At 61.0% G+C, this 55,177-nt stretch carries 58 protein-coding genes and 1 pseudogene (1 of these 59 only partly in view); 24 read left to right on the forward strand and 35 right to left on the reverse strand.

The window, feature by feature from the left end; genetic code table 11:
• Positions 1–77 precede the first annotated feature (77 nt).
• Complete coding sequence (locus AC13RC_RS29245; protein WP_488559366.1) at positions 78–1,718, reverse strand: recombinase family protein; 1,641 nt, start codon at positions 1,716–1,718, stop codon at positions 78–80.
• A 39-nt stretch (positions 1,719–1,757) separates the two neighbouring features.
• Here AC13RC_RS29245 and AC13RC_RS29250 point away from each other — a divergent pair.
• A pseudogene (locus tag AC13RC_RS29250) lies at positions 1,758–2,660 on the forward strand (YifB family Mg chelatase-like AAA ATPase); the annotation flags it as partial.
• Between the two features lie 102 nt (positions 2,661–2,762).
• Here AC13RC_RS29250 and cysK read toward each other — a convergent pair.
• Positions 2,763–3,731 (reverse strand): cysteine synthase A, encoded by a 969-nt coding sequence (gene cysK, locus AC13RC_RS29255; protein WP_145322177.1) that lies wholly within the window; start codon positions 3,729–3,731, stop codon positions 2,763–2,765.
• Between the two features lie 136 nt (positions 3,732–3,867).
• The gene (locus tag AC13RC_RS29260; RefSeq protein ID WP_488559367.1) at positions 3,868–4,485 is read right to left on the reverse strand and encodes a LysE family translocator; all 618 of its coding nucleotides are present in this window, start codon (positions 4,483–4,485) and stop codon (positions 3,868–3,870) included.
• 129 nt (positions 4,486–4,614) lie between these two features.
• On the opposite strand from AC13RC_RS29260, the gene AC13RC_RS29265 reads away from it, so the two are divergent.
• From AC13RC_RS29265 to AC13RC_RS29275, 3 genes are read left to right on the forward strand one after another with little or no spacing between them, the layout of a single operon-like run.
• Positions 4,615–5,172 (forward strand): cysteine hydrolase family protein, encoded by a 558-nt coding sequence (locus AC13RC_RS29265; RefSeq protein ID WP_488559368.1) that lies wholly within the window; start codon positions 4,615–4,617, stop codon positions 5,170–5,172.
• A 21-nt stretch (positions 5,173–5,193) separates the two neighbouring features.
• On the forward strand, positions 5,194–5,826 hold the full coding sequence (locus AC13RC_RS29270; RefSeq protein ID WP_488559369.1) for a LysE family translocator: 633 nt from the start codon (positions 5,194–5,196) through the stop codon (positions 5,824–5,826).
• On the forward strand, positions 5,826–6,452 hold the full coding sequence (locus tag AC13RC_RS29275; RefSeq protein WP_488559370.1) for a hypothetical protein: 627 nt from the start codon (positions 5,826–5,828) through the stop codon (positions 6,450–6,452). Before AC13RC_RS29270 ends, AC13RC_RS29275 begins: the two co-directional genes overlap by 1 nt.
• Before the next feature lie 2 nt (positions 6,453–6,454).
• Here the strand turns inward: AC13RC_RS29275 and AC13RC_RS29280 are convergent, their stop codons facing one another.
• Entirely contained in the window at positions 6,455–6,757 is a 303-nt protein-coding gene (locus AC13RC_RS29280; RefSeq protein WP_488559371.1) for an NIPSNAP family protein, read from the reverse strand.
• On the reverse strand, positions 6,754–7,668 hold the full coding sequence (locus AC13RC_RS29285) for a DMT family transporter (protein ID WP_488559372.1): 915 nt from the start codon (positions 7,666–7,668) through the stop codon (positions 6,754–6,756). Before AC13RC_RS29285 ends, AC13RC_RS29280 begins: the two co-directional genes overlap by 4 nt.
• 108 nt (positions 7,669–7,776) lie before the next feature.
• On the opposite strand from AC13RC_RS29285, the gene AC13RC_RS29290 reads away from it, so the two are divergent.
• Complete coding sequence (locus tag AC13RC_RS29290) at positions 7,777–8,241, forward strand: Lrp/AsnC family transcriptional regulator (protein WP_488559412.1); 465 nt, start codon at positions 7,777–7,779, stop codon at positions 8,239–8,241.
• On the opposite strand, the gene AC13RC_RS29295 is transcribed toward AC13RC_RS29290, so the two are convergent.
• Positions 8,238–9,131 carry a GNAT family N-acetyltransferase gene (locus AC13RC_RS29295; RefSeq protein ID WP_488559373.1) on the reverse strand — a complete coding sequence of 298 codons (894 nt, stop codon included), beginning with the start codon at positions 9,129–9,131 and terminating at the stop codon, positions 8,238–8,240. The genes AC13RC_RS29290 and AC13RC_RS29295 overlap by 4 nt on opposite strands.
• Complete coding sequence (gene dut / locus AC13RC_RS29300) at positions 9,131–9,601, reverse strand: dUTP diphosphatase (protein WP_183812339.1); 471 nt, start codon at positions 9,599–9,601, stop codon at positions 9,131–9,133. The genes AC13RC_RS29295 and dut overlap by 1 nt, the downstream gene beginning before the upstream one ends.
• A 91-nt stretch (positions 9,602–9,692) precedes the next feature.
• On the opposite strand from dut, the gene AC13RC_RS29305 reads away from it, so the two are divergent.
• Complete coding sequence (locus tag AC13RC_RS29305; protein WP_488559374.1) at positions 9,693–11,276, forward strand: peptide chain release factor 3; 1,584 nt, start codon at positions 9,693–9,695, stop codon at positions 11,274–11,276.
• A 39-nt stretch (positions 11,277–11,315) separates the two neighbouring features.
• Here AC13RC_RS29305 and AC13RC_RS29310 read toward each other — a convergent pair whose 3' ends face one another.
• A complete protein-coding gene (locus AC13RC_RS29310) occupies positions 11,316–12,143 on the reverse strand; it encodes a helix-turn-helix domain-containing protein (RefSeq protein ID WP_488559375.1) in 828 nt (275 codons plus the stop codon).
• Between the two features lie 69 nt (positions 12,144–12,212).
• Entirely contained in the window at positions 12,213–12,605 is a 393-nt protein-coding gene (locus AC13RC_RS29315; RefSeq protein WP_145322191.1) for a nuclear transport factor 2 family protein, read from the reverse strand.
• Between the two features lie 302 nt (positions 12,606–12,907).
• On the opposite strand from AC13RC_RS29315, the gene AC13RC_RS29320 reads away from it, so the two are divergent.
• Positions 12,908–13,933 carry an iron ABC transporter substrate-binding protein gene (locus AC13RC_RS29320; protein ID WP_488559376.1) on the forward strand — a complete coding sequence of 342 codons (1,026 nt, stop codon included), beginning with the start codon at positions 12,908–12,910 and terminating at the stop codon, positions 13,931–13,933.
• Between the two features lie 22 nt (positions 13,934–13,955).
• Positions 13,956–14,486, forward strand: a complete 531-nt coding sequence (gene tsaA, locus AC13RC_RS29325) for a tRNA (N6-threonylcarbamoyladenosine(37)-N6)-methyltransferase TrmO (protein ID WP_488559377.1) — start codon at positions 13,956–13,958, stop codon at positions 14,484–14,486.
• Between the two features lie 54 nt (positions 14,487–14,540).
• On the opposite strand, the gene AC13RC_RS29330 is transcribed toward tsaA, so the two are convergent.
• The 3 genes from AC13RC_RS29330 to AC13RC_RS29340 all read right to left on the reverse strand — a co-directional run bounded on the left by AC13RC_RS29330 (position 14,541) and on the right by AC13RC_RS29340 (position 17,297).
• Positions 14,541–14,750, reverse strand: coding sequence for a TOBE domain-containing protein (locus tag AC13RC_RS29330; protein ID WP_488559378.1), 210 nt, complete (start codon positions 14,748–14,750; stop codon positions 14,541–14,543).
• A gap of 64 nt (positions 14,751–14,814) precedes the next feature.
• On the reverse strand, positions 14,815–16,329 hold the full coding sequence (betC, locus tag AC13RC_RS29335) for a choline-sulfatase (RefSeq protein WP_488559379.1): 1,515 nt from the start codon (positions 16,327–16,329) through the stop codon (positions 14,815–14,817).
• 20 nt (positions 16,330–16,349) lie between these two features.
• Positions 16,350–17,297, reverse strand: coding sequence for a choline ABC transporter substrate-binding protein (locus tag AC13RC_RS29340; RefSeq protein ID WP_488559380.1), 948 nt, complete (start codon positions 17,295–17,297; stop codon positions 16,350–16,352).
• 99 nt (positions 17,298–17,396) lie between these two features.
• On the opposite strand from AC13RC_RS29340, the gene AC13RC_RS29345 reads away from it, so the two are divergent.
• Positions 17,397–18,299 (forward strand): choline sulfate utilization transcriptional regulator, encoded by a 903-nt coding sequence (locus AC13RC_RS29345; protein WP_488559381.1) that lies wholly within the window; start codon positions 17,397–17,399, stop codon positions 18,297–18,299.
• A 10-nt stretch (positions 18,300–18,309) separates the two neighbouring features.
• Here the strand turns inward: AC13RC_RS29345 and otsA are convergent, their stop codons facing one another.
• Entirely contained in the window at positions 18,310–19,686 is a 1,377-nt protein-coding gene (gene otsA, locus AC13RC_RS29350; protein WP_488559382.1) for an alpha,alpha-trehalose-phosphate synthase (UDP-forming), read from the reverse strand.
• A 47-nt stretch (positions 19,687–19,733) separates the two neighbouring features.
• Positions 19,734–20,528 carry a trehalose-phosphatase gene (gene otsB / locus AC13RC_RS29355; protein ID WP_488559383.1) on the reverse strand — a complete coding sequence of 265 codons (795 nt, stop codon included), beginning with the start codon at positions 20,526–20,528 and terminating at the stop codon, positions 19,734–19,736.
• Between the two features lie 549 nt (positions 20,529–21,077).
• Between otsB and AC13RC_RS29360 the strand changes: the two genes are divergently transcribed.
• Complete coding sequence (locus AC13RC_RS29360; protein ID WP_488559384.1) at positions 21,078–21,893, forward strand: class II glutamine amidotransferase; 816 nt, start codon at positions 21,078–21,080, stop codon at positions 21,891–21,893.
• Here the strand turns inward: AC13RC_RS29360 and coaBC are convergent.
• A complete protein-coding gene (coaBC, locus tag AC13RC_RS29365) occupies positions 21,880–23,091 on the reverse strand; it encodes a bifunctional phosphopantothenoylcysteine decarboxylase/phosphopantothenate--cysteine ligase CoaBC (RefSeq protein WP_488559385.1) in 1,212 nt (403 codons plus the stop codon). The two genes, AC13RC_RS29360 and coaBC, sit on opposite strands and share 14 nt — an antisense overlap.
• 236 nt (positions 23,092–23,327) lie before the next feature.
• Between coaBC and AC13RC_RS29370 the strand changes: the two genes are divergently transcribed.
• A complete protein-coding gene (locus tag AC13RC_RS29370; protein WP_488559413.1) occupies positions 23,328–23,774 on the forward strand; it encodes a nuclear transport factor 2 family protein in 447 nt (148 codons plus the stop codon).
• A gap of 141 nt (positions 23,775–23,915) precedes the next feature.
• Here the strand turns inward: AC13RC_RS29370 and AC13RC_RS29375 are convergent, their stop codons facing one another.
• Positions 23,916–24,680, reverse strand: a complete 765-nt coding sequence (locus AC13RC_RS29375) for an SDR family oxidoreductase (protein WP_488559386.1) — start codon at positions 24,678–24,680, stop codon at positions 23,916–23,918.
• A 119-nt stretch (positions 24,681–24,799) separates the two neighbouring features.
• Here AC13RC_RS29375 and AC13RC_RS29380 point away from each other — a divergent pair, with 119 nt between their 5' ends.
• On the forward strand, positions 24,800–25,711 hold the full coding sequence (locus tag AC13RC_RS29380; protein WP_488559387.1) for a LysR family transcriptional regulator: 912 nt from the start codon (positions 24,800–24,802) through the stop codon (positions 25,709–25,711).
• Positions 25,712–25,756: 45 nt separating this feature from the next.
• On the opposite strand, the gene AC13RC_RS29385 is transcribed toward AC13RC_RS29380, so the two are convergent.
• Positions 25,757–26,632, reverse strand: coding sequence for a LysR family transcriptional regulator (locus AC13RC_RS29385; RefSeq protein ID WP_488559388.1), 876 nt, complete (start codon positions 26,630–26,632; stop codon positions 25,757–25,759).
• Positions 26,633–26,728: 96 nt separating this feature from the next.
• Between AC13RC_RS29385 and AC13RC_RS29390 the strand changes: the two genes are divergently transcribed.
• From AC13RC_RS29390 to AC13RC_RS29410, 5 genes are all read left to right on the forward strand, one after another.
• On the forward strand, positions 26,729–28,012 hold the full coding sequence (locus AC13RC_RS29390) for an MFS transporter (protein ID WP_488559389.1): 1,284 nt from the start codon (positions 26,729–26,731) through the stop codon (positions 28,010–28,012).
• 15 nt (positions 28,013–28,027) lie between these two features.
• Positions 28,028–28,414: a VOC family protein gene (locus tag AC13RC_RS29395; RefSeq protein WP_488559390.1), complete on the forward strand. Its 387-nt coding sequence runs from the start codon at positions 28,028–28,030 to the stop codon at positions 28,412–28,414.
• Between the two features lie 91 nt (positions 28,415–28,505).
• Positions 28,506–28,847, forward strand: coding sequence for an ArsR/SmtB family transcription factor (locus AC13RC_RS29400; protein ID WP_113329955.1), 342 nt, complete (start codon positions 28,506–28,508; stop codon positions 28,845–28,847).
• Positions 28,831–29,313 (forward strand): SRPBCC family protein, encoded by a 483-nt coding sequence (locus AC13RC_RS29405; protein WP_152093792.1) that lies wholly within the window; start codon positions 28,831–28,833, stop codon positions 29,311–29,313. The genes AC13RC_RS29400 and AC13RC_RS29405 overlap by 17 nt, the downstream gene beginning before the upstream one ends.
• A 5-nt stretch (positions 29,314–29,318) precedes the next feature.
• Positions 29,319–29,723 carry a GFA family protein gene (locus tag AC13RC_RS29410; RefSeq protein ID WP_113231826.1) on the forward strand — a complete coding sequence of 135 codons (405 nt, stop codon included), beginning with the start codon at positions 29,319–29,321 and terminating at the stop codon, positions 29,721–29,723.
• Here AC13RC_RS29410 and AC13RC_RS29415 read toward each other — a convergent pair.
• The 11 genes from AC13RC_RS29415 to ubiE form a co-directional block, all read right to left on the reverse strand.
• Positions 29,720–30,124, reverse strand: coding sequence for a PIN domain-containing protein (locus tag AC13RC_RS29415; protein WP_488559391.1), 405 nt, complete (start codon positions 30,122–30,124; stop codon positions 29,720–29,722). The genes AC13RC_RS29410 and AC13RC_RS29415 overlap by 4 nt on opposite strands.
• On the reverse strand, positions 30,121–30,363 hold the full coding sequence (gene vapB, locus AC13RC_RS29420; RefSeq protein WP_113351342.1) for a type II toxin-antitoxin system antitoxin VapB: 243 nt from the start codon (positions 30,361–30,363) through the stop codon (positions 30,121–30,123). Before vapB ends, AC13RC_RS29415 begins: the two co-directional genes overlap by 4 nt.
• 65 nt (positions 30,364–30,428) lie before the next feature.
• Positions 30,429–31,103 carry a spermidine synthase gene (locus AC13RC_RS29425; protein WP_113351341.1) on the reverse strand — a complete coding sequence of 225 codons (675 nt, stop codon included), beginning with the start codon at positions 31,101–31,103 and terminating at the stop codon, positions 30,429–30,431.
• 124 nt (positions 31,104–31,227) lie between these two features.
• Entirely contained in the window at positions 31,228–32,889 is a 1,662-nt protein-coding gene (ertB, locus tag AC13RC_RS29430) for a thiourocanate hydratase (RefSeq protein ID WP_488559392.1), read from the reverse strand.
• Positions 32,890–33,128: 239 nt separating this feature from the next.
• A complete protein-coding gene (locus AC13RC_RS29435; protein ID WP_488559393.1) occupies positions 33,129–33,458 on the reverse strand; it encodes a TfoX/Sxy family protein in 330 nt (109 codons plus the stop codon).
• A gap of 84 nt (positions 33,459–33,542) precedes the next feature.
• Positions 33,543–34,640 (reverse strand): thiohydantoin desulfurase, encoded by a 1,098-nt coding sequence (ertC, locus tag AC13RC_RS29440; protein ID WP_488559394.1) that lies wholly within the window; start codon positions 34,638–34,640, stop codon positions 33,543–33,545.
• A 3-nt stretch (positions 34,641–34,643) separates the two neighbouring features.
• Complete coding sequence (locus AC13RC_RS29445; protein ID WP_488559395.1) at positions 34,644–35,918, reverse strand: Zn-dependent hydrolase; 1,275 nt, start codon at positions 35,916–35,918, stop codon at positions 34,644–34,646.
• Positions 35,918–37,300, reverse strand: a complete 1,383-nt coding sequence (gene ertD / locus AC13RC_RS29450; protein ID WP_152095589.1) for a hydantoin-5-propionate amidohydrolase — start codon at positions 37,298–37,300, stop codon at positions 35,918–35,920. The genes AC13RC_RS29445 and ertD overlap by 1 nt, the downstream gene beginning before the upstream one ends.
• A 27-nt stretch (positions 37,301–37,327) precedes the next feature.
• Complete coding sequence (locus tag AC13RC_RS29455; RefSeq protein WP_488559396.1) at positions 37,328–38,911, reverse strand: aromatic amino acid lyase; 1,584 nt, start codon at positions 38,909–38,911, stop codon at positions 37,328–37,330.
• Positions 38,912–39,120: 209 nt separating this feature from the next.
• The gene (gene ubiB, locus AC13RC_RS29460; protein ID WP_488559397.1) at positions 39,121–40,695 is read right to left on the reverse strand and encodes a 2-polyprenylphenol 6-hydroxylase; all 1,575 of its coding nucleotides are present in this window, start codon (positions 40,693–40,695) and stop codon (positions 39,121–39,123) included.
• Between the two features lie 62 nt (positions 40,696–40,757).
• The gene (gene ubiE, locus AC13RC_RS29465; RefSeq protein WP_488559398.1) at positions 40,758–41,534 is read right to left on the reverse strand and encodes a bifunctional demethylmenaquinone methyltransferase/2-methoxy-6-polyprenyl-1,4-benzoquinol methylase UbiE; all 777 of its coding nucleotides are present in this window, start codon (positions 41,532–41,534) and stop codon (positions 40,758–40,760) included.
• A gap of 246 nt (positions 41,535–41,780) precedes the next feature.
• Here ubiE and mutM point away from each other — a divergent pair, with 246 nt between their 5' ends.
• The 4 genes from mutM to dnaA all read left to right on the forward strand — a co-directional run bounded on the left by mutM (position 41,781) and on the right by dnaA (position 46,370).
• Complete coding sequence (gene mutM, locus AC13RC_RS29470) at positions 41,781–42,671, forward strand: bifunctional DNA-formamidopyrimidine glycosylase/DNA-(apurinic or apyrimidinic site) lyase (protein WP_488559399.1); 891 nt, start codon at positions 41,781–41,783, stop codon at positions 42,669–42,671.
• Positions 42,672–42,705: 34 nt separating this feature from the next.
• Positions 42,706–43,479, forward strand: coding sequence for an enoyl-CoA hydratase (locus AC13RC_RS29475; RefSeq protein WP_488559400.1), 774 nt, complete (start codon positions 42,706–42,708; stop codon positions 43,477–43,479).
• Positions 43,480–43,672: 193 nt separating this feature from the next.
• A complete protein-coding gene (gene rpsT / locus AC13RC_RS29480; protein WP_004108374.1) occupies positions 43,673–43,948 on the forward strand; it encodes a 30S ribosomal protein S20 in 276 nt (91 codons plus the stop codon).
• Positions 43,949–44,819: 871 nt separating this feature from the next.
• Positions 44,820–46,370, forward strand: coding sequence for a chromosomal replication initiator protein DnaA (gene dnaA, locus AC13RC_RS29485; RefSeq protein ID WP_488559401.1), 1,551 nt, complete (start codon positions 44,820–44,822; stop codon positions 46,368–46,370).
• A gap of 78 nt (positions 46,371–46,448) precedes the next feature.
• Here dnaA and gcvA read toward each other — a convergent pair whose 3' ends face one another.
• Positions 46,449–47,345: a transcriptional regulator GcvA gene (gcvA, locus tag AC13RC_RS29490; protein WP_488486832.1), complete on the reverse strand. Its 897-nt coding sequence runs from the start codon at positions 47,343–47,345 to the stop codon at positions 46,449–46,451.
• A 155-nt stretch (positions 47,346–47,500) separates the two neighbouring features.
• Between gcvA and AC13RC_RS29495 the strand changes: the two genes are divergently transcribed.
• A complete protein-coding gene (locus tag AC13RC_RS29495; RefSeq protein ID WP_488559402.1) occupies positions 47,501–48,430 on the forward strand; it encodes a DMT family transporter in 930 nt (309 codons plus the stop codon).
• Positions 48,431–48,946: 516 nt separating this feature from the next.
• On the opposite strand, the gene hemW is transcribed toward AC13RC_RS29495, so the two are convergent.
• From hemW to rph, 4 genes are all read right to left on the reverse strand, one after another.
• The gene (gene hemW, locus AC13RC_RS29500) at positions 48,947–50,122 is read right to left on the reverse strand and encodes a radical SAM family heme chaperone HemW (RefSeq protein ID WP_152093883.1); all 1,176 of its coding nucleotides are present in this window, start codon (positions 50,120–50,122) and stop codon (positions 48,947–48,949) included.
• 36 nt (positions 50,123–50,158) lie between these two features.
• Positions 50,159–50,803 (reverse strand): RdgB/HAM1 family non-canonical purine NTP pyrophosphatase, encoded by a 645-nt coding sequence (gene rdgB / locus AC13RC_RS29505; RefSeq protein ID WP_488559403.1) that lies wholly within the window; start codon positions 50,801–50,803, stop codon positions 50,159–50,161.
• Between the two features lie 11 nt (positions 50,804–50,814).
• Positions 50,815–51,231, reverse strand: a complete 417-nt coding sequence (locus tag AC13RC_RS29510; protein ID WP_488559404.1) for a VOC family protein — start codon at positions 51,229–51,231, stop codon at positions 50,815–50,817.
• A 171-nt stretch (positions 51,232–51,402) separates the two neighbouring features.
• A complete protein-coding gene (gene rph, locus AC13RC_RS29515) occupies positions 51,403–52,119 on the reverse strand; it encodes a ribonuclease PH (RefSeq protein ID WP_285175521.1) in 717 nt (238 codons plus the stop codon).
• A gap of 172 nt (positions 52,120–52,291) precedes the next feature.
• Between rph and hrcA the strand changes: the two genes are divergently transcribed.
• On the forward strand, positions 52,292–53,380 hold the full coding sequence (gene hrcA / locus AC13RC_RS29520; RefSeq protein WP_069611131.1) for a heat-inducible transcriptional repressor HrcA: 1,089 nt from the start codon (positions 52,292–52,294) through the stop codon (positions 53,378–53,380).
• A gap of 22 nt (positions 53,381–53,402) precedes the next feature.
• Here the strand turns inward: hrcA and AC13RC_RS29525 are convergent, their stop codons facing one another.
• Positions 53,403–53,837, reverse strand: coding sequence for a GFA family protein (locus tag AC13RC_RS29525; protein WP_113351327.1), 435 nt, complete (start codon positions 53,835–53,837; stop codon positions 53,403–53,405).
• A 215-nt stretch (positions 53,838–54,052) separates the two neighbouring features.
• Between AC13RC_RS29525 and grpE the strand changes: the two genes are divergently transcribed.
• Entirely contained in the window at positions 54,053–54,694 is a 642-nt protein-coding gene (gene grpE, locus AC13RC_RS29530; protein ID WP_112722001.1) for a nucleotide exchange factor GrpE, read from the forward strand.
• A 92-nt stretch (positions 54,695–54,786) separates the two neighbouring features.
• Here the strand turns inward: grpE and ptsN are convergent, their stop codons facing one another.
• On the reverse strand, positions 54,787–55,177 hold the 3' portion of the coding sequence (gene ptsN / locus AC13RC_RS29535) for a PTS IIA-like nitrogen regulatory protein PtsN (RefSeq protein WP_113329975.1). Its footprint extends 74 nt past the window's final position; the window shows 391 of its 465 coding nt (coding positions 75–465); its start codon lies beyond the right edge, outside the window — the gene reads right to left on this strand; its stop codon occupies positions 54,787–54,789.

Here is a 55,177-nt window from a genome sequence, read left to right on the forward strand (position 1 = left end):
GAGGGCAGCCGCAGGAAGTCCAGCATAGCGCCGCCGGCTACGGCGGGGACTGGGATCGACTGGCCCCGGCGAGGCATTCATTGGATGCACCATTCTGCCCATTCGTCGAGGATCTGAGTCGGTACATTCTGATCAAGAAGGATCTTTGGTGGGCCATGTTCAAGCACCATGTCGAATACGTAGAGATCCTGCCTCTTGCGGATCCGAGAGGGGCTTCGAATGAAGAAGGCGGTTGCGCCGAACCTCTGATGGCATACGACCTTCGCGACGATGCCACGAATGATTGCTCGCAGTCTAACCCTCAGCTCGCGACGTTCTTCGAGGTCAGAACTCTCTTCTAGTCGTGCCGATATGGACGCTGCGGACGCGATGGCTGCCGCAAGGTTCGGCGCCATGGAAGCGATTGCTACCTCGTCGTCGGTCGCGTCGAGGTCCTTCTTCAGCCGCTTGATGGACTTCGCTAGCTCAACGGATCGTGCTGTAGCGGTGTCGTCTCCGATTTCGACAAGAGGAATGAGGCCGCGCTGCCGTTGCTCGAAGTCCTCTATCTGGATCTTGATCGCCTCGACCTTTGCCCGAAGTTGGCTGACTTCCTGGTTCTCATTGTCGAATGCCGTTTGATCCATCATATCGATCGCGGCAATGAGGAGAGGTTCAAAGACATCCACACGCCAGCGGCGATCGTTGTCGCAACCCGCCTTGCGGATGTTGGTGGAGCAAGCAAGGTATATGCCGCCCTTTGGAGGCTTCCCCTTGTTGATGATGTGCATGGAGCCAGCGCAATGAGCACACCGGGCGAGACCTTGGAATAGATGTGAGCCGGACATGCCCTTGCGTCCGCCTGCATTCTGTCGTCGTCCCTGCGTTGCGCCCTGCGCTCGCCAGAAGATGTCATTGTCGATGATCGGTGGATAATAGTTCGGGATGGGGTCTCCGTCCGGCTTCCGATTGCGGTTGCGATGGGTGCCGGTGTGAGGTTGGTACTCTCCGAGAACGGCACGGCTTTGGATGATCTTGGCGATGCTGGATGTGTGCCATCCCTTGCCGCCTCGAAATGTCGGAACGCCTTCCGAATTCAGCCGGCGCACGACTTCCCGTCGTCCGAACCCATCGATCGTCTCTTGGAATACACGACGGACGATAGCGACCCTTTCGGGGCGCTCCACGAATGCACCGCCGCGCACCTCAAGCCATTCTGGGCATCTTGGAGTGAGCGGCCGACCTTCCTCACGGGCTTTCTCTTTCTTTTGTCGCCATGCTTCGCCCACTCGCTCTGACTTGATCCGAGACTCTTCATGTGCGCGGGCCATGACGATCAGCGAAAACATCAGAGGGGTCCAGTCAGTGCGAAGCCGGTCCTCCGAATATTCCTGACCGTCGCTGAGTGTGACGACGATGATACCTGCTTGGATGAGGGCGAAAAGCCTTGTGGCTGCGTCCATGACAGCTTCGCGGGAAATGCGGTCAAGGCTTTCAACGATCAGGTAAGAGCCACGCTGTATCCTCCCGTCCTCGACCATTTGGAGGAAGGACTTGAGGGCTCCAGTCGTCCTGTTCGCGCCGTGAAATGCACTAACGCCCAAGTCCCGAAGGGAGTTGTCGAGGACAAGGCCACGCTGCTGCGCCCATGCTTCCGCCTTGGCGGTCTGACGGCGCAGTGAGTCCCCTTGTGCTTGTTCCGGGGTCGAGAAGCGGATGTATGAGTATGCTTTCGTCATGATCTGAATCCGGTATCACATGATGTCGGATTAATGTAGCACAATCTGCTTTTCGTCGGGCCTCCCGGCTCCGGCAAATCCATGCTCGCCTCGCGCCTGCCGTCGATCCTGCCGCCCTTGTCGACCAACGAGTTGCTGGAAGTGTCGATGATCCATTCGATCGCCGGCCAGCTTTCAGGCGGCAAGCTCTCGGACCGGCGGCCCTATCGCGCACCGCATCATTCCGCCACCATGGCGGCGCTCGTCGGTGGCGGCCTGCGCGCCAGGCCGGGCGAAGTCTCGCTCGCCCATCACGGCATTCTGTTCCTGGACGAGCTGCCGGAGTTTTCACCGCAGGCGCTCGATGCGCTCCGCCAGCCACTGGAAACCGGCGAATGCGTCATCGCCAGAGCAAACCACCGTGTCTCCTATCCGGCCGGCATCCAGCTTGTCGCGGCGATGAACCCCTGCCGCTGCGGCATGGCCGGGGAGCCGGGTCATACCTGCGCCCGTGGGCCGCGTTGCGCTTCCGATTATCAGGGCCGCATTTCCGGCCCCTTGCTCGATCGTATCGATATCCGCATCGACGTGCCGGCGGTCTCCGCCGCCGACCTCATCCGGCCGACAGCCTCGGAAAGCAGCGCCGATGTCGCACTCCGCGTGGCACGCGCCCGCGAGCGGCAGCGGGAACGCTTCGAACGAGCCGGCATGAAGGATGTCAGCACCAATGCCCGCTGCTCGACGGCGATGATCGAGACCATCGCCGAGCCGGATGCCGCCGGCCTGCAATTGCTGCGCGATGCGGCCGAGAAGATGAAATTCTCCGCCCGCGGCTATCATCGCATTCTCAAGGTGGCGCGCACTCTCGCCGATCTCGACGACAAGCCGACCGTCGGGCGCATCCATCTCGCCGAAGCCATCTCCTATCGCATCGCCGGAGAGCGGCTGACCGCGCATGCCTGACAATGCGGGCTCTACAGCATCTGATCGTCTCCAGCCGGCCTAAATGAAAAAAGGGGTGCCGAAACACCCCCTTTTTCCAAATCAAGATGGCGAATGGCTTTGTCAGCCGCCAAGACCCTCGAAGAGCGCCGTCGAGAGATAGCGCTCGGCGAAGGACGGGATGACGACGACGATGGTCTTGCCTTCGTTTTCAGGACGCTGGCCGATCTTGATGGCCGCCGTGAGCGCCGCGCCGGAGGAGATGCCGACTGGCACGCCTTCGAGCTTGGCGACGAGCCGCGCCTGCTGGAACGCCTCGTCATTGCTGACGGTCACTACCTCGTCATAGACATGCGTATCGAGAACTTTTGGTGCGAAGCCGGCGCCGATGCCCTGGATCTTGTGGGGTCCGGGATTGCCGCCGGACAGAACTGGCGAATCCGCCGGCTCGACCGCGATGACCTTGATGTCGGGCTTGCGTGCTTTCAGCACCTGGCCGACGCCGGTGATCGTGCCGCCGGTGCCGATACCGGAAACGAAGATATCGACCTTGCCTTCGGTGTCGTTCCAGATTTCTTCGGCCGTCGTCTTGCGATGGATTTCCGGATTGGCCGGATTTTCGAACTGCTGCGGGATGATTGCATCCGGCAGCGACGCGGCCAGCTCTTCGGCCTTGGCGATCGCACCCTTCATGCCCTTCGGTCCCTCGGTCAGCACCAGCTCGGCGCCGAGTAGCGCCAGCATCTTGCGGCGCTCGATCGACATGGTTTCCGGCATGGTGAGGATCAGCCTATAGCCCTTGGCCGCGGCGGCAAAGGCAAGCGCAATGCCCGTGTTGCCCGAGGTCGGCTCGATCAGCACGGACCGGCCGGGAGCGATCTTGCCCTGGGCTTCCAGGCTCTCGATCATAGCGACGCCGATACGGTCCTTCACCGAAGCGATTGGATTGAAGAATTCGAGCTTTGCCAGGATGTTGGCCTTGACGCCCTTCTCCTTCGCCAGCTTGTCGAGGCGCACGATCGGCGTATCGCCGATGGTCTCGGTGATCGAGGCATAGACGCGGCCGCGGCCGGGTTTGCGGGTGTCGGACATGGGTAGCTCTCCCTATATTGGAATTATGCAATGACAATAGGATCAAACGCCCGCGGAAACCAGAGTGCGCAGCCGTTCCTCGCGTAAAGCACGTGAGAAAAGAATCTCACAACGGTCTTACTTGAGGATGTTTTTTTCAGGCGGTGCGCATGGCGATGAAGGCAGCGGTCGCGGCGAGGATGCTGGCGGCGACCCGGTTCAGGATCTGCAGCGCCCTCGGCTTCTTGAGAAAGGTGCGCGCTCGCGACGCCAGCAGCATATAGGGCACCAGAACGATCAGCAGAACGATGAAAGTCGCCGTCACCAGCGCCGCATATTCGCGCAGCCCGATGCTGCCGATATCGATCAGGGTCGGCACCAGCGCAACATAGAAAAGCATGGTCTTGGGGTTGCCGAGCGTGACAAGCAGGCCGGAGAGGAAGGACATGCCGGCGCTGTTCGATTTCTTCGCGGCGATGTCGGCCGCAAGCAGGCCCGCTGTCCAGAGCTTCCAGGCGATATAGCCGAGATAAAGCGCACCGGCGATCTTGATGACGATGAAGACCTCGGTGAAGGTCTGCGCGACAAAGGCAAGCCCGAGGATGACGGCCGTCAGGTAGATGGTGTCGCCGAGCACAAGGCCGAGGCCCATGAAGAAGGTCTCGCGAAAGCCGGAGCCGAGGGCGCGCGCCACGATTGCCGTGATACCAGGACCCGGGATCGCAGCGGCGATGAAGAGGGCGCCGCAATAGGCAAACAAGGCCGCGAGCGTCATGGAATTCTCCTCCTGAGATGGTATTCGCTCTATCTCACCACCTTTGCGTTTTCAAGCGATTGCGCCGGTGCAGCGAACATATTACCAAGGCATTAACGCCGCGTCGCAACTGCTTTGCACAAGGATATCATGTCTTCCGCATTGCTCCTGATCGATCTTCAGAACTCCATCCTGACGGGCCTCGGCACGCCGGATCGTCAGCCCGTGATAGATGCCGCACTGGAGGGGGTTGTCACTAGGCTGGCGGCGCTGAAGCACAAGGCGCGTGCCGCCGGCATTCCCACCTTCATCGTCCAGCATGACGGCGGTCCCACCCATCGTTTGGCCAAGCGCAGCGAAGGCTGGCAGCTGCGCCGGGAAGTCGCGCCGGAAGCCGGCGATGCCGTCGTGCACAAGACGAGCTGCGATTCCTTCTTCGAGACGGATCTGGAGGCAAAGCTGCGAGCGCGTGGCGTCACTCATCTCATCGTCGGTGGTTGCATGACGCAGTTCTGCGTCGATACGACCGCGCGGCGCGCCGTCTCACTCGGTTTCGACGTCTCGCTGATCTCCGACGGACACACCACGGCGGATATGGGCAAACTGAGCTTCGAAGAGATTGTCACCCATCACAATATGCTGCTTGACGGTTTCGATGCCGGGCCGCATGAAATCAAGCTGGTCGCATCCCCCGAAATCTCCTTCTGAAGCCCTTCCTGCCGGAGCTCCATGCCGCATCTGACCAGCATGATCACTTTTGCCCTAATCGCTCTCGGCATGGTGCTGACACCCGGGCCGAACATGATCTATCTGGTGTCGCGATCGATCTCGCAGGGGCCAGTGGCTGGTTTGATCTCCCTTGGCGGTGTCGCCTGCGGCTTCCTTTTTTACATGCTCTCGGCCGCACTCGGCATTACCGCTTTCGTCTTTGCCGTGCCTTTTGCCTATGATGCGCTGAGGCTGGCGGGTGCCGCCTATCTTGGATGGCTCGCCTGGAATGCGCTGAAACCCGGTGGCCGTTCGGCCTTTCAGGTGCGCGAGCTGCCGAAGGATAGCGCGCGCCGGCTCTTCACGATGGGGCTGGTGACCAGCATCCTCAATCCGAAAGTGGCGATCCTTTATTTGTCGCTGCTGCCGCAGTTCGTCGATCCTAGCGCCGGCAGCGTCTTCACCCAGTCGATCATTCTCGGCTTTGCACAGATCATCATCAGCGTGACATTCAATGCTATCTTCGCGCTGAGTGCCGGCTGGATCGCGATGTTCCTCACCCGCCGTCCATCCTTCGCGCTGGTGCAGCGCTGGCTGATGGGCACTGTGCTTGCCGGGCTCGCTGTGCGCATGGCTTTTGAGGCTCAGCGCTAATGCGAGTTGTGTCAACAGCAGTCACCGCCGGTCTTCTGATGTTAGCAACCTTCGCGCCGCCTACCTCGGCAGCGGAGAAGGACGTGCAGACGATCGTCTTCATGCGCCATGGCGAAAAGCCGGAAGCAGGTCTCGGCCAACTGAGCTGCCAAGGTCTCAACCGGTCTTTGGCTCTGCCCTCGGTGCTAAGCAAGCTCTTCGGCAAGCCTGCTGCGATCTTTGCGCCGGATCCGTCGAAGCGAAAGGACGATTCTGGCACTTCCTACGATTACATCCGGCCGCTCGCGACTATCGAACCGACGGCAATTGCCTTTGGAATGCCTGTCGATACCAGCTTCGGCTATGAGGATATCGAGGATTTGAAAACCGAACTGAAGAAGCCTGCCTATGCCGGCAAGCTTATCTTCGTCGCCTGGGAGCACAAGCAGATCGTCGATCTCATCCGCCAGCTGATGAGCGAGAATGGTGGCGATGAAAAAGCGGTGCCGAAATGGCATGGCAAGGATTTCGACAGCCTCTATGTGCTGCGGATCGGCGGAGGCAAGGCGGGATCGGCGGCAACATTCGAAAAGATGGCGGAAGACCTCGACGGTCTCTCCGAAGTCTGTCCGAATCCGGCTAAGTAAACCTAGAACACCGGCCGCATGAAGCTGCGTTCGTAGCTGAGGATGCAGCGCGTTTCCTCGCCATAGGCAAGAGCTGCCTGGCACTCCGCATCCTCGGGTATTTTCAGCCGATATTCCTCATAGCCGGCAAGGCTCGGGAAGCTGAAGAGCGCCAAGGCGATGTTGCTGGCGCCTTCATGCGGCATGAAATAGCCGTGATGCGTGCCGCCCATGCGGTTGACCAGCGGAATCCAGAGCTTGGCGTAATGCTCGAACTGGGCAAGCTTGTAAGGGTCGATAACGTAGCGAAGATAGCAGGTGATCATTCGGCGGCTCCCTTGGAAACATGGTGGTTTCTATTCCAGGGCAGGGGGATCGTCCATCCCAGATTCATGCCGGCAGCAGCCGCGAGAATGATGACCGCGCCGAGGACCTGCGCCAGGCCAAGCACATGGCCGAAGGCGAAGCGATCGACGATGATGGCAGCGATTGGATAGACGAAGGAGAGCGCCCCAGTCAGATGCGTCGGCAGCTTCTGAATGGCGCCATAGAGCAGCACATACATCAACCCGGTATGGACCACGCCCATGGTGACGAGGATCGACCATCCCCCGGCATCCTGGGGTGCGGCCGAGAAATCGGTAAAGGGCGCCAACATGAGGATGCCAGTAGAGACCTGTATGAGCGCGATCAGGTGTGGCGGCGTGCCTTTCAGCCATTTGGCGGCGATCGCCGCCAGCGCATAGAAGAAGGCCGCACCTAAAGAGAGCAGGATACCGATCGCATAGCTTCCGCCACCTGCTGCCTCCGCCGGCTTGCCTTCGACGATCACAGCCATGCCGGCAAAGGCGAGGCCTAACCAGAAGAGCTTGGTGAAAGTGATCCGCTCGCCGAGGAACAGAGCGCCGAGCCCCAACAGCATGAAGGGCTGTGTGTTGTAGACGGTCGTGGCGATGGAAATGGAGGCGTGGGAATAGGCCGCGAAAAGCAGCAGCCAGTTGAGCACGATGGCGATCCCGCCACCGACGGCGATGGAGAATGTCTTCAGATTGAGGATGCCGGGGCGCAGCAGGCCCATTGCGCCGCAGATAACGAGCAGTGTCAGCGCCCCGAAGAAACAGCGCCAGAAGACGACGCCAGTCACGGCTTGCCCGGACATCAGCACGAACCAGCCGATCGTGCCTGAAATCAGCATCGCCGCCGTCATTTCCACCGTGCCGCGCTTAATTTCGCTCATTGCCTTTGCTCCCGTCTATCCACCCCAATCATATTGCGGTATCGGAGCTGGTGATATAGGTTTAGTAAGGCAATAGAGCTCAGATGCCTAAATAAATGAGGGTGAATGATGGGTGTTCCTAATGCAAGCCTGGGTCTGGATGAGATCGATCAGCGGATGCTGGAGTCGCTGGCGCGCAATGCCCGCATATCGCTGAAGGAACTGGCGGAAGCGGCCGGCCTGTCGTCGCCGAGTGCGGCGGAACGTCTGCGGCGGCTGGAGGAGCGCGGCGTCATCTCGGCCTTCACCGTCGATATCGCGCCAGAAGCAATCGGCTATCCCCTGCAGGCGATCGTCCGCATCCGGCCTCTGCCTGGCCAGCTGCATGTCGTCGAGCGCATCATTCAGGAGACGCCGGAGTTCATCGAATGCGACAAGGTCACCGGCGACGATTGCTTCATCGGGAGGCTGGTGGTGCGGTCAATGAGCGAGCTCGACGGCATCCTGGACAGGATTACCGAGCGGGCCGAGACGAACACATCGATGATCAAGGCGACGCCGGTCAAGCGTCGCTTGCCGCCGCTTTCCCGTTAAAACTCAGCCATGGGCGAAAGCATGAGCGGCTCGAGGATATCATCCGCCGCTTTGCCGCGCGCCATCAGCGTCGTGTAACCCTCGTAGGACTGCAGCGATACCTGGCAATCCAGCCGATCCGGTGAAAAGCAGATCTCGATGCGATCGGGTTCGATATCAAGCGCGGACAGGATGGTCACCAGCGAGGGGATGGCCGTTGCCACGACATCGAGAAGCCAGAGAGTCGCGCCGTCGAACGTCCATGCGATGACCATTTCATCTTCGAGTGCCGTCAGGCGGATCGCGGCGTTGAAGGAGGCATTCAGCAGAAACATCTCCATCTGCCTGACAACGGCAAATTGGGCGGAGACCGGCTGCCGGTTCTGCAGCAGCGTCTTGATCAGGCGCAGATCATCAGGCGCTTCGAGCGACAGTTGTCGGGCAGTCGGGCAGGCTTTTCCAAACTTCGGTATCTCCGCGACGAAGACATGTTGCGGTAGAGAGCGAAAGCCGTAACGCGCATAAAGCGCAGGCTTGTCGGTGAGCAGGAGATCGAGCTCGTAGCCCTCCGCCTGGGTGCGAGCAAAGGCACGCTGCATGAGATCGCGATAGAGCCCGCGCCCACGCCATTCCGGCCGCACCGCGCCGGACTGATATCCCGCTGCCCTGACGGCACGGCCGTTGACGATCAGCGGCATGGAGAAGGCGGTGAAATTGGCGATGCAACGGCCATCGGCATCGAAATAGCCAAACGGCATGCTTGTGGGATCGGGGCCGCCTAATCGATCTTGAATGCCGACGTCGATGGAGAACGTATCTTCAAGCAGGTCGACAAGACCCTTCCACGCAGCTGGATCGCCGAAATAGTCCTGTCGTAAGGTCAGGCCATGCGTCTGGGCAATCTCCGACATCACACGCCGGTCGAGCCGAAACCGCCTGCGCCGCGCGTGGTTTCGCTGATCTCCGCAATCTCGGCGATACGCACCTGCATGACTGGCGCTATAACCATCTGCGCGATGCGCATGCCGCGGGTGATCTCGAACGGCTCCTCGCTAAGGTTGGCCAGTAGCACCTTCACTTCGCCGCGATAGTCGCTGTCAACTGTGCCGGGCGAGTTCAGGCAGGTAATCCCATGCTTGAAGGCAAGCCCTGAACGCGGGCGGATCTGCGCCTCGAAGCCTTCAGGAACTTCGAAGACAAAACCCGTTGGGACGAGAACCCGATTCCACGGTGCGATCGTCAGCGTCGCACCATCGTCGATGGCAGCGCGCAGGTCCATACCGGCCGCGCCCTTGGTTTCGTAGGCGGGTAGTTCCAGGCCCTCCCCATGCGGCAGGCGGATGAGGTTCAGGGTCGGAGTGATGTCGGTGTGAATGGTCATGCGGCAATAGTTTGCGTTTGAAAGCCGGAGGTCAATTGCATTTGGGGCTTTGAGTCGCTAGATACGGCCGCAATTCACAGGATTCACACGCATGGCTGAAAGTCTCGCCGAGGCGGTTTCCCGCCGCCGCACATTCGCTATTATCGCTCACCCGGACGCGGGTAAGACAACGCTCACCGAAAAACTGCTGCTGTTCGGCGGTGCCATTCAGCTCGCTGGTGAAGTCAAGGCGAAGAAGGATCGCATGCAGACGCGCTCCGACTGGATGAAGATCGAGCGCGAGCGCGGTATCTCGGTCGTGACATCAGTCATGACCTTCGAATATGAAGGCAACGTCTTCAACATTCTCGATACGCCCGGCCACGAAGACTTCGCCGACGATACCTACCGCACGCTGACGGCCGTCGACGCCGCGGTCATGGTCATCGACGCCGCCAAGGGTATCGAGCCGCGAACGCTGAAGCTGTTCGAAGTCTGCCGCATGCGCGACATCCCGATCATCACCTTCATCAACAAGATGGACCGCGAAAGCCGCGATCCCTTCGAAATTCTCGATGAAGTCGAAGAGAAGCTGGCGCTGGATACGGCTCCGGTCACTTGGCCGATCGGTCGCTCCAAGACTTTCTGCGGCTCCTACCATCTGGCTGACAATACGGTGCGCGGTTCCGATACCGAGGTCGAGGCGACCAAGGTGAACGGCCCACAGGCGGTCGCCGACCGGCTGCCGGAAAACGAGCGCCAGGCCTTTATCGACGAGACGGAACTGGCGATCGAAGCCTGCCGTCCCTTCGACCGGGCCTCCTTCCTCGAAGGCCACATGACACCGGTCTTCTTCGGCTCGGCGCTGCGCAATTTCGGCGTGCGCGATCTCATCAATGCGCTCGGTGCATTCGCGCCGCCGCCGCGCGATCAGGTCGCCGATGTCAGGACGGTTCACGCCACCGACGACAAGATGACGGCCTTCGTCTTCAAGATCCAGGCGAACATGGACCCGAACCACCGCGACCGCATCGCCTTTGCCCGCATCTGCTCCGGCAAGCTGGAGCGTGGCATGAAGGCGCGGCTGTCGCGCACCGGTAAGCAGCTGGGCCTCACTGCGCCGCAATTCTTCTTCGCCTCGCAGCGCCAGCTCGCCGACACGGCCTATGCCGGCGATGTCGTCGGCATTCCGAACCATGGAACGCTGCGCATCGGCGATACGCTGACCGAAGGCGAATCGCTCGTCTTCCAGGGCGTGCCGAACTTCTCGCCGGAAATCCTGCGCCGTGTTCGTCTTGAAGATGCGATGAAGGCAAAGAAGCTCAAGGAAGCCTTGCAGCAGATGGCCGAAGAAGGCGTCGTGCAGCTCTTCTCGCCCGAAGATGGCTCACCCGCCATCGTCGGCGTCGTCGGCGCCTTGCAGCTCGATGTGCTGAAGGAGCGCCTGATGGCCGAATACGGCCTGCCGGTGTCGTTCGAAATGTCGCGCTTTTCGGTCTGCCGCTGGATCTCGGCCGATCAATCCGCCGACCTCGAAAAGTTCGTCACCGCTCGCCGCGGCGACATCGCCCGCGATCTCGATGGCGATCCGGTCTTCCTCGCCCAGGACGGCTTCTCGCTGCGCTATGAAGCGGAACGTTATCCGGCTATCAAGATGGCCGCGATCAAGGAATATCACGCCGTCAAGGCGGCTTGATATCGAAGACGTTGCAGCCGCAGGCGACGAGCCTGTGGCTCACGGCGCTATTGTACTCATCAGCTCCGCGTAGCGCGCCTCGGTGGCCTCATCCAGCGGAAACATGCATTCGACCCGCAGCTCCTGCGTCGTGATCATCTGCGCGGTGCCGACCGTCGTCACCAACGAGAAAAATCTCAGGACATGCCTGTCCTTCACGAAGGACAAAGGGATCAGCGGCGCATTCTCGATAGCCGGCGGTGTTTGCCATTCGGAATTCACATCGGGGTAGGCGAGCAGATTATCGATCAGCTCCTTTGTCCGTCCGTCGATGACACGACCGACGGACTCGCGGAAGACGCGCGCCAAAAGGCTTTCTGCCGTCTTCTCCCAATCCGCAATAAAGGGCCGCATGCCCAAGGGGTCGAACATGAGATGCAGGAGATTGCGCGGTTTTGGACGTGCAGCCATATCGGTGAACTGGCCGAAGAAGCGAAGCGTTGCATCATTAGTCATCAGCACATTCCAGTAGCGATCCATCACGATGGCCGGAAAAGGCTCGTGCTGGCGCAGCATGCGTTTCAGCGCATGGGTAATGCCCTGCATCTCGTGATCATCGAAGCTTCCTTCGGAATAGATCGGCGCATAGCCGGCAGCGAGCAGCAGCGTGTTGCGCTCGCGGAAGGGCACCTCCAGGGCATCGGCGAGACGCAACACATTCTGGCGGCCGGGCGTGCTCCTGCCGCTTTCGATGAAGCTGATCTGGCGCTGCGAAATGCCGGTGTCGAGCGAAAGCTCGAGCTGGCTCTTGCCACGCGTGTCGCGCCATGCCCGTAGCTGCGGTCCCAACTCGTTTGGCAATCTCAGTTCTGCGGGGAACGAACTCATCCTGCAAAGCCTCGCTTCGTCCGTTTGGTATGGCGGGGCTGTATTCGGCATCCCCGCCAGCCTCAGTTCTTATGAGAAGGCAACAGGTCCGACCGAACCGTACCAGTGGCGCACTTTCGTCGGATCTGCCTCATCCATGTAAAAGAAGTGCGTCATGACCGGCTTGACCACCGCCTGCGTGCGATCATTCGGGCTCATTGTGACGGTTCCTCGGAACACCTTGAGCGATCCGGCGTCCCAATATTCGGTGACATCATGCGATGCCGTGAAACCGGTGTCGATGAAAGCGCGCAAGTTCCGGCGAATGGTTTCGCGTCCCTTCCAGTCGGCAATGCCGAGATTGCATGTGGCGTCTTCCGCGAGACAATCAAAGCCTTCGCCGAAGGTCTTGTCGTCGATTTCGCGCCAGAAGGCGAGCAGCCATTGCGGGGCTTCCGTCTTGGTGAATGACATGGTCGTCATGGAATTCTCCTAAGCCTGCCTTTGGAATGATGTCGTGGCCATTGACGTCATCCCGGAAAGCTTTCTTTCGTTGAAGGGCTGAAAAGCTCTTCCTGCAAGAAGATGGTCGTTAGATACCCCGAGACGGATGCCGCTCTCAATTACATGCGATGTAATGAAAGCATGGTCCATGAGCTCTCAAGTCGACGTGATTGGTTCGGATGCGTTTCATTTTGGAATAGTGCCATCGCGATGTTCCATCCGATATAGCGCTATGCCATAGTGCCGCCCCGAGGTCCCCTCGATCAGAACGAGCAGCTTTCATGATGAAATTTCTTGCGGTTCTTGCTCTGGCCGTTGTCGGCCTGATGCCGGTCGCAGCCGAGGCGCGAATCATCACCGATGCGGCCGGACGCACGGTGTCTGTGCCGGATAAGATCAACCGCATTCTGGTGGCCGGCCCGCCGGCAACCGCGCTGGTCTATGTGCTGGCGCCCGAAAAACTGGTGGGTTGGGTTCATGCCCCTGATGATGCCGCCAAGGCCTATCTGATGCCGTCGGTGCGGTCGCTGCCGACAATCGGGCGCCTGACGGGCAAGGACGGCACGGTCAGCGCACAGGCAGTCATCGATGCCAAGCCGGACATCATTCTCGATGCCGGCACGGTCGACCCGACCTACAAGGCGCTCGCCGACAAGGTGCAATCGGAAACGCACATTCCGTATATCCTTGTGGATGGCAGCTTCGCCCGCACGGCCGATACGCTTCGCGACGTCGGCGCACTGATCGGTGTCGAGGACCGTGCGAACAAGCTTGCCGACTATGCCGATTCAGCAATCAAGGATCTGAACGACAAGCTCGCGACGCTGCCGAACGATCCACGACCACGCGTCTATTATGGCCGTGGTGCCGATGGCCTCGAAACCGGGCTTTCCGGCTCGATCAATCTCGAGATCCTCGATGCCGTTGGCACGATGAATGTCGCCGCCGCTGCCGGCAAGGGTGGCCTCGCCAAGGTAACGCCGCAGCAGGTCGCCGGCTGGAACCCAGATATCATCATCGCCGAGAGCCCTGCCTTTGCCGCCTCGGTGAAAAACGATCCGCAATGGGCCGGCATCAAGGCCGTCAAGGACGGCAAGATCTTCGTGCCGCCGTCTCTGCCTTTCGGCTGGTTCGATTCCCCGCCCGGCGTCAATCGGCTGCTCGGCGTGCGCTGGATGGAGAAGTTGCTCTATCCGAAGCTCTTCCGCAGCGATTTTTCCGACGATGTGAAGGAATTCTATAAGCTGTTCTACCAAGTCGATCTGACCGATGATCAGCTGGCGGCCTTGCTGAAGGGCATGAAGTAACACTCTGATAAGGAAGGCGTTCATGGTCCGGGAGAACGAAATTCGCGAAAACGAGGTGGCTGTCGAGCCGCCCGCAGCCTCGGATGCCGGCCTTACCTTCATCGGCCGCATTTCGACACCCTGGACATCGCGCATGGAAACGCCGCGTCAGGGTCGGCACGACGGCCCGATCTGCCGGATCGAGATCTTCGAGCCCTGGGTGGCAGCGTTGAAAGGTGTGGAAGCCTTTGAGCGGTTGGAAGTTCTCTATTGGCTGGATCGGTCTCGCCGGGATCTCGTGCTGCAGAGCCCGGCCAGCAACGGCAAGGTACACGGCACTTTTTCGCTGCGCTCGCCAGTACGGCCGAACCCCATCGGCACCTCTATCGTCAAATTGGAAGCGGTCGAAGGTGCCGTGCTGCTGGTGCGTGGCCTCGATTGCCTGGATGGTACGCCGCTACTCGATCTGAAGCCGGATCGCACCCTGTTCAAACCGATCGCGCCGCCGCAGCCCGGAGATTTCCAGACCGGCGACGGCGAGACGGTGCATTACTGCCAGAAGCGCGATGCTTAATTGTTTCACGCAATTCCTGACGGAAAACCGCTGCGCACTTATCCTGCAATTGCTTTAGTCGACTGCAACCATCACGTCAGACGCCTTGATCACGGCATAGGCTGAGGAGCCTACCGTCAGGCTCAACTCGTCGACAGCCTCGTTGGTGATCGAGGAGGTGACGATCGAGCCGTTGCCGATATCGATGCGGACATGCGCCGTCGTCGCGCCCTTGGTGATTTCGACGACCTTGCCCTTGAGGCGGTTTCTAGCACTGATTTTCATGGATGTTTCTCCCTTGTGACCGGCGCGACAATATCGTCGTCTCCGGCGACGGGCCATCGAAATCCTATTCGCCGCGCGGATAGCGCTGGTTTTCCTCCAGCACGTTGAGGTCCATATGGTTGCGCATGTAGCGCTCCGAAGCCTTTTGCAGAGGCTGGTAGTCCCACGGGTAATAGGCGCCGTTGCGCAGCGCCGTGTAGACCACCCATCTCCGCGCTTGGCTTTCGCGCACGGCAGCGTCGAAACTTGCGAGATCCCAGCGGGCGATGGCCTGCGCCGTCAATCTCTCCAGCGTCTCCGCATAGGCCGGGTTGCCTGCCAGATTGGTCAGCTCCTTCGGGTCCGCGTCGATGTCGAAGAGCATCGGCGGATCCTTCTCGCAAAGGGTCAGCTTGTAATTGCCGTCGCGTAAGGCCACCAGCGGTGCTTCCGAGCCTTCCGCGGCATATTCCATCGGCACGGGACTGCGGCCTCCGGTTCCAAGAGCCAGCGAGGTCAGATCCTCACCATCGGTCCAGCGACGCAACGATGCGATGTCGATGCCGGCAAGGGCGGCGAGCGTCGGCGTCACGTCCAGCGTCGACACCGGCTGGTCGATCCTCTTCGGCTGCCAGCCGGGGGCTGCGATCATCAGCGGCACGCGGGCGGAACCTTCGAAGAAGTTCATCTTGAACCACAGGCCGCGCTCGCCGAGCATGTCGCCATGGTCGGAGACGAAGAGAATAATCGTGTTGTCGGCCATACGGCCGCGCTCGAGCGTGTCCAGGATCTCGCCGATCTTCTCATCGACATAGGAGATATTGGCGAAATAGCCGCGGCGTGCCCGGCGGATCTGCTCCGGCGTGATGTCGAAGGCGGTGTGATCGCAGGCCTTCATCAGCCGCTGCGAATGCGGGTCCTGTTGCTCGAATGGAATTTCGCCGACTTCGGGATCGAGCGCCGGGCAATCTTCGTAGAGATCCCAGAAGCGGCGGCGCGCGACATAGGGGTCGTGCGGATGCGTGAAGCTGACCGTCAGGCACCATGGCCTTTCGTCTTGGCGGCGAGAGAGGTCGTAGAGCTTGCGGGTCGCGTGATAAGCAACCTCGTCGTCATATTCCATCTGGTTGGTGATCTCGGCGACACCTGCCCCGGTCACGGAACCGAGATTGTGATACCACCAGTCAATGCGCTCGCCGGGCTTCGTATAGTCCGGCGTCCAGCCAAAATCGGCGGGGTAGATGTCCGTCGTCAGCCGCTCCTCGAAACCGTGCATCTGATCCGGACCGACGAAATGCATCTTGCCAGAGAGTGCTGTCTGGTAGCCGGCGGCGCGCAGATGGTGGGCGAACGTCGGAATGTCCGAGCAGAATTCGGCGGCATTGTCATAGACGCGCGTACGGCTCGGCAGTTGACCGGACATGAAGGAGGCGCGTGCCGGCGCGCAGAGCGGGCTTGCCGTATAGCTATTGGCAAAGCGAACGGAGCGCTTCGCCAGGGCCTTCAGGACCGGCGCATGCAGGAACTCGGCCGGGCCGTCGGGGAAGAACGTCCCGTTGAACTGATCGACCATGAGGATAAGGATGTTTGGGCGGGACATGCAGATGTCTTTCTTGCGGGTCAGAGGCCGATGGCGGCTTTGACGGCCTCGAGGCCAGGCTTGCCGTCGATAGTGGTGACGCCGGAAAGCCAGGGCGTCAAGGCGTCCGGATGCGCCTTCAGCCAGGCAGTGGCCGCGTCCTTGGCGCTCTCGCCACCGAGGATCGATCCCATCAGCGAATTCTCCATGCCGATGTCGAAGGTTAGGTTATGGAAGAGCTTGGCGGCGTTCGGGCATTGCGCCGACCAGCCGGTGCGCGCCAGCGTGTAGACCTCGGCGCCGCCGTAATTCGCGCCGAAATAGGCATCGCCACCGGAAAGATAAGCGATCTTGAAGCGCTCGTTCATCGGATGCGGCGCCCAGGCGAGGAAGACGATCGCCTGCTTGTCCTTCGATGCGCGCTCCACTTGCGACAGCATGGCCTGCTCGCTCGATTCCACCAGTTCCCAACCCTTCAGGCCGAAGTCGTTAGCGTCGATCATCTTCTGGATATTGGCATTCGCGGGCGCGCCCGGCTCGATGCCGTAGATCTTGCGGCCGAAATCGTCGCCATACTTCTGCAGGTCGGAAAAATCCTTGATGCCCATGTCGGCGACGTAGGTAGGAACGGCGAGCGTGAACTTCGCGCCCTGAAGGTTACGGTTTAGCACTTCGGCTGCCTTCGCCTTGTTGAGATCGTCGACGAAGGCCTTCTGCGCCGGCATCCAGTTGCCGAGGAAAACGTCGATCTCGCCTGTCTTCATCGCCTGGTAGCCGATGGGCACAGAGAGCGTCTTGATGTCGGGCTCGTAGCCGAGCGCGGTTAAGAGCACGCCGGTCACGCCGTTGGTCGAGGTGATATCGGTCCAGCCGGGGTCCGAAAGGTGGATCGTCTTGCAGCTGTCGCCATCAGCCCGGGCGATGCCGGCAAGGGAAAGGACGGAAAGAAGAGCGCCGGCGGCGAGCCGTCCCATTGCAGAGATGCACATGACGATGGTTCCCTCTTGTTATTGGATTATTTTATTGAACATCACTAGAGTTCGCACTGTGAAGCAGGCATTTTTCGATAGGTGCCAAAAGGAAATTTTATGGCTGAACGTCTCGTCGATCTCGGTTGGCTGCGGATATTCCTGGAAGTGGGCCGCTCCGGCAGCCTCTCCGGCGCCGCTGCAGCGCTTGGCCTGACGCAACCGGCCGTCAGCTATCAGATCCGCCGCATCGAGGAGCAGATGGGTGTGCCCCTGTTTCGCCGCCAGCATCGCGGCGTTGTGCTCTCGCCGGAAGGGCAGCGCCTGTTCGAGATCGTCGAAAAATCCGTCGGCAGCGTCGACCATCTGGTGCGCAGTTTCCGCGCCGAGGCGGAACGGCCATTCGTTCGCCTGCGCACGGATTATGCTTTTTCCGCGCTGTGGCTCATTCCGCGCATGCATGCGTTCCGGTTGCTTCACCCAGAAGTGGATATCCAGATCGTCGCCACACAGCGGCTGGATCGTGGCGCGCCGGAAAGTGGCGATATCGCCGTCTTCTTCGGCACGCGCAGCGAATTCGGTCCCGCCGCCACCTTGCTTTTGCCGGAAAAGGTCGTGCCGATCTGTACCAGGGGTTTCGCGGAGCGTCACGGCCCGTTCACCGATCCCTCGCAGCTCGCAGGCACCACGCTCGTCCATCTCGATTCGGAGATGCCATCGCCCTGGTTCGACTGGGAAAGCTATCTTTCTGCCTTCGGCATTGCCCGCGACGCCTATGCCGGCCGCGGCGATCTGCGCTTCAACACCTATTCGCTGGTTGTGCAGGCAGCGCTCAGCGAGCAGGGCGTTGCCATTGGCTGGATGGGCCTTGTCGATTCTCTGCTTGCCGCCCGGACGCTAGTGACGGCCGGCCCGATGCTGGAGGCGCCGGAGCGCGGTTATTGGCTGCTGCCGCCGGCCGCCGCGAATCCGCAGGCGGAGCGGCTGGCGCAATGGCTGCTCACCGAAGCCGCCGCCGGATGATCATTATGCTCTATTCCGCCGTAAGATCGGCAAGAAACGTCTCGCACCAGCGCGATACGTCATTTTCAAGCAGATAATCCATCATGCCGCGCCAGCGTTCCTGCCGCTCCTGCAGCGGCATGTTGATGGCGCGCGCCAGCGCATTGGCGGTGCCGTCGACATCATAGGGGTTGACCAGCAGAGCACCTTTTAGCTTACGCGCCGCCCCGGCAAAGCGGGACAGAACCAGCACGCCGGGATTGTCCGGGTCTTGCGCCGCGACATATTCCTTGGCAACCAGGTTCATGCCGTCGCGTAGCGGCGTCACGAGCCCAACTTTCGCAATCCGGTAAAGTCCCGCCAGGATCGGGCGGCTGATCGAGCGGTTGATATAGCGGATCGGCACCCAGTCGACCGTCCCGATCGCGCCGTTGACCCGGCCCGCCTGTTCGGCAACCGCGTTTTGCATCGCCTCGTATTCGGGGACTTCCGAGCGCGATTTCGGCGTGATCTGCAGATAGGTGATACTGCGTTGGTGAGCGGGATTGTTGGTGATGAAGCGTTCGAAGGCATCGATGCGCTGTGTGATGCCCTTGGAGTAATCCAGTCGGTCGACGCCCAGGATAAGGTCGCGGCCCTCGATGCTTTGCCGTACCTTCTGCACCATGCTGTGCGACGCGGCCTTGCGGGCAAATTCGGCAAAGCCGGCCGTCTCGATGCCGATCGAGTAAGCGCCGCCGCGAAAATCATGGCCGTGGGCGCTGAAATGGCCGGGGCTTTTCTCGATGCCCATGCCCTCGCGCTTCAGGCAACCTGCAAAGTTCTCAAGATCATGGTCCGTCTGAAAACCGAGCAGGTCGTAGGAGGAAAGGCCACGCATGATCTCCTCATGCACCGGCATGGCAAGCACGACGTCCGCCGGCGGCCAGGGAATGTGCAGGAAGAAGCCGATGCGGTTCTTCAAGCCCATCTGCCGCAGCTCTGCCGCCAGTGGAATGAGATGATAGTCGTGCACCCAAATAATGTCGTCAGGTTCGATCAGCGGTGCGAGCCGGTGGGCAAAGAAGCGGTTGACGCGGAAATAGCCGGTCATTTCCTTGCGGGCATATTCGGCGAGATCGAGCCGGTAATGACAGATCGGCCAGAGCACGCGGTTGGCAAAGCCCTGATAATATTCCTCGACATCGGTCTGGGTAAGATCGGTCAGCGCATAGGTGATGTTGCCGTCCTGCGTCATCTGCAGCGGCTCGGGCTCCACGTCGCCGCTCGATTTGCCGGACCAGCCCATCCAGATGCCGCCGCGCTCGGCGAGCGCCGCCTGAAGCGCGACCGCAAGGCCGCCTGCCGCAGCGGCGCCTTTATGGTCGGGTACGGAAACACGATTAGAAACAATGATGAGTCGACTCACGAATTCTTCCTTTCGAGAAGGCTGGTAGTGATCGCCATGATCGAAAATTACTTGACGAGCGTTCCCAGCACGTCCCTTAAACGCGCAGGTGAGCCAATGGATGCACGCGCCAGTGTTTTTCCGTTGGCATCGCCGATGCGCACGGATTGGCCGCCGAGACGGTTGGCGGCGGCAAACATGGTCTCGTCGGTCACGTCGTCGCCGATCGCGACCGGGCGGCGCCCCTCGAAAGGCGTTTCGGCAAGAAACGCCTCGACGGCATGTCCCTTGCTGGCGTGGGAAGGGCAGATTTCGAGGACCATCTTGCCGCGCTGCAGATTCCAGTCGGGACCGGCTTCCTCCAGATGGCGTTGCATGACTTCGCCGATTTCGGCCTCGTATGCGGGTGCGTGCCGAAAGTGAACCGCGACCGCAGCCCCCTTGTCCTCGACAATGGCGCCGGGCCAGGCGAGCGCTTCGTGCCGAATGACCTGCTTCATCTCCTGGAAGGCAGGCGGAATATGCGCGCGCCGCAGCCGTCCCGCCGCATCGCGGCGTTCCGCGCCATGCAAGCCGGCGACGGGAAAGCGGAATGGGGCAAAAACGGGATCGACGAATTCGATGGCGCGGCCCGTCACCAAGGCGAGCGCGCCTCCAAGCTGACGAGAGAGCGCATGCAGCGTGCCGGGCAGATAGTCGGGCACGACGATCGCTTCCGGCCTTTCGGCGAGATCGAGCAGGGTTCCGTCAATATCGAGGAACAAGGCCCAGTCCTGCGGATACAATGAGAGTGCGGTAAGGGCCGGCTCGTTCAGCGGCCTCTGTTTGGCTTCACCCTGTTCGGGCTGTTCCTGAGAAGACATGCTGGGTTAGCTAAGGCGCTCTTCTCGTTTGGCAAGGCAAAAAATAACAGCTCAAAATCAAAAGGGGCCGCCTTAAGCGACCCCCCATGAGCTTTGGCCCGTAACTGGCCTGAAGCGGCGAACGCTTCGGGAAGGTGTTGATCAGAGCGAGGGCTGCCTCGCAACGCTCACAACCATTTCCATGCCGTATACAAAGACCGAAATCTCACTAGACATTGGATCACCTTCCTTTCGTTACGTTTCAGACAAGCTTAACGTAGCTCAAATTTGACTTGATGCAAGAGGAACGGCCTTGGGGAGCTTCACACTTATTGTCGCAGTGAAATGTGTTGCCCGCCGCATCTCTAGCAAGAGCCCTGCCGTAGCGGCCTTCACGAAGAAAATGTTGCGATGCGAAACGTGAACGGACGAAGCGTCAAATATCTGTCATCTTGCGCCGCACGGCATGGAAAATTAAGACTTTATTACCCATTCCGCATAAACAATCGTCCAAGATTTGCCATTCTCCCGCGAGACAGGAACACAGGCGGGAATCGGAGTAGAAGACGCATGTGTCGCTGGGCAGCTTATCGTGGAGACCCCCTCTATCTGGAGGAGCTGGTGTCTTCGCCGGCCCACTCCCTGATCGAACAATCCCATTGCGCCACGCGCGCCAAGACGGCGACCAATGGTGATGGCTTCGGCATCGCCTGGTATGGCGATCGGCCGGAACCGGGCCGTTACCGCGATATCCTGCCCGCCTGGTCCGATTGCAATCTGAAGAGCCTGGCGCGGCAGATCCGTTCGCCGCTCTTCCTAGCCCATGTCCGTGCTGCCACAGGCGGCGGCACGCGCCGCGACAATTGCCATCCCTTTGTTTTCGAGAACTGGTCATTCCAGCACAATGGCCAGATTTCAAATTTCGACCGCCTGCGCCGGCCGATGGAAGCCATGCTCGACGACCGGCTGTTCCATGCCCGCAGCGGCACCACCGATTCCGAGCTCCTGTTCCTGCTGGCGATGCAATTCGGTCTCATGACAAATCCGACGGCGGCGATCGCTCAGACCATCGGCTTCGTCGAAGGCCTGTCGCTGCATCTGACGGGTTCGGTACTGGTGCGATTCACGGCGGCCTTCTCCGACGGCAAGTCGCTCTACGCCATCCGCTATGCGACCGATCGCAAGGCGCCGACGCTCTATGCCTCGCCGGTTGGGTCAGGCTACTGCCTCGTATCGGAGCCGCTGAACGACGATGTCGATGCCTGGCGCGAGATCCCCGATGGCAGCGCCGTTCTGATCGACGACACGGGCGTCCATGTCACGCCCTTCCAGCCGGAAGAGCATGCCGCCGGAGAGACCCGCACTCCTGCTGCTATCCCTGCTTGAACTGTTCCGATATCAGCGCCGCCAGCCGCATCGCTACTTCATCTTTGTCGAGATCCGGCCACTGCTCGACGCCGTGATGGCTGATAATCTTCACGCGGTTGCGCGTGCCGCCCATGATGCCGGTTGCGGGCGAGACATCGTTGGCGACGATGAAGTCGGCGCCCTTGCGCTCCAGCTTGGCGCGGGCATTGCTCTCGACATCCTGCGTTTCGGCCGCAAAGCCAATGACGAGTTTCGGCCGCTGCGTATGGTGGCCGACGGTTTTCAATATGTCCGGGTTTTCAGTGAGTGCCAGCGTTGGGATCGACTCGCCCGGATGTTTCTTGATCTTCTGGTCCGATGCGGAAGCGACGCGCCAGTCTGCAACCGCCGCCACCATCACGGCGATATCGGCCGGAAGGGCCGCAAGCACCGCATCGCGCATCTCATCCGCCCGCTCGACGTGGATGACGTTGAGGCCGACCGGATCGGGTATGGTAACCGGGCCGGAGACGAGGGTGACATCGGCGCCGAGTGCCGCAAGGGCCGCTGCGATGGCATGGCCCTGCCGTCCCGACGAGCGGTTGGCGATATAGCGCACGGGATCGATCGGTTCATGCGTCGGCCCGGAGGTCACGACTGCCTTCTTGCCGGCAAGCGGCTTGGCGCCGTCGTCCAGCCGACGCTCGACGGCGGCGACGATATCGAGCGGCTCCGCCATCCGGCCAGCGCCGCTCTCGCCGCTCTCGGCCATTTCGCCGGTCATAGGACCGACGAAGGCGATGCCGTCGCTGCGTAGAGTTTCGACGTTGCGCCTGGTGGCGGGATGGGCCCACATCTTCGGGTTCATCGCGGGGGCTGCGAGGACTGGCCGGTCGGTGGCGAGCAATATGGTCGAGGCGAGATCGTCGGCCAGCCCGTTCGCCATCTTGGCGAGCAGATCGGCAGTCGCCGGCGCGATCAGCGCGAGATCACAGTCGCGCGCCAGCCTGATATGGCCGACATCTTGCTCATCCTCTCGTGAAAACAGATCGGTGAAGACATGGTCGGCGGCCAGCGCGCCGACGGCAAGCGGCGTGATGAACTGCTGCGCACCAGCCGTCATCACGGGCCGGACGCTTGCGCCACGCTCGCGCAGCCGGCGGATGAGATCGAGGCTTTTATAGGCCGCGATACCGCCGGAGATAATGAGAAGGATGCGCTTTCCTGCGAGAACCATGCCTGAACCCGTCGCCTGTTCTTTTGCCGACAAGCCTAAGCCTTTGGTGTGTCATAGGCAATCGCCGCGTGCTTCCATCGAGCTCGGCGTGTCGGTGATTGCGATGCGGGCGATCGGATTTTTGGCTATTTGCAGCCAATGATCACGTTGGCATCACCGACTTGTCATTTGCGGGCATCTTCGCCCTCGACGAAAGTGAACGTGTTAACGACCAAAGGAGTAACGTCTTGAAACTGATGAAAGTCGCGGTCATCGCCCTGCCAATCTTGGCTGCCGCCATGCCGGCCTTTGCCGAGCGTGCCTATTCACCACAGGAGCAGAAGAACAAGGAAATCGTTCTGGACTTCTACCAGAAGGCGCTGAACGACAAGGATTTCGACGCGGCTTCCAGGTATCTCGGCAAGTACATCCAGCATAATCCTCTTGCCGCCGATGGCCCCGAAGGCCTGCGCGGTTTCCTGGAGTACCTAAAGAAAAACTATCCGCAGTCGAAGAGCGAGATCAAGCGCGTGATGGTCGATGGCGATTATGTGATCCTGCGCGTCCACGCCATTCGCCAGCCGGGCGACCGCGGCAGCGCCATCGTCGATATCTTCCGCGTCGAGGACAACAAGATCCAGGAACATTGGGACTCGGTGCAGCCGATCCCCGAGACCTCGAAGAACAGCAATACGATGTTCTGAGCGGAAAGGCCGTGGGAAATAGAATCCGCGGCTCATTCAAAGCATTCGAGCGACCTGATCCCGCAACCATTTCCTATGTTGCGGGATTACGTCCGCGTTCCGAAGCTGCCGGCGCGATCATTGTGTCGGCAAAACACTCGGTCAGGTACGCGTGATCGACAGGCCGCCGTCGACGAGCGATGCCGTGCCGCTCACGAAGCTTGCGTCATCGGAGGCGAGATAAAGGACCGAGCGAGCGATCTCTTCCGGGCCGGCGACGCGCTTCAGCGCATGCAGGTTGGTGATGAAAGCCTGCTTTTCGGCCGTGTCGTTCATATCGCGATACATATCGGTATCGACCGCGCCTGGCAGGACGGCATTGACGCGGACATTCTGCGGGCCGAATTCGGCGGCGAGCGTTTGCGTCAGGCCGATCAGGCCGGATTTGCTGGCGGCATAGGCGGCAACGCCCGGGAAGCTCACGGTATGGCCAACAAAGGTCGACGTGAAAATCACGGAACCACCGCCGTGCTTGATCATTTCGCCGATTTGGTGCTTGGCGGCTAGGAAGGACGCGGTGAGGTTGATCGCCAGCGCTTCGGAAAAGCCTGCCTCCGAAACCTCGGTGCTGGGACCGGCCTCGCCGAGCGTGCCGGCATTGTTGAAGGCGATATCAAGCTTGTCGTAACGCTCGACTGCAAGGGTGACCAGCGCCTTGTGATAGTCTTCCGAGCGCACATCGCCGGCCAAGACGGCTGCTTCTCCACCGGCCGCCTTGATCTCAGCGGCAAGGCTTTCCAGCTCCGCAACACGGCGGGCGCCGACGACAACCTTTGCGCCTTCGGCGGCAAAGAGCTTTGCCGTGACGCGGCCGATGCCGGAACTGGCGCCGGTGACGATTGCGACTTTTCCATTCAAGCGGTTCATTGTTCCATCTCCTGTGTGAGGACGTGTCTTTCGGTTTGTCCGATACGAGGAAGATGGCCTTTTCCGATCGTTCGGATTAGTCTTCAAAAAGAGGAATTCGAATTCGGAGTTTCCGAACGATGTTAAAGATCGACGGGATCGTGACGTTCGTAACTGTAGCCGAGGCCGGCTCGATCAGCGAGGCGGCGCGGCGCCTGCGCCTGTCGAAATCCGTGGTCAGCGAGCGCCTGTCGGAAATGGAGAAAGCATTGGGGGCAACCCTGCTTCATCGCACGACCCGCAAGCTGACGCTGACGGAAGATGGCACCGCTTTCCTGCAGCGCGCTACACGCATCGCGCAGGAGGTGCGCGAGGCGGCGGCCGATCTTGCCGAGCGGCGCGGCACGCTGATGGGGCCTCTGCGCATTGCCGCACCCGTCACCTTCGGCCGCCTGCATCTGGGGCCGGCCCTCTATCCGTTTCTCGCCGATCATCCGGAGATCGAGCTGACGCTTGATCTCGACGACCGTCGGGTCGATGCCGCTTCGGATGGCTATGATGCGATCATACGCCATGGCCAGATCGCCGACTCGCGCCTCGTCGCCTGGAAGCTCGCCCGCAGCCGCCGCCTTCTCGTGGCCTCGCCGGATTATCTCACCCGTCACGGCAAACCCGCTTCGCTCTCCGATCTCGAGGATCACCGCGGGATTTTCTACACCAATCGCGGCGTCGCGGACTGGCGTTTCGAGCGACCAGAGGGCGCCGTCGTCATTCGTGCGAAGCTGGCGCTGGGCGTCAACAATGGTGATGTCCTCCACGATGCCGCGATTGCCGGCCTGGGTATCGCCTTGCTGCCGGCCTTCATTGCCGGGCCTTCGGTGAGGGAGGGGCGGCTTGTCGAGATCGACGTCGGCTACCGGCCGGAACCGGAGTTCATCTTCATGGCCCATCCGGAGGGACGCAATCCCTCGGCCAAGCTGCGCGCCACCGCCGATCATCTGAAGAAGGCGTTCGGCGATCCGCCTTATTGGGAGCGGGAGCAATTCCAGTAAAAGTGGGAAGTGGTTTTGCGTCCGGAATTGCGTGAAAACAAATAATTACGCAATCAGGCTCATGAGATTGGCGATAACAGGTGATCGCTGCGCCTTGAGGCTGGCGAGGCCGAGCCGCGCTACGACGGGCGGCCCATCGATTTGCCGATAGGCGACGCCGTCGAGCTTGATCTGTGCGATCGAAGCCGGAACGATGGAAACGCCTAAGTTTGCGGCGACGAGATTGACGACGGAGGGGATCTGCGGCGCCTCCTGCGTCACCACGAGGTCGAAGCCGGCTTCGCGGCAAGCACCAACGATATCGTCGTAGAGGCTGAGCCCCACCATGCGCGGAAAGAGAATGAATGGTTCGCCCGCGAGTGCCGCAACCGGCACGCGTTCCTTTTTCGCCAGCGGATGATGGGCCGGCAGCGCGATCAGCATCGGTTCGTCGGCAAAGCGCTTCAGGCGAACATCCCGCGGATCCTCCAGACCCGGACGAATGAAGGCCGCGTCGATCTCACCGCGTGTCAGACGCTCCATCAGCGCATTGGTGTTCATCTCTGTGAGTGACAGCCGCACCTCCGGCCAGTGCCGCCGAAACTCGCGAATGGTTGATGTGACGATGGTGTTGAAAGCGGAGGAGGCGGTAAAGCCGAGCGACAGGCGGCCGATCTCGCCGCGATTGGCGCGCTGGGCCGCGAGCTTCGCCTTTTCCGCAGCATCGATCGCCGTCCTCGCCTCGGCCAGAAAAGCCTCGCCGGCAGCCGTCAGTTCTGCGCCATGCGGCACACGATGGAACAGTTGCGCGCCCACCTCGTTTTCCAGGTCCCGGATCTGCTGGCTGAGCGGCGGCTGGCCGATGCCGAGACTGGCCGCCGCGCGGGTGAAGTTTCCCGCTTCTGCCAGTGCCAGAAAATAGCGGATATGACGCAGCTCCATCGCTATCTCCAAAAGCTATTGAGATCGCCTGTTCCATATATTGGACTAATGGAGCTGGTCTGGCTAGATTCCAGGGTAAGAAAGGTTGGGTTCCCCATGTCTCGCGCCGCTGGCAAGCAGGAAATCGTTGCCTCCGAAGTTTCGTCTGGTCCCGAATTGACACTCGTCAGGAACGAGCCGCCGACCGAGACCCGCCAGTTTCTGACGCGCGGTACGCCTGCCTTCCGCCGCGCGACCATTGGGCTGTTTCTCTCCGGTTTCGCCACTTTCTCGCTGCTCTATTGCGTCCAGCCGCTGATGCCGATCTTCTCTGAGGATTTCGGTGTCACGCCGGCTGCAAGCTCGCTCTCGCTCTCGCTTTCGACTGGCTTCCTGGCCTTCGCGATCTTCGGCGCAGCCGCCGTTTCCGAAAGCCTCGGCCGCCGCAGCCTGATGTTCATTTCGCTGCTCGGCGCGGCCGTCTGCACGATCATCTGCGCGGTGTCGCCAAGCTGGCATATGCTTCTCGCCGTCCGCGCTCTCGAGGGCTTTCTCTTGGGCGGCGTGCCAGCTGTCGCCATGACCTATCTGGCCGAGGAAATCGAACCGCGCGGCCTCGGCGGCGCCATGGGCCTCTATATCGCCGGCAACGCCTTTGGCGGCATGGCCGGGCGCGTGGTGACCGGTACGATCGCCGAATATCTGAGTTGGCGGCCGGCATTGGCAGCGGTCGGCATTCTCGGCCTTGTCGCCGCCGTCGGCTTCCTCTATCTCCTGCCGCCTTCGCGCAATTTCACCCCGCGTAAGGGTTTTGATGTTGCCTTCCACCTGAAGGCCTGGAGCGGTCACTTCAGCAATGCGGCGCTGCCGCTGCTCTTCGCCATCGGCTTTCTCGTCATGGGCTCCTTCGTCACCGTCTATAACTATGCCGGCTTCCGTTTGGTCGCTGACCCCTATGATCTCAGCCAGACTGAATTGGGTCTGATCTTCACCGCCTATCTCTTCGGCATCGTCGCGTCCTGGGCGGCTGGCCTGCTCGGCGATCGCATCGGCCATTTCGTCGTGCTGCCGGTGGGCGTGCTGATCGCCGCGCTCGGGGCGGCGGTGACGCTTTCCAGCTCCTTGCCGCTGATCATTCTCGGCATCATCCTGGTGACGATCGGTTTCTTCATGACCCATTCCGTCGCCAGCGCGCTTGTGGGGCGGCTGGCCCATGGCTTCAAGGGCCATGCCTCTTCGCTCTACCTGCTGGCCTATTATCTCGGCTCCAGCATTGCAGGCTCGGTCGGCGGCTATTTCTGGCTTGCCGATGGCTGGAATGCCGTGGTCGCCTTCATCCTCGTCATGCTGGCACTCTGTCTCGTCAGCGCCCTTGTCGTCGCCAAGCTGGCGCGCCGTTGAGGCCGGGGAGCCGTCATGATCCTTATCGACCATCTCGATCATCTGGTGCTCACGGTCGCAAGCATCGAGGAGACCTGCGATTTCTATGCCCGTGTCCTCGGAATGGGCGTTGAAACTTTCGGGGAAGGCCGCAAGGCCCTGACCTTCAGTAATCAGAAGATCAATCTGCATCGCGCCGGACATGAATTCGAGCCTAAGGCTGAACGGCTGACACCGGGCTCGGCCGATCTTTGCTTCATCAGCACAACGCCTCTGGATGAGGTCATTGCTCACTTGCAGGCAGAGGGCGTTGTAATTGAAGAGGGCCCGGTGCGCCGAACCGGTGCGACCGGCCCCATTCTCTCGGTCTATTTCCGCGACCCCGATCAAAACCTGATCGAAGTGTCCAACGTCATTCCCTGAGATCGGGCGTCAGAAAGCCCTTCTTGACATCATTTGCTTGCGCCATATATTAAACCAATAAGTTAATTAACTTTATGGTTTATTGAGTCGTATGGACACATTGAGCACAACCCTCTCGGCTCTTGCCGATCCTACCCGCCGGGCGATCCTGGCGCGGCTGGCGACCGGTGAGGCATCCGTCTCGGAACTGGCCGAACCCTTCGATATGTCGCTGGTCGCCGTTTCCAAGCATCTGAAGGTGCTGGAGAGAGCCGGCCTGATTTCGAAGGGAAGGGAAGCGCAATGGCGACCCTGCCGGCTGGAGCCCAAGCCGCTGCGGCAGGTGGATGACTGGTTGGAAAGCTACAGGCAGTTCTGGAACGACAATCTCGATCGCCTGGAAGCCTATGCGGCGCTATTGCAAAAGGGAGGAATGGATGACCCCAGCAATTGAGGGCGGCAGCATGCGGCCGCTACGCGAGATCGTGCTGACCCGCGAAATAGCCGCACCGCGCGACTTGCTGTTCCGTCTCTGGACGGAGCCGGAGCATATGGTGCGTTGGTGGGCGCCCCAGAACATGACGACGCCATCCGTCTTTGTCGACCTGCGGGAAGGGGGCGCCTGGCGGCACTGCATTCTGACACCGGAGGGCAAGGAATATTGGAGCCATGGCCGCTATCTGGAGATCGTCCCGCCCGAGCGCCTCGTCTTCACCTTCGCCTGGGAAAATCAGGAGGGTAGGGCCGAACATCCGATGCAGGTGACCGTGGAATTCCATGAGCTTGGCGAGAAGACGCGCCTCGTCTTCCGAAAGGCCGAATTGCCTGACGAGACCGAACTGAAGCTGCAGACCGGCGGCTGGGAACAGGCCTTAGATAAATATGTCGCTTACGCAGAAGCCACCTCAAGGGAAGGATGAGAGTGATGAAGAAGACCTATCATGGAAGCTGCCATTGCGGCGCGGTGAGCTACGAAGCCGATCTCGATCTGCAGGGTGGCACCTTCAAGTGCAATTGCTCGATCTGCAAGAAGAAGCGCAATTGGCTGGCTGTCGCCACGCCGGCCGATTTCCGCCTGACCTCGGGTGAGGACAGCATCGGCGAATATCAATTCGGCCCGCGCATCCTGCATCACCTCTTCTGCAAAAATTGCGGCATCAGCTCCTTCAACTGGGGTGAAAATCCGGCCCTCGGCGGCAAGTTCTATGCGATCAGCATCAGCTGCCTGGACGATGCCACCGATGAGGAACTCGCCTCGCTTCCCGTCGGCTACTTCGATGGCCGCGACGACCGCTTCGATCGTGCACCGGAAGAAACGCGTTATCTTTAGCCGCTTGGCAAGGACTCCCAGTCTTCGAAACGTAGCTTGGGGACGCGTTCAAATTCTCTGACATTGTGCGTTATCAGGATCAGATCGCGGGCGACCGCCTGTCCCGCGATCAAAACGTCATAGGCACCGATCGGTGTGCCGAGGGAAGCAAGGGCCGCTCGAATTTCGCCGGCTACACGGGCATCTTGCTTATCGAAATCCAGCGTCTCGAATTGCAAGGCATCGACACGTGCCAGATTGTCGGAAACGCGCTGCCCCTTATAGGCACCATAAAACAGTTCGTGTGCGACGATGGCCGGAATGGCGAAATCCTGCGGCTTGTGCCTGCGAAGCTCGTTGACGAAGCCCGGGTGTCCTTTCATCAGCGCGATGACGGCATTGCTGTCGAGCAGATATTTCACTTGAAGATATCCAACTCGGGGCGTTGCTGCTCAGCCGGTTGCTCGGTCGCTGCTTCTACAAAGTCATCATCGATCGGGCCTGTTACGGCTTCCAGCCAGTCCCAATCTTCGGGGATCGGCTCCAGAATGATTGCCTTTCCCTGCCGGCGGATGCGCACTTCCTCGCCGTCGAGGCGGAATTCCTTCGGCAAGCGCACGGCCTGCGAGCGGCCGGACCAGAAGATCTTTGCGGTGTCCATGCCATAACTCCCTTGAGATATGACATTGATATATAGCATCTCAGGTCTGATTTCAATTCGAGGCGTTACGATCCCGATCTTGTCGCGAGCCAAATGACGTGGCGCGCGCCTGTCTTGCCATTGGCGCGCGTATTGACCACTTCGGCGGCAAAACCGCTGTCGCGCAGCCGCCGTGTGAAGCGGTCGTCGGGTCCCGAAGACCAGACGGCGAGGACACCGCCGGAACGCAGCGCATCGCGCGCCGCTTTCAGGCCCTGATAATCGTAAAGGCCGTCATTGGCTTCGGATGTGATGCCATCCGGCCCGTTGTCGACATCGAGCAGAATGGCGTCGTAGGCCGCCTTGCGAGCGCGGATGAGTGGACGCACATCGCCTTCATGAATGGCGACACGCGGATCATCGAGGCAGCCGTCGAAGACCGTTGCCATCGGCCCGCGTGCCCATGACACGACAGCCGGCACCAGTTCCGCGACCGTGACCTTGGCGTCTGCGCCGAGTTCGCCGAGTGCCGCCCGCAGGGTAAAGCCCATGCCGAGGCCGCCGATCAATATGTGTGGCGCCTTCCGGCCCTTGATCTTCTCGCAGGAAAGCGTGGCCAGCGCCCGTTCGGAGCCGCTCAGCCGGCTGTTCATCAGCTCGTTGGTGCCGAGCATGATGGAAAATTCCTGGCCACGCTGCTTCAGGCGCAGCTCGCCGCCGCCGGGGATTTTCGCAGTGTCAAGCAAGGTCCAGGGGATCACGGGCAATTCTCCTAAGCAATTCCAGCAAAAGCTTAGCGGCTTTTCGTCCGGAACTGCGTGTAAAACAGGTCGTTTCGAATTGCCCGGGACCATAGTCTTTCAAGGCCGCCAAGAACAGATGCCGCTATCCAAGCCGGATATACGGCACATCCTTTTTCGCAACTTCATCAAGCGCTTCCTCATAGCCGGCATCGGCATAGCGCATGACGCCAAGCGCCGTGTCGTTGGTCAGCGCATGGTCAAGCCGTTCGTCGGCGGCTTGCGTGCCGTCGGCGACCACGGTAACGCCGCAGCTCGTCATGTAGCCGGCATAGCCGCCGCCGCCGGAATGGACGACGACAAGATCGGCCATGGACGAGCAGAGCATCATGGCGTCGATCAGCGGCCAGTCGGCGATGGCGTCGGAGCCGTCCTTCATGCGCTCGGTCATGATGTTCGGATGCGCCATGGCGCCGGCATCGAGATGGTCGCGCGAGAAGGCGATCGGACCCTTCAGCTCGCCGCTTGCCACAAGCTCGTTGACGCGGCGGGCAAGCGCCGTGCGCTCGCCATGGCCGAGCCAGGCAATACGCGCCGGCAGCCCTTCGAAAGGCACGTGCTGGCGGGCAAGCTTGATCCAGTTGGTGATAATCTTGTTGTCCGGGAACATTTCCAGCAGCAGATCGTCGATGCGGGCGATATCGCTTTCCTCGCCTGAAAGCGCCATCCAGCGGAAGGGCCCGATGGCACGGCAGAAGAGCGGCCGCAGATAGGCTTCGGTAAAGATCGGAATATCGAAGGCATTGGCGACGCCGCCTTCCTTCGCCTGGGTACGGATGAGGTTGCCGTTGTCGAAGACTTCGGAGCCCTTTTTCTGAAAGCCCAGCATGGCCTTCACATGCTCGACGATCGAGGCGCGGCTTGCAGCCATGAGCTGACCCTGGCCATCGTCGCGGAGATCCCGAACTTGCTGCAGGCTCATGCCCTTCGGCACATAACCATAGACGAGATCGTGGGCTGAGGTCTGATCGGTGACGATATCGGGCACGATGCCGCGCCGGGCGATCTCGGGATAGATCTCGGCCGCATTGCCGACGAGGCCGACGGAAAGCGCCCGCTTCTCCTTCACCGCCGCGTCGATCATCGCCAGCGCCGAATCGAGATCGGGTGCGATTTCCTGCAGATAGCCGATATCCTTGCGCTTCTTGGCGCGCTCGGCATCGATATCGACGCAGAGGATCGCTGCCCCCGCCATGCGGCCGGCGAGCGGCTGCGCGCCGCCCATGCCGCCGAGACCCGCCGTCAGCACGAAACGGCCGAAGAGATCGCCGCCGAAGCGGCGCTCGGCGATGCGCATGAAGATTTCATAGGTACCCTGGATCACGCCCTGGCTGCCGATATATTGCCAGGCGCCGGCCGTCAGGCCACCCCAACAGATTAGGCCCTTGCGCTGCAATTCGTAGAAGACTTCAGCCTTCGCCCATTGCCCGACGATGTTGCAGTTCGCCATGATAACGAGCGGCGCTTTGTCATGCGTGCGGATGAGGCCAATCGGCTTGCCGGATTGGATGAGCAGGGTCTGGTTCTCATCCATTTCGGTCAGCGCCTTGACGATGCCCTTATGCGCCGCCCAGTTGCGCGCTGCCTTGCCGAGGGCGGCGTAGACGACGAGATTGTCGGGATCTTCACCGACCGAAAGCACGTTTTCGAGCAGGCGCAACAGGGCCTCCTGTCGCCAGCCCTTGGCACGCAGCTCCGGCCCGCCCGGGAGGGGGAATTTCGGGTGACGTGGATTGGCTTTCGGCATGATTGCTTTTCCTCTTGTTTGATAGTCTCTCCTTCTCCCCAGCGGGGGTTCGAAGGACGGGTCGAGACCCGTGGCTCGACCCCGGTTGGTGACCCGAAGTGTCGGATGAGGGGGGCGATGCGGCACATATCGTCTTCGCGTACCGCTCAGACGTTCGCTCCTTAGTCGCTCACCCCCTCATCTTTCTTGATGGATATCTTCCCCCGCTGGAGAGAAGAGGAGTGTTCTTCAATAGGCGTTCACTTCGGCGGCAGGCCTTCGACGAAGTCCAGTGCAGCCAGAAGCAGCCGCTTGCGCAGCATGTCATTGCCATAAGCTTCCGGCCCGGCGCGCACCCATCCCAGCATTTTTCGGCCGCCCAACTGCATGGGTTTGACGTCACGCTGCTCCAGCGCCCAGGCATCGTTGCCTTTGCCAAGGCGGATCAGCATCCCATCATCACGGGCGCCGCACATGAGATGGCCATTGAGCAGAAAGGCCCAGCCGCCGAACATTCCTTTTTCGCTGAGTCCTGGACGTTCCCCAAGCTCTTCTTTCAGCAATTCTTCGAGACCGGCGTCGCGGGCCATTCAAGCCTCCTGCGCTTTTCAGCCTTTCTTGCCGGCAGAGCGTGATGCCGAAAAGTGTAGGCGGTTTTCGGACGACATCATGCTCTATTTCTTTGTCTCTAGGGCGTATTTCGCGATCTCGATCCCCATGGCCTTTTCGACAGAGGGATAGACCGTGGGGTCGAGCACGCTGGCAGACAGCGGAATGATATCCATCGGTACATGCAGGATGAAGACTGTCATACCCTCGTGCAGCTGGCCGACGCTCAAGGGTTCGCCTTCCGGCGACAGCGTGGTGATGACGGAGGGGAAGGTTGCCAGGCGCTTGCCGTTGGCATCCTCGACGGCCATGTATTCGTTCATCACATGCATGATGACGGCCTTGTCGCCGCTGCCGACCGTAATGGTGCCGATGTCGAAGGCTTCCTTGGTGTAAACGACGTCCTTCTTTGTGATCGTACCTTCAGCCAGGATATGGCCACCTGTGGTCTTGCAGATGGCATCGATGACGGCGCTGCCACCTTTCTTTTCCGCCTCGATGATTGCCTCGCCGAGCGAAAGCGCCATGGAGATGCCGCCGAGCGCCGCATGGGTGCGGACGTAGGAAGCGCGAAGTGGGTTGCGGCAGGAGGCGATGAAGCCGCCGGACTGATCGGAGGCCGCACGCAGGATCGGCGAAATCTTCGCCGTCGCGCCCTTCACGACCAGTTCGATATAGCGGTTCTCGGCGCGATTGCCGCCGACTGCGGTCTGGATCATCTGCTCGGGCGAACCCGCCATGCCGATCGATCCCATATCACCAGTCGGATGGGCGCGGATGTCACCCACGGCATCCACCACCTTCGTTCCGAGAATGGCCGACGGCAGCCAGCCATTCAGTGTCGAAGACCGGCCGTTCTGGCCGATGATCAGGCCGGAAAGCTTTTCGCCAAGCTCGTCCTGCAGCAGCTGCACGGCTTTCACGTAATCGATGCCTTGCATTTCCCAGGGGGTGGTGGAGGCCGGCGCGCCGATGGCAGCAGCCGTGGCGATCCAGTCATTGTCGTTCAATTCGTCGATCGACACCAGCTCCGGCTTGCCGACATTGACGGCAGCATAGCCGAGCATGCGGCCATGATCGGCCCAGCCGCCACCGCCTGCGGCGTAAACGGAGCCGCCCTTGACGGCCGCTTCCACATCCTTGGCAACGAGTATGCGTCCCATCGGCTACTCCCGGTTCTGTTTGAGGTTCTTGTCCATGTCGCGCACCGCTTCGAAAAGCACGGCGGCGCCCATGGCGATGTCGTCATTCTCGGCCCATTCCTCGGCGCAATGGCTGCGGCCTTCCTTGCAGGGCACGAAGATCATGGCTGATGGAGCGACCTTGGCGATCCAGGCCGTGTCGTGGCCGGCGCCGGAGGCCATACGGCGATGTTTGGCGCCGACAGTCTCGCAGGCGCGTTCGAGCGTTTCGAGCAGTACCGGAGCGCCCGGCGTCGGCATGTTGTCGGAGACACGCACCGGCGGGTTGATCGTCACGCCATAATCGGCGGCGATGGTCTTCACCTCACCGTCGATCCAGGCCAGGAAATCCTCCATGTCGCTGCGAATTTCGGCGCGGCCGTCGATCAGGAGCACGACCTTGGATGGCACGACATTGGCGGCATTCGGCTCGATGCGGAATTCGCCCACGGTCGCGGCGAAATGACCCGGCGTTTTTGCCTGCTCCGCCGCGCGTTGACGAATATCGAGGACGAGCTGCGAGGCCGCCACCAGCGCATCAGCACGGCGGTCCATCGGCGTCGTGCCGGCATGGTCGGCGCGGCCTTCCACGGTGATTTCGATGCGGGTGATGCCGGCGATCGCGGTGACGATGCCGATATCCTTGTTCTCGGCTTCCAGCACCGGGCCCTGCTCGATATGCAGCTCCAGGAAGCCGGCGAGATCCGGCCGTTTCTGGGAGAGCAGCACGGAGGGATCGCCGCCAACCTCGGCAATGCCCTGCGAAAGCGTGCGGTCGCCGCTGACACGGGAGAGCCACGCCTCGGGGATCTGCCCGGTCATGCCGCGGCTGCCGATGCAGGAGACGCCGAAGATGCTGACTTCTTCGGCGAGGAAATCGACGATTTCCAGATCATGGTCGAGCTCGATGCCGCGATCCTTCAAGGAGCGCGCAACTTCGAGCGCTGCGATCGTGCCGGCAATGCCATCGAAACGGCCCCCGTCGGGCACGGTGTCGGAATGCGAGCCGACAAGGATCGTTCCGAGGCCAGGCTTGGCGCCGGTACGCCGGCCGATCAGATTGCCGGCGGCGTCGATGCGGGTCTCAAGCCCTGCCGCCTTCATCCGTGCTTCGATATAGGCGCGCCCTTCGAGGAAGAGCGGCGAGAAGGCGCGGCGCGTCCACGGGTGGCCCGGATCAGTGATGCCGGCCAGCGCATCGATATCCTCGGCGATACGGTCGGCGTTTACGGGCAGGTTGTGGCGCTTGGTTTCGGTCATCAGGCTGCATCTCCGGCAATGACTTGGCGAGGCAAGGGACGGACAAAGCTGCCGGAGCCGGGTTCGGCCAGCACCTTCTGTCCCTCGGTGATCTGCTTGCCTCTAAGATAGGCGGCGGACACAGTCCAGGGCAGGCGGATGCCGTTATAGGGGCTCCAGCCGACGACGTTATTGCCGCTGGCCGCCGCGTCATAGATCGTTTCGCGCGGTTCCAGAACGACGATATCGGCGTCCTTGCCCGGCGTCAGCGCGCCTTTGATATGGTCGAGGCGGAAATGCTTAGCTGGGTTTTCCGCCATCAGCTTCGCCGCCCAGGTCAGCGGCACGCCGCGCTCCAGAGCACCCTTTACGAAGAGCGGCACCATGACCTCCAGTCCCGGCACGCCGGAAGCATTCGCCAGCATATCCGGATTGGTTTTGCGGTTTTCCGACCAGCTGACATGATCGGTCGAGACGAGCCAGACATTGCCCTCCGCCACCTTGCGCCACAAGGTTTCTACTTCGGCGCGGGGGCGGATCGGTGGATTAATTTTCGCCTTGCCGCCAAGGCGCCGCACATCGTTTTCCTCATCGAGCGTCAGGTAATGGATGCAGCACTCGACCGTCGCTTCGAAGCCGTCGCGGCGATAGGCGCGGGCGATGTCATAGCCGCGGCCGAGCGAGCAATGTACGACATGCGCTGGGCAGCCGGTATCCGCTCCCGTCTCGAAGATCGTGTGCATGGCCAGAAGCTCGGTGATAGGCGGGCGGGACAGGCCGTGAGCGCGATAGTCGGTGATACCGCTCGCCTTCACCTGCTCCATGTAGGTGCGGACTGCTTCGTCATCCTCGTTGTGCACGCCGGCTGTCAGGCCCGTGGGCGCGATGGCGGCAAAGCACGCATCGAGCAGGGCGGGCGGAATGCGCGGGAAACGCTTGGGGTCGGTGCCGAAGGTGGAGAATTTGAAGGCGGCGACACCGGCCTCGACCATCTCGGCGATGCGCGCCGGGCCTTCTTCCGGATCGACCGTGCCGTAGAGGGCAAAGTCGACGCGCGATTGCGGCGCGGCATGGTCGATCTTCTTCTTCACCGCCGCTGCCGAGCAGACGAGATTGCCTTCGTCATAGGGCATGTCGACGATGGTGGTGACGCCGCCGGCGGCTGCCGAGCGCGTCGACCAGACGAAATCCTCCTGATCCTTCTGAGAGAGCGAATGCACTTGCGCGTCGATTGCGCCAGGCAGGATCAGCGCCTTGCCGAGTAAGTGCCGCTCGCGTGCGGCCGGAGGCACGCCGATGCCGATCTCGGCGATCTTGCCGTCACGCACGGCGACATAGCCGGCTTCCACGATGCGTTCAGGCAGAACCACAGTGCCTTGCAGAACAAGATCGAAATCGGCCATGTGCGTTCTCTCCGCTCGTCGGTTGGTTCAGATGGCAATGGTGTCGTGATAAAGCCGCTCTTCGACCCGCTCCAGCGAGCCGAGCGCGAAGAAGTCATCATAGGCGATGATCGGCTTATGGGCGATCAATTCAGAGACGAAGGACTCCGAGCCGAGCTCCTCCTCGATCGCCTCGACTTCGGCCGAAAGTGGCCGGTCGACCACATAGAAGTCGGCATGCTTGCGCACCACGTCATAGAGCATGCGCGCAACGCCCTCAGGCTTGTCGCCGAGAATATCCATCGCTTGCGCCGACAGCAGGGCCTCGAGCGCGGCAAGACGCTTCAGCGCCCGCATCTGCCGCTCGAAACGTTCGATCACAAGCGGCAGGAAGGCGGCTTCGTCCTCCATACCTGCCGCAACCACCAGCGACTGTGCCGAGACCGGATTGGACATGGAGAGCACGCGCGAGAAGATCTCTCCGGCGAGCTTGATGATCGGACCGAAGCCGGTCGCGATCCTGCCTTCCGGCACGAGATTGACGGGCAGGCCGCGCCGCTGGCCGTTGCCGAGCAGGACGCAGCGATTGAAGGCATTGCGGGCGGCATGGGCCATGCAGATGACCGCCGCTTCCAGAAGCACGGTGACATCGAGCGGAAGAGAGCCGCCTGAGGTCATCACGCGACCGTCGACGATGACCGGGTTGTCATCCGAACGGCCGGTCGCGGCCAGAATCTTATGGCCGGCGGTCAGGAGATTTTCGATGACGGCGCCGAAGACCTGGGCGATCATGCGCAGGCTCAACGGGTCCTGCACATGGGTCGCAACCGGCCAGGGCCATTCTTCCGAGGCGTTACAGAGCCAGGCACCGATCAGTGCTTCGCGCGCGGTGCCGACATGGCGCACGGAAATCCACGGATCGCGCGAAGCGCCGAGCGCGCCGGCCGCCATCATGCCGGTTGCCAGCAGCACACGGATCGAGGCGGCGGCGTTGCGGGTCGTCTCTGCAGCGGCTGCGAAGCTGACCGCATTGACGCTGAGCGAGGCCAGGCTGTCGCGGGGCATCATCCTGACGGGAGCGATACCGGCGGCATCGAAGGCATCGGCAGCCTGCATGCGCCGGCCGCGATAGACGGCTTCGCCAACGCCAGTCAGAACCGCGCCGATCTGGCCCATCAGACCGATATCCGCGCAGCCGATCGAGCCCGTGCGCCTGACGACGGGAATGACATCCGAGCTCAAGAGCTGCAGATAGGCTTCGATCAGTTCTTGCGAACAACCGACCTGACCGGTGAGAGCCGTGTTGACGCGGATCGCCATGGCATTGCGGACGACCGACATGGAGAAGGGGGCGCCTGTGCCGAAATGATGGGCGCGCACGAGACCGAGATTGAAGGCATCGAGATCCTCGGGGGACCATTCGACATCTTTCATGGCTCCGACACCCGTTGTCGAGCCGTAGACCGGCATGCCCGATTGAATGGTGCTTTCGAGAACGTTGCGCGCCAGTCGCACCCGCGCCATGCCGCTTTCTGATGCCGACGGCAGGACCGCCCCCGCGCCGATCCGCACCAGATCGCTGAACCCAAGGGGTTGTCCGGTGAGTTCGATGCCGGCTCTCTGACGCTCCATCTCTGCTGTTCTCCTTTTTTGCAAGGCTATGCGAGCCTTATCGTCAGTGGGATATCCCAAATGGCGAACACCTTGATCCGTGCCGGACAGACTGATTTTGAGACGAGTGCACACATCGCGCAACTCTATGTTTGCGCGCGCATGCGGCTTCCCGCACCGGCCAAGCTATTTCGGCCGAGGCGAGAAAGAAGCATCAGAAAGCTTGGCGATCAGCCAAGATGCCAGGCGATATAAAGCAGCGTCAGCGCAATCACCCAAAGTGCGAAGCGGCCGGAGCGGCTGTGCTTGGCCTCGGCCTTGCCGATCGCTTCGGCGGTCTGCGGATCGAAACGCAGGCCGTTTTCGCTCATATGCAGCAGTTCGTGGTGGAATTTTTCGGTCTTGGCCGCAATCTCAGGCGCGGCTTCGGCGAGCTTCACGGCTGCCTTCAAACCATCCTTCAGATCTGTCATGATCCGCTTCGGGCCGAGATTGGTGCGGATCCAGTCGCCGACCACCGGTTCGGACGCCTTCCACATGTTGAAGCGCGGATTGAGCATGCGCGATACGCCCTCGACCACGACCATTGTCTTCTGCAGCATCACCAGCTCCGGCCGCGTTTCCATGTCGAAGAGTTCGGTCACTTCGAAGAGCAGAGTCAGAAGCTTGCCCATGGAGATGGTTTCAGCCGGCTGGCCATGGATTGGCTCGCCGATGGCACGGATGGCCTGCGCAAAACTCTCGGTATTGTGATGGGCGGGTACGTAGCCGGCTTCGAAATGTACTTCGGCCACCCGGATATAATCGCGGGTGATGAAGCCGTACAGGATTTCGGCGAGGAAGCGGCGCTCCTTCTTTCCGAGACGGCCGACGATGCCCATGTCGACGGCGACGATCATGCCCGTGGGATCGACGAAGAGATTGCCGGGGTGCATGTCGGCATGGAAGAAGCCGTCGCGCAGCGTGTGACGCAGAAAGGACTGGATCAGCGTATCGGCGAGTGCGTTGAGATCGTGTCCGGCGGCCTTCAGTCCCTCGACGTCGGACATCTTCACGCCGTCGATCCACTCCATGGTGATGACGTCGCGGCCGGTGCGTTCCCAGTCGACCTTCGGAACGCGGAAGCCGGGATCCTTCTCGGTGTTTTCGGCGATCTCGGAGAGCGCGGCGGCTTCCAGCCGCAGATCCATCTCGACCTTCGTGGTCTGCTCGAGCGTCTTGGTCACTTCCACGGGCCGGAGGCGCCGGCTGGAGGGCATGAACCGCTCCTGCATACCCGCCACGAGATACATTGCCTTGATATCGTTAGAAAAACGCTGGCGCACGCCAGGCCGGACCACCTTGACGGCAACGCGCTTGCGCCCTTCGGCCGTGTCGACCTCCGCCGGATGCACCTGCGCTATCGACGCGGCGGCAATCGGCTCGCCGAAGCTGGCGTAGAGATCGTCGATCCGCCGCCCGAGCGACGCCTCGATCGCCGCCGTCGCCATAGTATGCGGAAAAAAAGCCATCCTGTCCTGAAGCTTCGACAGGTCGTTTGCCATATCGACGCCGACGACATCGGGTCGGGTAGCCAGGAACTGGCCGATCTTCACATAGGAAGGCCCGAGCCGCTCGACCGCCTGAGCAAGCCGGTCGCTGCGGGCCTGGCTCTTCGCCTTGCGGCGGGCAAAGATGCTGACGAAAGATTTGGCGATGCTGACGGAGGGCGGCAGCCCTTCCGATGGCAGCGCCATGACCACGCCTTCGCGCACGAGCACCCAGCCGACCCGAACAAGGCCGAAATATGCGCTGAAAGCACTCATATCGTCTCAAGGTCTCGGAATATGGAGGCCAAAAGCCGGATCGGGTGACTGGATATCATGCTTCAGAGCTTCCAGCCGGAGTGCAGCGCGGCAATGCCGCCGGTGTAATTGGTGAAGCTCACGCGCGAGAAGCCGGCCTCGCGGATCATCGTCGCGAAGTCCTGCTGGTTCGGGAACTTGCGGATCGATTCCACCAGATATTGATAGGGCTCGGCATCACCCGTGATCGCCTTGCCGAATTTGGGAATGGCGTTGAAGGACCAGGCGTCGTAGACGCGGTCGAGCAGCGGCAGATCGACTTCGGAGAATTCGAGCACGAGCAGCCGGCCGCCGCGCTTCAGCACGCGATAGGCTTCCTTCAACGCCACATCGATATGCGGAACGTTGCGGATGCCGAAGGCGATCGTATAGGCGTCGAAGGAATTCGGCTCGAAAGGCAGTTCCTCGGCATTCGCCTCGACGAAGGTGAGATTGTCGGAGAGCTTCCTTTTCTCCGCACGCTCAGCGCCGACAGCCAGCATCGAGCCGTTAATGTCGAGCACCGTCGCGTGCGCCAGCCCGTTTGAGGCCTCGACGATACGGAAGGCGATATCGCCCGTGCCGCCGGCAACATCGAGCACCTTGTAGGCGGGATCCTTGCGCGGGTTGAGCGCCGCGACCATCGCATCCTTCCAGGCGCGATGCATGCCCATGGACATGACGTCGTTCATGACGTCGTAGCGCTTGGCGACCTTGTGGAACACCTCGTTGACGAGGCCCTGCTTTTCACCATCGGCTACTTCGCGGAAGCCATAGGATGTTTCCATGCCGCCATCGGCGGAGGTGCGGCTGTCTGCCATCGGCTCAACTCCGTTACATTACAGCGCCGCGCGTCATTTATGGCGCGTAAAGGTCGCTGTAACATTTTAAACTTGCTGCATAATTCTCTCCTTAAATCGATTCCGGTCTAAGGAATTATGCAGTATTCAGCGGCGGACCATAGCGAAATCGCGTTTGCCACGCTATCTCATCAGCCAGATCACCAGCCGCAATGCCTTGGGCTATAGCTCAGATCATAAGCGGTTGAAACATAAAGATGGATAGCCATGCCGGAATTACCAGAGGTCGAAACCGTCAGACGCGGGCTGGCACCTTCCATGGAAGGTGCGGTTCTCAAGGAATTGGAGCTGCGCCGCAACGATCTGCGCTTTCCTTTCCCTGTCGATTTCGCTGAGGCCGTGTCGGGTCGCGGCATCGCGTCGCTGTCGCGCCGTGCGAAATACCTGCTGATCGATCTCGACGATGGCAAGACGATCGTCGCGCATCTCGGCATGTCCGGTTCGTTTCGGGTCGAAGCCGGTCGGGAAGCGCGAACGCCGGGCGAATTCCATCATCTCCGTTCCAAGGACGAGAAGCACGATCATGTGGTCTTCCATCTGGCGAGCGCTGGCGGTGATGCGCGCGTCATCTATAATGACCCACGTCGCTTTGGCTTCATGGACATGGTCAGGCGGACCGAGATGGCCAGCCATCCCTTCTTCCGCGATCTCGGGCCGGAACCCACGGGTAATGAACTCGATGCCGATTATCTGGCTAAGCGTTTCGCCGGCAAGGCGCAGCCGCTGAAGAGCGCGCTGCTGGACCAGAAGAACATCGCCGGTCTCGGCAATATATATGTATGCGAGGCGCTGTGGCGCTCTCACCTGTCGCCGTTGCGTGTCGCCGGCACGCTGGTTATGGATACCGGCAAACCGACCGAAGCGCTGCTGGCGCTGGTCGAGGCGATTCGCGAGGTCATTGCCGATGCGATAGCCGCAGGCGGTTCGTCGTTGCGCGATCATATCCAGACGGACGGTTCGCTCGGCTATTTCCAGCATTCCTTTTCCGTCTATGATCGTGAAAGCCAGCCTTGCAGCACGCCGGGTTGCGGCGGTACGGTCAGTCGCATCGTCCAGGCGGGGCGCTCTTCTTTCTACTGCGCCTCCTGCCAAGGCTGATTGAAGGTCCAAAGCTGGTAAAAGGGAGAGAGACGTGGCTTACGAAACCCTCATCGTCGAAACACATGGGGCCGTCGGTCTCATCAGGATCAATCGGCCGCAGGCGCTGAATGCGCTGAATTCAACGGTCCTCTCCGAATTAAAGCAGGCCTATGCCGCTTTTCATCTCGATGATGCCGTCGGCGCGATCGTGCTCACCGGCTCGGAAAAGGCCTTTGCCGCCGGCGCCGACATCAAGGAAATGCAGTCGCTCGATTTCGTCGACGCTTACAAGAATGACTTCTTCAGCGGCTGGGCCGAGATCGCCAATGCCCGCAAGCCCGTTATCGCGGCGGTCAGCGGCTTTGCGCTCGGCGGCGGCTGCGAGGTGGCGATGATGTGCGATTTCATCATCGCATCGGAGACCGCCAAATTCGGCCAGCCAGAAATCACGCTCGGCGTCATCCCTGGCATGGGCGGCTCACAGCGTCTCACGCGCGCGGTCGGCAAGGCAAAGGCAATGGACCTGGTATTAACAGGCCGGATGATGGATGCGGAGGAGGCGGAGCGTTCGGGCTTGGTGGCGCGTGTCGTGCCGGCGGACAAGCTCTTGGACGAAGCGCTGGCCGCCGCCGCCAAGATCGCATCGCTATCGCTTCCCTCGGTGCTGATGGCCAAGGAAGCGGTCAACCGCGCTTTCGAAACCACGCTTGAGGAGGGGTTGCGCTTCGAACGCCGCCTGTTCCATAGCCTGTTTGCCACAGAGGATCAGAAGGAGGGCATGGCGGCCTTCGTCGAGAAGCGCAAGCCGGCCTTCAAGAACCGCTAAGGGTCGGGATTCAGGAATTACGCGGGTTTGACGAGAATCCGCGTTGACGACGCGGCTCATTCCGGTTATATGCCCGCCACAGTTTGGAAAGCCGCTCTGGTTTTCCGCAATTGCTCCCGCATTGCTGGATGAAGTGGCCATGGGGCCCGCGCCGCAAGGATGGAGTTTTGTTCGAATTCTAAGAGAGGCATACATGGCCAATACTACCTCGGCGAAAAAAGCGACCCGCAAGATCGCCCGCCGCACCGATGTCAACAAGGCTCGTCGCTCGCGCGTTCGCACGTTCGTTCGCCAGGTCGAAGAAGCCATTGCATCGGGTGATGCAGATCGCGCAAAGGCAGCTTTCGTTGCTGCTCAGCCGGAACTGGCTCGCGCAGCCACCAAGGGCGTGCTTCACGCCAACACCGCTTCCCGCAAGGTTTCGCGTCTTGCCAAGCGTGTGAAGGCCCTTTCGGCCCCGACTGCATAATCTTTCGTTAACGATTTAATCGTTAGAGTTAAGCCCGGCCCTCGCGCCGGGCTTTTTGGATTCGGCCAAAAAAATGCCGCATTGCCAAAAATGGCCGGTCGATCATGTCATTGACGTGACAGAAATATACCTTTGGAAACAAAGGGTTGCGGCAGGATATCCCAGCGCTGGGTGATCTGCATGACGCATTGCCGGCTCACAACTGAGTCAAGGGATTTTTTATTTTTTTTCTTTTGAAAGCTGTGGGAATCGCGTTCGACAGGAATCTCTTTGATTCAACAGCGATTCTTTTTTGAAGGGCTTGTGACAGTCAAAAATGGCCTCCGGAGTCAATGGCCGCCTCTTAATTTTGTGTAAAATTCATCGTTGATATCTGCCTTCGATCCTGCCTAAATGGATTTCAACAAGGGGCGCGGATCTCACCTTAAACGGCTTCGGCAAACACCGTCACGTATGGCGGTGGAGGTGGTTTTGTCTCTTGTGACGGAGCAGTTCAGTTCCGTTTTTTCAAACAGTTGACGAGTAAGAACCGGAAGCGGTGACGCTTGCGGAACGAGGAAGCTTGTCTGTCCTTTGCGGCCCAAATCATTGGCGCGGCTGCGGGGAGGGGAGAAAAATTGACAGCCATTGGAGCGGTCAGTCGGAATACGAGGGCCGATTGATGCTCCGGTTACAGACGCCGAGACGAAGGCTGCTTTAAAGAGCGGTTTTTGCCACAGTGTTCCTGTAAAGCCCGCAGGCCGGGCGTGGCTGATGAACCGGTATGCGGCGCAGCTTGGACAACGAGCGTGACCGTCATGCCATGGCGAAGAACCAAGGGCGGCAGTGATGTGCTCCCGCCCTATAAAGAGACTGTGGAAGGCGGCACTATATGCAGATACATACGAGGGCGACGGGTGCGTTGGAAAATGGGGACAATGCGCAGGCGTTCGGTGCGGTTTGCTTAGAAGCGGCGGGGGAAAAGGGTGACGTGGCGCAAAGTAACTTGTTCGAGCGCGTCAGCGCGCGCTTGAAGGCTCAGGTCGGACCCGATGTCTATGCCAGCTGGTTTGCGCGGCTCAAGCTTCATTCGGTATCGAAGAGCGTCGTTCGCCTCACGGTCCCGACGACATTTCTGAAGTCCTGGATCAACAATCGCTATCTCGATCTCATCACCAGCCTGTTCCAGGCTGAGGATGCCGAGATCCTCAAAGTCGAAATTCTGGTGCGCACCGCGACCCGGCAGGGCGCGAAGCCATGCGCCGATGAGCAGCCGGCGGTGCCGGATCAAACGGCTGTCGCGCCGATCCGCCGCGCCGTCGCTCAGCCGGCGGGCCAGATCGTCGCCCAGGCCGTGAGCGCGGCTGCGGCTGCGCGGCCTGCAACGGCGGGTGCGCCGCTTTTCGGGTCTCCGCTCGATTCCCGTTTTACCTTCGATACGTTCGTCGAAGGCAGCTCGAACCGTGTCAGCCTGGCCGCTGCGAAGACCATCGCCGAAGCCGGCTCCGGCGCCGTGCGTTTCAATCCGCTCTTCGTCCATGCGACCGTTGGTCTCGGCAAGACGCATCTGCTGCAGGCAATCGCCAATGCAGCGGTGCAGAACCCGCGCGGCCTGCGTGTCGTCTATCTGACGGCGGAATACTTCATGTGGCGCTTCGCAACCGCTATCCGCGATAATGACGCGCTGACGCTGAAGGACTCGCTGCGCAATATCGACCTGCTCATCATCGACGACATGCAGTTCCTGCAGGGCAAGATGATCCAGCACGAGTTCTGCCACCTCTTGAACATGCTGCTCGACAGCGCCAAGCAGGTCGTCGTTGCTGCCGATCGCGCTCCCTGGGAGCTGGAATCGCTCGATCCCCGCGTTCGTTCGCGCCTGCAGGGCGGTGTAGCGATCGAAGTCGAGGCGCCGGACTATGAAATGCGCCTTGAGATCCTCAAGCGCCGTCTCGATGCTGCCCGTCAGGATGATCCGTCGCTGGAAATCCCGGCCGAAATCCTCTCGCATGTCGCCCGCAATGTCACCGCCAGCGGCCGCGAGCTGGAAGGAGCCTTCAACCAGCTCATCTTCCGCCGCTCCTTCGAGCCGAACCTGACGGTAGAGCGCGTCGACGAGCTGCTGGCGCATCTGGTCGGCTCCGGCGAGCCGCGCCGCGTCCGCATCGAGGACATCCAGCGCATCGTCGCCCGCCACTACAATGTGTCGCGCCAGGAACTGGTTTCGAACCGCCGCACGCGCGTCATTGTCAAGCCGCGACAGATCGCCATGTACCTGTCGAAGACGCTGACGCCGCGTTCCTTTCCGGAAATCGGCCGTCGCTTCGGTGGCCGCGATCACACCACAGTTCTGCACGCGGTGCGCAAGATCGAGGAACTGATCGCCGGCGACAGCAAGCTGTCGCACGAGATCGAGCTGCTGAAGCGTCTCATCAACGAATAAGCCGAGCGATCGGCATTCACCACATAGTCTACGGCCGGCTTGATCGCCGGCCGTTTCTTTTTGCGCTCCAAGCGCGTTTTAGGTCGGCGGCGTCGTACGTGAGACCTCGGAAAACAGCCAGGCGCGCAGGGCCGCGACGGCCGGCCTTTCCAATGCACCCGGCTGATAGACGAGATGATAGGCAAGCGCGCTCGCAAATCCGGTCGGGAAGGGCGCAATGAGCGTGCCGTCAAGCAACTCCTGCTCCACGAAGGACCGGCGCATCAGCGCGATGCCGAGGCCCGCCTTCATGGCGTGATAAGCGCCCATGCCATCGGTGAAGACCGGTCCGTGCATGGCATCCACCCGCGTGGCGCCGACCGCCTTCAGCCAGAGCTCCCAGTCGCGCCGATAGACATCGTGGATCAGCGTCAGGCCGGCCAAGTCATCGACAGCGGGAGAGGGGCCAAGCGCCGCTGCCATTTCCGGCGTGCAGACCGGCACATATTCATCATCGAGAAATCTCTCGCTTGCCAGTCCCTCGTAGCCGCCGAGGCCGTGGCGAATGGCAATGTCGATCCCATCCCGCTGGAAATCCATCATGCGATAGGAAGCGCTGATGCGCAGGTCGATATCGGGATGGGCCTCCTCGAAGCGCCGCAGCCGCGGCACCAGCCAGTGCGTGGCAAAGCCGGCAGTGCAGGTAAGGGTCAGCACCGTATCCTTGGCGCGCATCGCCAAGGCCGCTGTCGCCTCGCGGATGAGGCGGAAGGCCGTTCGCATCGTCGCGAAATACTCGGCGCCTTCACTCGTCAGCGCCAGGCTGCGGGCTCGCCGCTCGAAAAGCCGTACCCCGAGGCTGCTTTCGAGGTCGCGGATCTGCAGGCTGATGGCGCCTGGCGTCACACGCAGCTCGCTTGCAGCCAGCGTCATGCTGAGATGCCGGGCGGAGGCCTCGAAGGCGCGCAGCGCCGAAAGGGATGGCAGTTGATCCATGATGATTGAGCTCAGCTAAACCGTAATTCGAAAAAGACTCGTTTGCCAGAGCCTCCATATAGCGCGATTATTCCAGCAATTACGGTGGTTGGCAATCATGTCGCGATTGGCAACAAATAAGTAAAACTCAATTAGCTGATGCTGGAGATGATCAGATGGCACAGAAATCCATGGGCGCGGTCGAATGGAGCATGCTGGTGGGGCTATCCGTCCTATGGGGCGGCTCCTTCCTGTTCAACGGCATTCTGGTGCGCGAGCTGCCGCCCTTCACCATCGTCACAGCGCGCGTCGCACTCGCCGCTATTGCTCTGCATGTCATCGTGCGTGCCACCGGACATGCGATGCCGAAAGACCGTCAGGCCTGGCTCGCCTTCTTCGGCATGGGCTTCCTCAACAATGTCATTCCCTTCCTGCTGATCGTCTGGGGGCAAACCCATATCGCCAGCGGGCTTGCATCCATCCTCAATGCCACCACGCCGCTCTTCGCCGTCGTCGTCGCCCATTTCCTGACGGAGGATGAGAAGATGACCGGCAACCGCCTGCTCGGCGTCATCGTCGGCTTTGTCGGCGTGGCCCTGATGATCGGCCCCTCGGTGCTGACGAGCCTCGGTTCCAACGTGCTGGCGCAGCTGGCTGTGCTGGGCGCTGCTTTCAGCTACTCACTCGCCGGTATTTTCGGGCGGCGCTTCCGCCGCATGGGGCTGGCACCGATCATTCCGGCCGCCGGTCAGGTTACGGGCTCGGCGATAATGCTGCTGCCAATCGCGCTCTTCGTCGATCGCCCGTGGACGCTGGCAATGGCGTCCACCGAGACTTGGGCGGCGCTGGCCGGCCTGGCCATCCTGTCGACCGCCATCGCCTATGTGTTGTTCTTCCGCATCCTGGCGACGGCCGGCGCCACCAATCTGATGCTGGTGACTTTCCTGATCCCCGTCAGCGCCATACTGCTCGGCGCGCTCATTCTCGGCGAAAGCCTGCAGCCGAAGCATTTCATCGGCATGGCACTGATCGCGGTGGGTCTGGCGGCAATCGATGGCCGCCTCTTCACCCTTCCCTCGAGGGTAGGACCATTGCATATGAAATAGAAGGTGCCCCTCACCCCAGCCCTCTCCCCGTTTTGACGGGGAGAGGGGGCGATCTCATCAACTCCCTTCGCCCCGCGTGCGGGGAGAAGGTGGACTCGAACAGTTGAGCGAAGCGAACTGTGAGAGGACGGATGAGGGGCTAACCTGTCCATATGCGATTACCCTTCCCTTGAGGGCAGGGCTATCGCATATGGAGGCGGATGAGCACCATAAGCTCCTTCTCCCCTTGGGGAGAAGGTGGCCCGAAGGGTCGGATGAGGGGGCTATTGGTTTGAATTCATGGATTTTTGTGCGTTTGGTGGGCACCCCCTCATCCGCCTGTCGGCACCTTCTCCCCGAGGGGAGAAGGGGAGGTGGCAACGACTTCAGCTCATATGCGATAGCCCTTCCCTTGAGGGGGAGGGTCGGCACGTAGTGCCAGGGGTGGGGCGATCACGTCAACAGCCGAGTCATCATCTCACATGCGGGATCACCCCCATCCGCCGCTTCGTGGTGCCCCTCTCCAGGAGAAAGTGGTCAGCAGGCGAGATCGGCGACGACCGAGTCGAGAACCAGCATTCCCGCCGGCGTGCAGCGCAGGCGGGAATTGCCGATCCGCTCTATGAAGCCGTGTTCCAGTAAAAACGCTTCGCGCTGCGGGTCGGGATCGCGGCCGGAAAGCTGCTGCCAGCGGGCGAGATCGACGCCCTCCCGCAGCCGCAGGCCCATCAGCAGCAATTCGTCGGCCTGTTCATCAAACCCAAGCATTTCCTGGTCGACCATGCCGTGCCCGTCCCGCTCGACCATCTCGAGCCAGCTTTCCGGCTTGCGCTCGGTCGCGGTCGCCAGCTTCTGCGGGCCTCTGGTAAGGCGGCCATGGGCGCCGGGGCCGATCCCGGCATAGTCTCCGTAGCGCCAATAGGTGAGATTGTGCCGGCTCTCGGCGCCGGGGCGCGCGTGATTGGAGACCTCATAGGCCGGCATGCCCTCGCGCTCGGTGATCTCCTGCGTCGCCTCATAAAGCAGCGCCGACTGATCGCCATCGGGCACGATCAGCTTTCCGGCCTTATGAAGGCCGTAGAAGGGCGTGCCTTCCTCGATCGTCAGCTGATAGAGCGAGAGGTGATCGACCGCATAGGAGATTGCCTCTTTTAGCTCGCGCTCCCATTCCTCGACGGTCTGGTTCGGGCGAGCATAGATGAGGTCGAAGGACATACGCGGAAAGATCTCGCGCGCCAGCCTGATCGCCTTCAGCGCATCCTCGACATTGTGCAGACGTCCGAGGAATTTCAGGTCGCGGTCGTTCAGCGCCTGCACGCCCATCGATACGCGATTGACGCCGGCGGCGCGATAGCCGCGAAAGCGCTCGGCCTCGACGCTCGATGGATTGGCCTCCATGGTGATCTCGATGCCGTCAGGCACATGCCAGGTCCTGGCAATGCCATCGAGCACCGCGCCCACCGTTTCGGGCTTCATCAGCGACGGCGTGCCGCCGCCGAGGAAGACGCTTGTCACTGTCTTCGGGCCGCTGATCATGCGCATCGTCGCCATTTCCTTCAGAAAGGCGGCGGCAAAGCGCTCCTGATCGACAGGCTGATGGCGGACATGGCTGTTGAAATCGCAGTAGGGACACTTGGCCGCGCAAAAGGGCCAATGCACATAGACGCCGAAACCGGGTTCGCCGGTATCGGGCAGCAATTGCGCCCCGTGCATCAGATCTTGTGTGTCCACGATTTCCACGGGATTAGCTTACGCCTCCAGGCAGGTTTCGACAAAGATCTTGAAGGCGCGGGCGCGGTGCGACAGCGCCTGCTCGTCGCCGGGCTTCCAGCCATGCTTTTGCTCGGCGCTCATTTCGCCGAATGTGGTCTGGTATCCCTCCGGCTGGAAGACCGGGTCGTAGCCGAAGCCCTGGCTGCCGCGCGGCGGCCAGACGACCGTGCCTTCCACTTCGCCGCGGAAAAGCTCGGTATGTCCATCCGGCCAGGCAAGGCAGAGCACGCTGACGAAGCGGGCCGTGCGGCTCCCCGGCGTGGTGGCGCCGGCCTTTTCCAGGGCGGTTTCGACCTTCCGCATGGCCATGGCGAAGTCACGCGTCCCGTCAGCCGTCTCCGCCCAATTGGCCGTATAGACGCCGGGATCGCCGCCGAGTGCATCGATAACCAGACCGGAATCGTCCGAGAGTGCCGGCAGGCCGGAGGCATTGGCGGAGGCCAGCGCCTTGATCGTCGCATTTTCTTCGAAGGTCGTGCCCGTTTCGTCCGGTTCGATGAAGTTGAGATCGGCGGCGGACTTGGCGGTAAAGCCGAGCGGCCCGATCAGATCGCGGATTTCCTGGATCTTGCCGGCATTGTGGCTGGCGACGACGATAGTCTTAGTATCGAGCTTGCGCATGTGCTGTCCTGTCATAGGCCCCAGATGCGGGGTTCGGCGCATTCCAGGCTGTTGCCGGCCGGATCGCGAAAATAGATCGAACGGCCGCCATTCGGCCAGTGAAAATCGGCTTCGATATCGACACCGGCAGCCTTCAGTCGCTCGGCCATTGCCTCGATATCGTTGGCATCGACACGGAAGCAAACGTGACCATGACCCTTAGTCCCATGCGGCGGCACGGGCAGGGCGCCCGGCTCGTGCGGCTTGACCGTTTCTTCACTGTTGAAGATCAGGAGCACACCCGGCCCGCAGCGATAGAAGACGTGGCGGTTGCCGCCTCGCGATATCTTCTTCAACCCGAGTATGCCGCCATAAAAGGCTTCGGCGGCATCGAGATCGTCTGCATAGAGGGCAGTTTCAAGAACGCCTGTGAGTGTCGCATTGCTCAACGGATTAGCCCCTCACCCTCTCCCCGCTCGCGGGGCGAGGGAACGACCTCATATATGGGCGCCTCCCGATTCCCGCGAAGCTGAGAGATGACGGCAGGTGCGCCTTGCCCCTTCGATAAACTCAGGGACCGGATGAGGGGCAGGCTGCACGCTCCGCATTCGTTGATATCCTCAGGCGATGGCCTGCTTCTGCAGCTCCACCAGTTCGGCAATGCCGTTCTTGGCCAGATGCATCAGCGTGGCGAATTCTTCTTCGCTGAAGGGCGCGCCCTCAGCCGTTCCCTGGATCTCGACGATGCCGCCCTTGCCGGTCATGACGAAATTGGCGTCGGTCTCAGCCGAAGAATCCTCAAGATAGTCGAGATCGATGACGGGCTGGCCGGCGAAGATGCCGCAGGAGATGGCGGCGATATGATCCTTCAATACGCGTTCGACCTTGACCATGTTGCGGCTTTCCATCCACTTCAGGCAGTCATAGAGCGCGATCCAGCCGCCGGTGATCGAGGCCGTGCGCGTGCCGCCATCGGCCTGGATGACGTCGCAGTCGACGGTGATCTGGCGCTCGCCCAGTTCTTTGAGGTCAACGACGGCGCGCAGCGAGCGGCCGATGAGGCGCTGGATCTCCTGCGTGCGACCACCCTGCTTACCGGCCGCAGCCTCGCGCTTCATGCGCTCGCCGGTTGCCCGCGGCAGCATGCCGTATTCCGCCGTGACCCAGCCCTTGCCGCTGTTGCGCAGCCATGGCGGCGTCTTGTCTTCCAGGCTTGCCGTGCAGAGCACATGCGTATCGCCGAATTTCACCAGGCAGGAGCCTTCCGCATGCTTGGAAAAATTGCGCTCGAACGACACCTTGCGCATCTGGTCGGTTTTTCTGCCTGAAGGCCGCATTCCACTCTCCTGAATGTTCGTTGACCGCTTCTACGACCCGCAGGCCGCTTTTGCAAAGGAAAAGCAGGCCGCAAAGACGCTCAGCGGCGACGGCGACATTTTTCCCTTTTGCCATTGCTAACTGAATGATTATATTTTGCCTAAGGCTCAACGGAATGGATCTGACAGCGAAATGGTATTCACGACATCGTCGGTCTCGGATGTCATTGCTGCACTGGACGAACGCTCCAAGGAAATCTTCCGCCGCATCGTCGAAGGCTATCTGGAAAACGGCGAGCCATTGGGTTCGCGCAATCTCTCGCGCCTGCTGCCCATGTCGCTGTCGCCGGCCTCGGTGCGCAATGTCATGAGCGATCTAGAGGAGCTGGGACTCATCTATTCGCCGCATGTGAGCGCCGGGCGCTTGCCGACTCAGGTCGGTCTGCGCTTCTTCGTCGATGCCTTCATGCAGGTCGGCGATCTCTCCGCCGAGGATCGAGCCAATATCGATCGGCAGGTGCGCGGCGGCAATCGTGACCAGCCGGTGGAATCGATGATGTCGGAAGCAAGCCGGGTGCTATCGGGCATTTCGCGCGGTGCCGGGCTCGTCATTACTTCCAAGAGCGATCCCGTTCTCAAGCATGTGGAATTTATCCGGCTGGAGCCGACCAAGGCGCTCGCCGTGCTCGTCGGCGAGCACGATCAGGTCGAAAACCGCATCATCGAGCTGCCGGCCGGCACGACCTCGTCGCAGCTGACGGAGGCCGCCAACTTCCTCAACGCCCATATGACCGGCCAGACGATGCCGGAATTGCGGCGGCAATTGCAGAGCCTCAAGGAAAGCGTGCGCCAGGAGCTGGACAGCCTGTCACATCAGCTGGTTGAGCGCGGTATTGCCGTATGGTCCGGTGGCGATGACGACGGCAAGCCGACACAGCTCATCGTGCGTGGCCACTCCAACCTGCTGGCCGAAATCGGCGGCGCGGAGGATCTGGATCGCCTGCGCCTCCTCTTCGATGATCTCGAAAAGAAGGACAGCCTCATCGAGATCCTCAATCTTGCCGAGAGCGGACCGGGCGTGCGCATCTTCATCGGCTCGGAAAACAAGCTCTTCTCACTGTCCGGCTCCTCGCTCATAGTCGCACCCTATCGCGACGAGGACGATCGCATCGTCGGCGCGGTCGGCGTTATCGGCCCGACGCGGCTGAATTATGCGCGCATCGTGCCCATGGTCGATTATACCGCTCAGCTGATTTCGCGGCTGTCCCGGCCTGGAATCTGAGGAGCGGATTTAGCTGCTGCGGTCAATCGGGAAGCAAAGTTCCAGATCCGCCCATCTCGGCTGGAAAGTCCTTCTGCTTTGGCAGCCCGTCTCTCAGATGCAGCACTGTCGTCTCGTAGTTGACATGCATGCCAGGCTGAAAATCGAGGTCGGGAAGGACCGCTGCATAGACGTCCGTGACGCCCCACGGCGGATGCTCGGTCAAAAGATGGCCGCCGCAGACCGTGCACCACTTGCGCACGCTCTTTTCGGTTTTCTGATAACTGCCGATTTTGTCCGCGCCCTTGGTGATGTGAACGGCTTCCGGCGGCCAGAGCGAGAAGGCATTGACCGGCCCTGCCGACCATTCCCGACAGGAGTCGCAATGACAGTAACCCATCGCCATTGGCTCGCCATCGACTGCGATTTCCACCGCGCCACAGAAACACTTGCCTGAAAGGGATTTGCCGTTAGACATTGATGTCACCTCACGCTGTGCTGAGATGCATTTCAGCATACCACCAGGAAGGAGGGCCGAACAGTCGACGTCTTGAACAGCGTCCGGGAGCGGCGAGCCGTATTGCCGCCGCCGCAAAGCCAGGATTTGGCTGTTCTTCTCGACAAAGCCTTGATTTTTTCCGGCCAAACCTCGATATCGGGCACATCCAAAGACCAAGCAATTCGGAGACCGTCATGACCGACGAAACAACAAAAACCGGACCTGACGCCACGGCGGCTGACACGTCAGCGGATTTCGCGCAGGATGCAGCGGAAACCGTTGATGCAGCCGAGCCGTCTCAGCCAGACCCGGTTGAGCTGCTGAAGGCCGAGAACGGCGAACTGCGTGATCGCTACCTTCGCCTTGCTGCCGAGATGGACAACCTCCGTCGCCGCACCGAGCGCGACGTGAAGGATGCAAAGTCCTATTCCGTGGCAAGCTTTGCCCGCGACATGCTCTCGGTGGCCGACAACCTGCGCCGCACGCTGGATGCCATTCCGGCCGACGCCCGTGATGGCGCCGATGCCGGCCTGAAGACGCTGATCGAAGGTGTCGAGATGACCGAGCGTTCAATGCTCTCGGCCCTTGAGCGTCACGGTGTGCGTCAGCTCGAGCCGATCGGGCAGAAATTCGATCCCAATTTCCATCAGGCCATGTTCGAAGTGCCGAACCCAGAAGTGCCGAACAACACTGTCGTCCAGGTGGTGCAGGCCGGTTTCGTCATCGGCGACCGCGTTCTGCGCCCGGCCATGGTCGGCGTCGCCAAGGGTGGCCCGAAGATCGTCGAAAATGCCGAGCAGGGCGCCAACAGCCCGCTGGACGAGAAAGACGCCTGATCTTTTTTGGCAACGCCAATAAAAGAAGAGAGCCGGACGATCTCGGATCATCCGGCTCTTATTTTTGCCTTGGTCCAGTGTAATCCAAGCGGTTAGGCGGCGTTGGATGCCTGCTCTTCGTTGAGGAAGGCGTAGATGGCGGTGGCGGAATCGGTGGCGCGGAGCTTCGCGACGAGATCCTGGTCCCGCAGAACGCGGGCGATGCGCGAGAGCGCCTTCAGGTGGTCCGCGCCGGCACCTTCAGGTGCGAGCAGCAGGAAGACGAGATCGACAGGCTGGTCGTCCAGCGCCTCGAAATCGACGGGCGCTTCAAGGCGCGCGAAAATGCCGGCGATGGACTTGATGCTGGCAAGCTTGCCGTGGGGAATGGCGATACCGTTGCCGACGCCGGTGGAGCCGAGGCGCTCGCGCTGCAGCACGACATCGAAGATTTCGCGCTCGGGCAGTCCGGTGAGCTTGGAGGCTTTGGCGGCCAGCTCCTGA

Source organism: Martinezella sp. CNPSo 3890, from assembly GCF_057784455.1.

Bases quoted from the DNA above. Each gene is read 5' to 3' on its own strand.
- coaBC (WP_488559385.1), bottom strand. From the start codon at position 23,091: ATGGTTCTCGCAGGAAAGCGCATCCTTCTCATTATCTCCGGCGGTATC.
- tsaA (WP_488559377.1), top strand. From the start codon at position 13,956: ATGGTCCGGGAGAACGAAATTCGCGAAAACGAGGTGGCTGTCGAGCCG.
- AC13RC_RS29305 (WP_488559374.1), top strand. From the start codon at position 9,693: ATGGCTGAAAGTCTCGCCGAGGCGGTTTCCCGCCGCCGCACATTCGCT.
- AC13RC_RS29455 (WP_488559396.1), bottom strand. From the start codon at position 38,911: ATGGAGCGTCAGAGAGCCGGCATCGAACTCACCGGACAACCCCTTGGG.
- AC13RC_RS29445 (WP_488559395.1), bottom strand. From the start codon at position 35,918: ATGACCGAAACCAAGCGCCACAACCTGCCCGTAAACGCCGACCGTATC.
- rdgB (WP_488559403.1), bottom strand. From the start codon at position 50,803: ATGCGCAAGCTCGATACTAAGACTATCGTCGTCGCCAGCCACAATGCC.
- AC13RC_RS29310 (WP_488559375.1), bottom strand. From the start codon at position 12,143: ATGAGTTCGTTCCCCGCAGAACTGAGATTGCCAAACGAGTTGGGACCG.
- AC13RC_RS29400 (WP_113329955.1), top strand. From the start codon at position 28,506: ATGGACACATTGAGCACAACCCTCTCGGCTCTTGCCGATCCTACCCGC.
- AC13RC_RS29275 (WP_488559370.1), top strand. From the start codon at position 5,826: ATGCGAGTTGTGTCAACAGCAGTCACCGCCGGTCTTCTGATGTTAGCA.
- hrcA (WP_069611131.1), top strand. From the start codon at position 52,292: ATGGTATTCACGACATCGTCGGTCTCGGATGTCATTGCTGCACTGGAC.
- AC13RC_RS29290 (WP_488559412.1), top strand. From the start codon at position 7,777: ATGGGTGTTCCTAATGCAAGCCTGGGTCTGGATGAGATCGATCAGCGG.
- AC13RC_RS29340 (WP_488559380.1), bottom strand. From the start codon at position 17,297: ATGTGCATCTCTGCAATGGGACGGCTCGCCGCCGGCGCTCTTCTTTCC.
- AC13RC_RS29280 (WP_488559371.1), bottom strand. From the start codon at position 6,757: ATGATCACCTGCTATCTTCGCTACGTTATCGACCCTTACAAGCTTGCC.
- AC13RC_RS29395 (WP_488559390.1), top strand. From the start codon at position 28,028: ATGATCCTTATCGACCATCTCGATCATCTGGTGCTCACGGTCGCAAGC.
- betC (WP_488559379.1), bottom strand. From the start codon at position 16,329: ATGTCCCGCCCAAACATCCTTATCCTCATGGTCGATCAGTTCAACGGG.
- AC13RC_RS29370 (WP_488559413.1), top strand. From the start codon at position 23,328: ATGAAAGTCGCGGTCATCGCCCTGCCAATCTTGGCTGCCGCCATGCCG.
- AC13RC_RS29245 (WP_488559366.1), bottom strand. From the start codon at position 1,718: ATGACGAAAGCATACTCATACATCCGCTTCTCGACCCCGGAACAAGCA.
- AC13RC_RS29320 (WP_488559376.1), top strand. From the start codon at position 12,908: ATGATGAAATTTCTTGCGGTTCTTGCTCTGGCCGTTGTCGGCCTGATG.
- AC13RC_RS29525 (WP_113351327.1), bottom strand. From the start codon at position 53,837: ATGTCTAACGGCAAATCCCTTTCAGGCAAGTGTTTCTGTGGCGCGGTG.
- cysK (WP_145322177.1), bottom strand. From the start codon at position 3,731: ATGTCCGACACCCGCAAACCCGGCCGCGGCCGCGTCTATGCCTCGATC.
- AC13RC_RS29345 (WP_488559381.1), top strand. From the start codon at position 17,397: ATGGCTGAACGTCTCGTCGATCTCGGTTGGCTGCGGATATTCCTGGAA.
- AC13RC_RS29360 (WP_488559384.1), top strand. From the start codon at position 21,078: ATGTGTCGCTGGGCAGCTTATCGTGGAGACCCCCTCTATCTGGAGGAG.
- vapB (WP_113351342.1), bottom strand. From the start codon at position 30,363: ATGGACACCGCAAAGATCTTCTGGTCCGGCCGCTCGCAGGCCGTGCGC.
- ubiE (WP_488559398.1), bottom strand. From the start codon at position 41,534: ATGGCAGACAGCCGCACCTCCGCCGATGGCGGCATGGAAACATCCTAT.
- AC13RC_RS29270 (WP_488559369.1), top strand. From the start codon at position 5,194: ATGCCGCATCTGACCAGCATGATCACTTTTGCCCTAATCGCTCTCGGC.
- ubiB (WP_488559397.1), bottom strand. From the start codon at position 40,695: ATGAGTGCTTTCAGCGCATATTTCGGCCTTGTTCGGGTCGGCTGGGTG.
- AC13RC_RS29410 (WP_113231826.1), top strand. From the start codon at position 29,319: ATGAAGAAGACCTATCATGGAAGCTGCCATTGCGGCGCGGTGAGCTAC.
- AC13RC_RS29295 (WP_488559373.1), bottom strand. From the start codon at position 9,131: ATGTCGGAGATTGCCCAGACGCATGGCCTGACCTTACGACAGGACTAT.
- AC13RC_RS29260 (WP_488559367.1), bottom strand. From the start codon at position 4,485: ATGACGCTCGCGGCCTTGTTTGCCTATTGCGGCGCCCTCTTCATCGCC.
- ertC (WP_488559394.1), bottom strand. From the start codon at position 34,640: ATGGGACGCATACTCGTTGCCAAGGATGTGGAAGCGGCCGTCAAGGGC.
- AC13RC_RS29315 (WP_145322191.1), bottom strand. From the start codon at position 12,605: ATGACGACCATGTCATTCACCAAGACGGAAGCCCCGCAATGGCTGCTC.
- AC13RC_RS29435 (WP_488559393.1), bottom strand. From the start codon at position 33,458: ATGGCCCGCGACGCCGGTCTCGAAGAATTGCTGAAAGAAGAGCTTGGG.
- AC13RC_RS29285 (WP_488559372.1), bottom strand. From the start codon at position 7,668: ATGAGCGAAATTAAGCGCGGCACGGTGGAAATGACGGCGGCGATGCTG.
- dut (WP_183812339.1), bottom strand. From the start codon at position 9,601: ATGACCATTCACACCGACATCACTCCGACCCTGAACCTCATCCGCCTG.
- rpsT (WP_004108374.1), top strand. From the start codon at position 43,673: ATGGCCAATACTACCTCGGCGAAAAAAGCGACCCGCAAGATCGCCCGC.
- gcvA (WP_488486832.1), bottom strand. From the start codon at position 47,345: ATGGATCAACTGCCATCCCTTTCGGCGCTGCGCGCCTTCGAGGCCTCC.
- grpE (WP_112722001.1), top strand. From the start codon at position 54,053: ATGACCGACGAAACAACAAAAACCGGACCTGACGCCACGGCGGCTGAC.
- AC13RC_RS29385 (WP_488559388.1), bottom strand. From the start codon at position 26,632: ATGGAGCTGCGTCATATCCGCTATTTTCTGGCACTGGCAGAAGCGGGA.
- AC13RC_RS29390 (WP_488559389.1), top strand. From the start codon at position 26,729: ATGTCTCGCGCCGCTGGCAAGCAGGAAATCGTTGCCTCCGAAGTTTCG.
- otsB (WP_488559383.1), bottom strand. From the start codon at position 20,528: ATGTCTTCTCAGGAACAGCCCGAACAGGGTGAAGCCAAACAGAGGCCG.
- AC13RC_RS29375 (WP_488559386.1), bottom strand. From the start codon at position 24,680: ATGAACCGCTTGAATGGAAAAGTCGCAATCGTCACCGGCGCCAGTTCC.
- rph (WP_285175521.1), bottom strand. From the start codon at position 52,119: ATGCGGCCTTCAGGCAGAAAAACCGACCAGATGCGCAAGGTGTCGTTC.
- dnaA (WP_488559401.1), top strand. From the start codon at position 44,820: ATGCAGATACATACGAGGGCGACGGGTGCGTTGGAAAATGGGGACAAT.
- ertD (WP_152095589.1), bottom strand. From the start codon at position 37,300: ATGGCCGATTTCGATCTTGTTCTGCAAGGCACTGTGGTTCTGCCTGAA.
- AC13RC_RS29495 (WP_488559402.1), top strand. From the start codon at position 47,501: ATGGCACAGAAATCCATGGGCGCGGTCGAATGGAGCATGCTGGTGGGG.
- hemW (WP_152093883.1), bottom strand. From the start codon at position 50,122: ATGCACGGGGCGCAATTGCTGCCCGATACCGGCGAACCCGGTTTCGGC.
- AC13RC_RS29405 (WP_152093792.1), top strand. From the start codon at position 28,831: ATGACCCCAGCAATTGAGGGCGGCAGCATGCGGCCGCTACGCGAGATC.
- AC13RC_RS29380 (WP_488559387.1), top strand. From the start codon at position 24,800: ATGTTAAAGATCGACGGGATCGTGACGTTCGTAACTGTAGCCGAGGCC.
- AC13RC_RS29330 (WP_488559378.1), bottom strand. From the start codon at position 14,750: ATGAAAATCAGTGCTAGAAACCGCCTCAAGGGCAAGGTCGTCGAAATC.
- ertB (WP_488559392.1), bottom strand. From the start codon at position 32,889: ATGCCGAAAGCCAATCCACGTCACCCGAAATTCCCCCTCCCGGGCGGG.
- mutM (WP_488559399.1), top strand. From the start codon at position 41,781: ATGCCGGAATTACCAGAGGTCGAAACCGTCAGACGCGGGCTGGCACCT.
- AC13RC_RS29265 (WP_488559368.1), top strand. From the start codon at position 4,615: ATGTCTTCCGCATTGCTCCTGATCGATCTTCAGAACTCCATCCTGACG.